The 57,671-nt window shown below is 60.9% G+C and carries 56 protein-coding genes (1 of these 56 running past the window's edge); 27 read left to right on the top strand and 29 right to left on the bottom strand.

Going from position 1 to position 57,671, the window contains the following annotated elements:
- The 4 genes in view from CXY72_RS07830 to CXY72_RS07815 are tightly spaced (at most 28 nt apart) and all read left to right on the top strand, a layout consistent with a single transcriptional unit that may run on beyond the window.
- Positions 1-28, top strand: partial view of an ABC transporter permease gene (locus tag CXY72_RS07830; RefSeq protein WP_104127131.1) — the final stretch only. The gene continues 614 nt to the left of window position 1, outside the view; 28 of the gene's 642 nt are visible here — the last part of the coding sequence; its start codon lies off the left edge, out of view; it ends in the stop codon at positions 26-28.
- 28 nt (positions 29-56) lie between these two features.
- Entirely contained in the window at positions 57-1,331 is a 1,275-nt protein-coding gene (locus CXY72_RS07825; protein WP_104127197.1) for an ABC transporter ATP-binding protein, read from the top strand.
- The gene (locus CXY72_RS07820) at positions 1,328-2,164 is read left to right on the top strand and encodes an ABC transporter permease (RefSeq protein WP_104127130.1); all 837 of its coding nucleotides are present in this window, start codon (positions 1,328-1,330) and stop codon (positions 2,162-2,164) included. Before CXY72_RS07825 ends, CXY72_RS07820 begins: the two co-directional genes overlap by 4 nt.
- Positions 2,165-3,190, top strand: coding sequence for a glycine betaine ABC transporter substrate-binding protein (locus CXY72_RS07815; RefSeq protein WP_104127129.1), 1,026 nt, complete (start codon positions 2,165-2,167; stop codon positions 3,188-3,190).
- Between the two features lie 203 nt (positions 3,191-3,393).
- Here the strand turns inward: CXY72_RS07815 and CXY72_RS07810 are convergent, their stop codons facing one another.
- Positions 3,394-5,055 carry a GMC family oxidoreductase N-terminal domain-containing protein gene (locus CXY72_RS07810; protein ID WP_199183990.1) on the bottom strand — a complete coding sequence of 554 codons (1,662 nt, stop codon included), beginning with the start codon at positions 5,053-5,055 and terminating at the stop codon, positions 3,394-3,396.
- On the bottom strand, positions 5,052-5,690 hold the full coding sequence (mftR, locus tag CXY72_RS07805; RefSeq protein ID WP_199183989.1) for a mycofactocin system transcriptional regulator: 639 nt from the start codon (positions 5,688-5,690) through the stop codon (positions 5,052-5,054). Before mftR ends, CXY72_RS07810 begins: the two co-directional genes overlap by 4 nt.
- Before the next feature lie 93 nt (positions 5,691-5,783).
- Between mftR and mftA the strand changes: the two genes are divergently transcribed.
- The 9 genes from mftA (at position 5,784) to CXY72_RS07765 (ending at position 13,352) form a co-directional block, all read left to right on the top strand.
- Positions 5,784-5,915 (top strand): mycofactocin precursor MftA, encoded by a 132-nt coding sequence (gene mftA / locus CXY72_RS07800; RefSeq protein WP_104127194.1) that lies wholly within the window; start codon positions 5,784-5,786, stop codon positions 5,913-5,915.
- Between the two features lie 9 nt (positions 5,916-5,924).
- On the top strand, positions 5,925-6,200 hold the full coding sequence (mftB, locus tag CXY72_RS07795; RefSeq protein ID WP_104127128.1) for a mycofactocin biosynthesis chaperone MftB: 276 nt from the start codon (positions 5,925-5,927) through the stop codon (positions 6,198-6,200).
- Complete coding sequence (gene mftC, locus CXY72_RS07790; RefSeq protein WP_104127127.1) at positions 6,197-7,591, top strand: mycofactocin radical SAM maturase; 1,395 nt, start codon at positions 6,197-6,199, stop codon at positions 7,589-7,591. The genes mftB and mftC overlap by 4 nt, the downstream gene beginning before the upstream one ends.
- Positions 7,592-7,639: 48 nt before the next feature.
- Positions 7,640-8,614, top strand: coding sequence for an alcohol dehydrogenase catalytic domain-containing protein (locus tag CXY72_RS07785; RefSeq protein ID WP_199183988.1), 975 nt, complete (start codon positions 7,640-7,642; stop codon positions 8,612-8,614).
- Complete coding sequence (locus tag CXY72_RS19795) at positions 8,607-8,789, top strand: hypothetical protein (RefSeq protein WP_199183987.1); 183 nt, start codon at positions 8,607-8,609, stop codon at positions 8,787-8,789. Before CXY72_RS07785 ends, CXY72_RS19795 begins: the two co-directional genes overlap by 8 nt.
- A gap of 279 nt (positions 8,790-9,068) precedes the next feature.
- Positions 9,069-10,277, top strand: coding sequence for a pre-mycofactocin synthase MftD (mftD, locus tag CXY72_RS07780; protein WP_104127126.1), 1,209 nt, complete (start codon positions 9,069-9,071; stop codon positions 10,275-10,277).
- Positions 10,278-10,351: 74 nt separating this feature from the next.
- Positions 10,352-11,110 (top strand): mycofactocin biosynthesis peptidyl-dipeptidase MftE, encoded by a 759-nt coding sequence (mftE, locus tag CXY72_RS07775; protein WP_104127125.1) that lies wholly within the window; start codon positions 10,352-10,354, stop codon positions 11,108-11,110.
- Positions 11,107-12,516 carry a mycofactocin biosynthesis glycosyltransferase MftF gene (gene mftF, locus CXY72_RS07770; RefSeq protein WP_104127124.1) on the top strand — a complete coding sequence of 470 codons (1,410 nt, stop codon included), beginning with the start codon at positions 11,107-11,109 and terminating at the stop codon, positions 12,514-12,516. Before mftE ends, mftF begins: the two co-directional genes overlap by 4 nt.
- 95 nt (positions 12,517-12,611) lie before the next feature.
- Complete coding sequence (locus CXY72_RS07765; protein WP_104127123.1) at positions 12,612-13,352, top strand: DUF429 domain-containing protein; 741 nt, start codon at positions 12,612-12,614, stop codon at positions 13,350-13,352.
- Positions 13,353-13,488: 136 nt separating this feature from the next.
- Here CXY72_RS07765 and CXY72_RS07760 read toward each other — a convergent pair whose 3' ends face one another.
- Both CXY72_RS07760 and mmsB read right to left on the bottom strand, forming a co-directional pair.
- On the bottom strand, positions 13,489-14,973 hold the full coding sequence (locus CXY72_RS07760) for a CoA-acylating methylmalonate-semialdehyde dehydrogenase (RefSeq protein ID WP_104127193.1): 1,485 nt from the start codon (positions 14,971-14,973) through the stop codon (positions 13,489-13,491).
- A 59-nt stretch (positions 14,974-15,032) separates the two neighbouring features.
- A complete protein-coding gene (gene mmsB / locus CXY72_RS07755) occupies positions 15,033-15,977 on the bottom strand; it encodes a 3-hydroxyisobutyrate dehydrogenase (protein ID WP_104127122.1) in 945 nt (314 codons plus the stop codon).
- Here mmsB and CXY72_RS07750 point away from each other — a divergent pair.
- Positions 15,968-17,041 carry a LysR family transcriptional regulator gene (locus CXY72_RS07750; protein WP_370446231.1) on the top strand — a complete coding sequence of 358 codons (1,074 nt, stop codon included), beginning with the start codon at positions 15,968-15,970 and terminating at the stop codon, positions 17,039-17,041. The genes mmsB and CXY72_RS07750 overlap by 10 nt on opposite strands.
- Positions 17,042-17,133: 92 nt before the next feature.
- On the opposite strand, the gene CXY72_RS07745 is transcribed toward CXY72_RS07750, so the two are convergent.
- From CXY72_RS07745 to CXY72_RS07735, 3 genes are all read right to left on the bottom strand, one after another.
- Positions 17,134-18,648: an MFS transporter gene (locus tag CXY72_RS07745; protein WP_370446230.1), complete on the bottom strand. Its 1,515-nt coding sequence runs from the start codon at positions 18,646-18,648 to the stop codon at positions 17,134-17,136.
- A 239-nt stretch (positions 18,649-18,887) separates the two neighbouring features.
- Positions 18,888-19,541, bottom strand: coding sequence for a response regulator transcription factor (locus tag CXY72_RS07740; protein WP_104127119.1), 654 nt, complete (start codon positions 19,539-19,541; stop codon positions 18,888-18,890).
- Between the two features lie 16 nt (positions 19,542-19,557).
- Positions 19,558-20,829 carry a histidine kinase gene (locus CXY72_RS07735; protein WP_104127118.1) on the bottom strand — a complete coding sequence of 424 codons (1,272 nt, stop codon included), beginning with the start codon at positions 20,827-20,829 and terminating at the stop codon, positions 19,558-19,560.
- 112 nt (positions 20,830-20,941) lie between these two features.
- Between CXY72_RS07735 and CXY72_RS07730 the strand changes: the two genes are divergently transcribed.
- On the top strand, positions 20,942-21,688 hold the full coding sequence (locus tag CXY72_RS07730) for an ABC transporter ATP-binding protein (RefSeq protein ID WP_255409264.1): 747 nt from the start codon (positions 20,942-20,944) through the stop codon (positions 21,686-21,688).
- Positions 21,685-23,034: an ABC transporter permease gene (locus CXY72_RS07725; protein WP_104127116.1), complete on the top strand. Its 1,350-nt coding sequence runs from the start codon at positions 21,685-21,687 to the stop codon at positions 23,032-23,034. The genes CXY72_RS07730 and CXY72_RS07725 overlap by 4 nt, the downstream gene beginning before the upstream one ends.
- Positions 23,035-23,143: 109 nt before the next feature.
- Here the strand turns inward: CXY72_RS07725 and CXY72_RS07720 are convergent, their stop codons facing one another.
- Positions 23,144-23,632 carry a DUF1772 domain-containing protein gene (locus CXY72_RS07720; RefSeq protein ID WP_158252517.1) on the bottom strand — a complete coding sequence of 163 codons (489 nt, stop codon included), beginning with the start codon at positions 23,630-23,632 and terminating at the stop codon, positions 23,144-23,146.
- Between the two features lie 235 nt (positions 23,633-23,867).
- Here CXY72_RS07720 and CXY72_RS07715 point away from each other — a divergent pair, with 235 nt between their 5' ends.
- Positions 23,868-24,824, top strand: a complete 957-nt coding sequence (locus CXY72_RS07715; RefSeq protein ID WP_104127192.1) for an AraC family transcriptional regulator — start codon at positions 23,868-23,870, stop codon at positions 24,822-24,824.
- A 137-nt stretch (positions 24,825-24,961) separates the two neighbouring features.
- On the opposite strand, the gene CXY72_RS07710 is transcribed toward CXY72_RS07715, so the two are convergent.
- The gene (locus CXY72_RS07710) at positions 24,962-26,356 is read right to left on the bottom strand and encodes an MFS transporter (RefSeq protein WP_370446236.1); all 1,395 of its coding nucleotides are present in this window, start codon (positions 26,354-26,356) and stop codon (positions 24,962-24,964) included.
- A 236-nt stretch (positions 26,357-26,592) separates the two neighbouring features.
- Here CXY72_RS07710 and CXY72_RS07705 point away from each other — a divergent pair, with 236 nt between their 5' ends.
- Together CXY72_RS07705 and CXY72_RS07700 are read left to right on the top strand one after the other, a co-directional pair.
- On the top strand, positions 26,593-27,480 hold the full coding sequence (locus CXY72_RS07705; protein WP_370446229.1) for a helix-turn-helix transcriptional regulator: 888 nt from the start codon (positions 26,593-26,595) through the stop codon (positions 27,478-27,480).
- A gap of 1,102 nt (positions 27,481-28,582) precedes the next feature.
- Positions 28,583-29,476, top strand: coding sequence for an exonuclease domain-containing protein (locus CXY72_RS07700; RefSeq protein ID WP_104127113.1), 894 nt, complete (start codon positions 28,583-28,585; stop codon positions 29,474-29,476).
- A 681-nt stretch (positions 29,477-30,157) separates the two neighbouring features.
- On the opposite strand, the gene CXY72_RS07690 is transcribed toward CXY72_RS07700, so the two are convergent.
- Together CXY72_RS07690 and CXY72_RS07685 are read right to left on the bottom strand one after the other, a co-directional pair.
- The gene (locus CXY72_RS07690) at positions 30,158-30,961 is read right to left on the bottom strand and encodes a hypothetical protein (protein ID WP_158252516.1); all 804 of its coding nucleotides are present in this window, start codon (positions 30,959-30,961) and stop codon (positions 30,158-30,160) included.
- A gap of 263 nt (positions 30,962-31,224) precedes the next feature.
- Complete coding sequence (locus CXY72_RS07685) at positions 31,225-31,473, bottom strand: hypothetical protein (protein ID WP_104127110.1); 249 nt, start codon at positions 31,471-31,473, stop codon at positions 31,225-31,227.
- A gap of 322 nt (positions 31,474-31,795) precedes the next feature.
- On the opposite strand from CXY72_RS07685, the gene CXY72_RS07680 reads away from it, so the two are divergent.
- The 4 genes from CXY72_RS07680 (at position 31,796) to CXY72_RS07665 (ending at position 36,255) form a co-directional block, all read left to right on the top strand.
- On the top strand, positions 31,796-33,424 hold the full coding sequence (locus CXY72_RS07680; protein ID WP_370446235.1) for a DDE-type integrase/transposase/recombinase: 1,629 nt from the start codon (positions 31,796-31,798) through the stop codon (positions 33,422-33,424).
- Positions 33,425-33,426: 2 nt separating this feature from the next.
- Positions 33,427-34,335 carry a TniB family NTP-binding protein gene (locus CXY72_RS07675; protein ID WP_104127108.1) on the top strand — a complete coding sequence of 303 codons (909 nt, stop codon included), beginning with the start codon at positions 33,427-33,429 and terminating at the stop codon, positions 34,333-34,335.
- Between the two features lie 29 nt (positions 34,336-34,364).
- Positions 34,365-35,531, top strand: coding sequence for a TniQ family protein (locus CXY72_RS07670; RefSeq protein ID WP_158252515.1), 1,167 nt, complete (start codon positions 34,365-34,367; stop codon positions 35,529-35,531).
- 88 nt (positions 35,532-35,619) lie between these two features.
- Positions 35,620-36,255: a recombinase family protein gene (locus CXY72_RS07665; protein WP_104127106.1), complete on the top strand. Its 636-nt coding sequence runs from the start codon at positions 35,620-35,622 to the stop codon at positions 36,253-36,255.
- 57 nt (positions 36,256-36,312) lie between these two features.
- On the opposite strand, the gene CXY72_RS20635 is transcribed toward CXY72_RS07665, so the two are convergent.
- From CXY72_RS20635 to CXY72_RS07615, 12 genes are all read right to left on the bottom strand, one after another.
- Positions 36,313-36,627, bottom strand: coding sequence for an SdpI family protein (locus CXY72_RS20635; protein WP_104127105.1), 315 nt, complete (start codon positions 36,625-36,627; stop codon positions 36,313-36,315).
- 158 nt (positions 36,628-36,785) lie between these two features.
- Entirely contained in the window at positions 36,786-37,130 is a 345-nt protein-coding gene (locus CXY72_RS07655) for a hypothetical protein (RefSeq protein ID WP_146071105.1), read from the bottom strand.
- 573 nt (positions 37,131-37,703) lie between these two features.
- A complete protein-coding gene (locus CXY72_RS07650; protein WP_104127103.1) occupies positions 37,704-37,964 on the bottom strand; it encodes a hypothetical protein in 261 nt (86 codons plus the stop codon).
- Positions 37,965-38,296: 332 nt separating this feature from the next.
- Positions 38,297-39,094, bottom strand: a complete 798-nt coding sequence (locus CXY72_RS07645; protein WP_104127102.1) for a hypothetical protein — start codon at positions 39,092-39,094, stop codon at positions 38,297-38,299.
- Positions 39,095-39,097: 3 nt separating this feature from the next.
- A complete protein-coding gene (locus CXY72_RS07640; protein ID WP_104127101.1) occupies positions 39,098-40,027 on the bottom strand; it encodes an ABC transporter ATP-binding protein in 930 nt (309 codons plus the stop codon).
- Between the two features lie 36 nt (positions 40,028-40,063).
- Entirely contained in the window at positions 40,064-40,234 is a 171-nt protein-coding gene (locus CXY72_RS19525) for a hypothetical protein (protein WP_158252514.1), read from the bottom strand.
- Positions 40,235-40,269: 35 nt separating this feature from the next.
- A complete protein-coding gene (locus CXY72_RS07635; RefSeq protein ID WP_146071104.1) occupies positions 40,270-42,405 on the bottom strand; it encodes a peptidase domain-containing ABC transporter in 2,136 nt (711 codons plus the stop codon).
- Positions 42,402-42,842 carry a hypothetical protein gene (locus CXY72_RS07630; protein ID WP_146071103.1) on the bottom strand — a complete coding sequence of 147 codons (441 nt, stop codon included), beginning with the start codon at positions 42,840-42,842 and terminating at the stop codon, positions 42,402-42,404. The genes CXY72_RS07635 and CXY72_RS07630 overlap by 4 nt, the downstream gene beginning before the upstream one ends.
- A 6-nt stretch (positions 42,843-42,848) precedes the next feature.
- A complete protein-coding gene (lanM, locus tag CXY72_RS07625; protein WP_104127098.1) occupies positions 42,849-46,052 on the bottom strand; it encodes a type 2 lanthipeptide synthetase LanM in 3,204 nt (1,067 codons plus the stop codon).
- A gap of 69 nt (positions 46,053-46,121) precedes the next feature.
- Positions 46,122-46,352 carry a mersacidin/lichenicidin family type 2 lantibiotic gene (locus tag CXY72_RS20630; protein WP_146071102.1) on the bottom strand — a complete coding sequence of 77 codons (231 nt, stop codon included), beginning with the start codon at positions 46,350-46,352 and terminating at the stop codon, positions 46,122-46,124.
- Positions 46,353-47,415: 1,063 nt separating this feature from the next.
- Positions 47,416-47,556: a hypothetical protein gene (locus CXY72_RS19520; RefSeq protein WP_158252513.1), complete on the bottom strand. Its 141-nt coding sequence runs from the start codon at positions 47,554-47,556 to the stop codon at positions 47,416-47,418.
- 283 nt (positions 47,557-47,839) lie between these two features.
- The gene (locus CXY72_RS07615) at positions 47,840-48,424 is read right to left on the bottom strand and encodes a hypothetical protein (RefSeq protein WP_104127096.1); all 585 of its coding nucleotides are present in this window, start codon (positions 48,422-48,424) and stop codon (positions 47,840-47,842) included.
- A 668-nt stretch (positions 48,425-49,092) separates the two neighbouring features.
- Here CXY72_RS07615 and CXY72_RS07610 point away from each other — a divergent pair.
- On the top strand, positions 49,093-49,743 hold the full coding sequence (locus tag CXY72_RS07610; protein ID WP_104127095.1) for a hypothetical protein: 651 nt from the start codon (positions 49,093-49,095) through the stop codon (positions 49,741-49,743).
- 268 nt (positions 49,744-50,011) lie between these two features.
- Here the strand turns inward: CXY72_RS07610 and CXY72_RS07605 are convergent, their stop codons facing one another.
- A complete protein-coding gene (locus CXY72_RS07605) occupies positions 50,012-50,473 on the bottom strand; it encodes a hypothetical protein (RefSeq protein WP_146071101.1) in 462 nt (153 codons plus the stop codon).
- Positions 50,474-50,849: 376 nt separating this feature from the next.
- Between CXY72_RS07605 and CXY72_RS07600 the strand changes: the two genes are divergently transcribed.
- The gene (locus CXY72_RS07600; protein WP_104127093.1) at positions 50,850-51,374 is read left to right on the top strand and encodes a nitroreductase family protein; all 525 of its coding nucleotides are present in this window, start codon (positions 50,850-50,852) and stop codon (positions 51,372-51,374) included.
- A 68-nt stretch (positions 51,375-51,442) separates the two neighbouring features.
- Here CXY72_RS07600 and CXY72_RS07595 read toward each other — a convergent pair whose 3' ends face one another.
- Genes CXY72_RS07595 through CXY72_RS07585 form a run of 3 tightly spaced genes read right to left on the bottom strand, consistent with a single transcriptional unit; the run spans position 51,443 to position 54,866 of the window.
- Positions 51,443-53,662 carry an FtsX-like permease family protein gene (locus tag CXY72_RS07595; RefSeq protein WP_104127092.1) on the bottom strand — a complete coding sequence of 740 codons (2,220 nt, stop codon included), beginning with the start codon at positions 53,660-53,662 and terminating at the stop codon, positions 51,443-51,445.
- Positions 53,659-54,342: an ABC transporter ATP-binding protein gene (locus tag CXY72_RS07590; protein WP_104127091.1), complete on the bottom strand. Its 684-nt coding sequence runs from the start codon at positions 54,340-54,342 to the stop codon at positions 53,659-53,661. The genes CXY72_RS07595 and CXY72_RS07590 overlap by 4 nt, the downstream gene beginning before the upstream one ends.
- Positions 54,339-54,866 (bottom strand): PadR family transcriptional regulator, encoded by a 528-nt coding sequence (locus CXY72_RS07585; RefSeq protein WP_092113102.1) that lies wholly within the window; start codon positions 54,864-54,866, stop codon positions 54,339-54,341. The genes CXY72_RS07590 and CXY72_RS07585 overlap by 4 nt, the downstream gene beginning before the upstream one ends.
- Positions 54,867-55,033: 167 nt before the next feature.
- Here CXY72_RS07585 and CXY72_RS07580 point away from each other — a divergent pair, with 167 nt between their 5' ends.
- Both CXY72_RS07580 and CXY72_RS19515 read left to right on the top strand, forming a co-directional pair.
- Positions 55,034-55,450, top strand: a complete 417-nt coding sequence (locus CXY72_RS07580; RefSeq protein WP_104127090.1) for a hypothetical protein — start codon at positions 55,034-55,036, stop codon at positions 55,448-55,450.
- 873 nt (positions 55,451-56,323) lie between these two features.
- Positions 56,324-56,554 (top strand): hypothetical protein, encoded by a 231-nt coding sequence (locus CXY72_RS19515; protein WP_158252512.1) that lies wholly within the window; start codon positions 56,324-56,326, stop codon positions 56,552-56,554.
- A gap of 59 nt (positions 56,555-56,613) precedes the next feature.
- Here CXY72_RS19515 and CXY72_RS07565 read toward each other — a convergent pair whose 3' ends face one another.
- Positions 56,614-56,826, bottom strand: a complete 213-nt coding sequence (locus tag CXY72_RS07565; RefSeq protein WP_104127088.1) for a hypothetical protein — start codon at positions 56,824-56,826, stop codon at positions 56,614-56,616.
- A 133-nt stretch (positions 56,827-56,959) separates the two neighbouring features.
- On the bottom strand, positions 56,960-57,671 hold a 712-nt coding region (locus tag CXY72_RS07560), incomplete at its 5' end, for an IS30 family transposase (RefSeq protein WP_146071100.1).

Below are 57,671 nucleotides of genomic sequence, written 5' to 3'. Positions count from 1 at the left end.
GACCACACCCCGAGGTATCCGTGTCTGAACTCATTACATCCAACAGCGCTGAATCCATGAGCCCCGAAGGTTCCACCACCCCGACCGGCATCACCGGCGCGAACATCCTGCTGGACCACGTCACCAAGCGTTTCCCCGGCCAGGCGCGCCCCGCCGTCGACGGTCTCACCATGGAGATCCCGGCCGGCAAGATCGTCATGCTCGTCGGCCCCTCGGGCTGCGGCAAGACCACCACCCTTAAGATGATCAACCGGCTCATCGAACCCTCCGAAGGCCGCATCGTCGTCGACGGGGACGATGTCACCAATATGAATGGCGATACCCTGCGCCGCGGCATCGGCTATGTCATTCAGGCCGGCGGACTCTTCCCGCACATGACGGTGGCCACCAACATCGGCCTTGTGCCGAAAATGCTCGGCTGGGACAAGGCCCGCATCACGGCCCGCGTCGACGAACTCCTCGAGCTCGTCTCCCTCGACCCGGCGCTCTACCGAAATCGGTACCCCAAGGAACTTTCCGGCGGTCAGCAGCAACGCGTCGGAGTGGCGCGTGCCCTCGCGGCCGACCCGCCCGTGCTGCTCATGGACGAGCCGTTTGGCGCCGTCGACCCGATCACCCGCCTACGCTTGCAGGACGAACTGCTCAACATTCAGGAAGAACTACAGAAGACCATCGTCTGCGTCACGCACGACTTCGACGAAGCCGTCAAGCTCGGCGACTGGATCGCCATCTTCAACGAGGGCGCCCAGCTCGAACAGTACGACACCCCGGAACGCATCCTCGGCGACCCGGCCAACGAGTTCGTCGAAAACTTCATCGGGTCCGGCGCCGGCCTCAAACAGCTCACCCTGACCCGGGTGGCAGAGGTCGGGTTCGGTGACGCCGTCGTGGGAAGCCCCGGCGAACGGGCAGCGGATGTCCTGGCCCGCCTCATCACCGCCGGCCACGGTCACGCGGTCATCGTCGATGAGCGTCACCGTCCCATCCAGTGGCTCTCCCGGCGCAAGCTCGGCCGCCTCGAGGTCATCAGCAGCGTTCCCGACCCGAAACTTCCGGTCGTCGGCTACCGTGCCACGCTCAATGACGCACTCGACATAATGCTCGTCTCCAGCGCCGGGGCCGCGCTCGTCACGGGCCGCCGCGACATGTTCAAGGGCGTCATCGACGTACAGACCGTCATGGACGCCATTACCCGGTCGCAGACCGCTGCCGTACTCGAGTCGGACCAAGCGCCCGTCGGACTGAACACCGGCGTGTTCCAAGCGCAGGCGCCTGCCACCGAACTGAATGAGACCGATAGCGATGGCGCCGACGCGCGGGCCAGTCGATGAGCACCCGCGCCCTGACTGCAGAAGCCGGCATTGCCGGCGGCGACTCCGCCGTCGAAACACCCGGCGACCCGGCCGCGCCGGCCGTACCGGTCAGTCAGACTCGCGCGGTCTGGCAATCCTGGCGGGGACTGGTCTACCAGCTGGCCGGCATCCTGCTCGCGTTCGCCGCGCTCGTCATCTGGCTGCTGACGGCCAACCTCTCCGCGATCGAACTCACCACCCTCGCCCCGGACGCGCTCTGGGTTTACACCGTGGAGCACATCCAACTCACTCTCCTCGCCGCGGCGATCGTTCTGGTCATCGCAATTCCTTTGGGAATCGCCCTGACCCGACGACCCCTGCGGTTTCTGACCGCTCCGGTGCTTGCGATCGCCAACGTCGGGCAGGCTGCCCCCGCGATCGGCGTCGTCGTACTCCTGGCATTCTGGGTCGGCTTCGGCTTTTGGGCGGCGACGTTGAGCCTTGTGCTCTACGCAGTGCTCCCGGTGCTGCGAAACACCATGGTCGGTCTGCAGCAGGTCGACGCTCGCCTCATCGAAGCCGGACGCGGCATGGGTATGAGTTCCACAGCCGTGCTCTTTCGCGTGGAACTACCTCTCGCCGTGCCGGTCATGCTGTCGGGCGTGCGTACCGCCCTCGTTCTTTTGGTCGGCACCGCAGCCCTCGCCACGTTCGTCAACGGCGGCGGACTCGGCATTCTCATCACCACCGGTGTCAATCTCAGCCTCACCCCCGTGCTCGTCACCGGAGCCCTACTCGTGGCTCTACTGGCCCTCCTCATCGACTGGATCGGCCGCGTGGTAGAACACGTCGCCCGCCCGAAGGGACTCTAGATGCACCGCCCCGCTTTTCACACCCGTCGCAGACACCTCGGCCGCTGGGGCCTGTCGGTGAGTGTGCTCGCCGTGACGGCCCTCGCCCTGACCGGCTGCGGTCTGCAGCCGGCGACCTCATACGTTCCCGCGGTTGGACCCGGGTCGATCACCCCGCTCGACGGCGCCGAGGGCGTCAACCTCACGGTCACATCCAAGAACTTCACTGAGCAGCTATTGCTCGGCAAGATCGCGGTGCTCGCCGGGACCGCCGCAGGATTCGACGTCACGGACCTCAGCAATGTGCCCGGCAGCCAGCCGGCCCGCGATCTGCTTCTCTCGGGACAGGCCGACGTGCTCTGGGATTACACCGGAACCACGTGGCTGACCTACCTCGGTCAGACAGAGGCAATCACCGACCAGGACGAAATGTGGCAAGCCGTGCACGACCTCGACCTCAAAAACGGTGTCACCTGGGGCGCACCAGCACCGATGAACAACACCTACGCCCTAGCCGTACGCAGTGAGGCGGTCGCCGAACTCGGCGGCATCACCGCCATGTCCGAACTTGCCGCACTGCCCGTCGAGGACCGCACCTTCTGCGTTGAAGCCGAATTCAACTCCAGGCCGGACGGCATGAACCCCATGCTCGCCCACTACGGATTGGAACGTGGCGCCTCCGACGGCGTGCCCGACAGCAACATCGGCGTCTACGACACCGGTGCGATCTACAGCGCGACCAACGACGGCGCCTGCAACTTCGGTGAAGTCTTTACCACCGACGGTCGCCTCGACGCGCTCGACCTCACCGTCCTGACCGATGACCTCGCATTTTTTCCGGCATACAACGTGGCACCGATCTTTTACACCGAAACGCTCACGGCGCATCCCGGCCTGGAAAAGATCTTCGCCAAAATATCGCCCAAACTCACCGACGAGGTTCTGCGCGGCATGAACCGTCAAGTCGACGTCGACGGTGCCGAACCCGCCGATGTGGCCTACGCCTGGATGATCGACGAAGGTTTCATCACTGACCCGGCCGCCTAGCGGGAGCTTCCTGGCGAGCTTTGATCACAGTTCCGGATATGCCGCTCAGCATACGTTTTTTGGGTTGGGTTTTGTGCGACATGATTCTTCTTCAAGCCCCACGTGGCGGGGTTGAAAATCTCGGCCGGCCAGCCCTCATCGGGAAGGTTCCGCTGAAGCCGCGGCCCGGGCAGTCATGAAGGTAGAGGCAATAGCAGGTACGCCTACATTCCGCGGCGAATAAAGTCGGCCACCCGCTCCCCAACAAGAACGGCGGTCGCGGCCGGTCCGCGCACGGGCGTAGTCGGCAGAATCGAGGTGTCGGCGACGCGCAGCCCCTCGACACCGTGCACGCGCCCATATTGATCGACGACGGCCCCCGGATCATCTGCCGGCCCGAACCGTGCACTGCCGCACAGGTGAATAGCGGTGCCGAGGTGGGAGCGTAGCCAGTCGTCGAGCAGGTCATCGCTCTCGAGCACGATGTCGCTCAGTTCGGTCAATCGCCTAAACAGATGTTTGTAGGCATCCGTTCGCAACAAACGTACCGCCACCCGCACAACTTCGCGCATGCGTTCGAGGTCGCATTCGGTCGACAGGTAGTTGTAGTCGATGCGCGGTTGCGCGGCGGGGTCGTCCGACTCCAGGCTGATACGTCCGCGCGAGGTCTCTGACTGCACGGCGACAAGCAGCGCGAGGTCCCCGCGGTGGGCGATCTGTTTCGCGAAGCGCCGCATCGATACCCCGCGCATCGCCCGAAGTGATCGAAGCGGATGCCGCGCTGCGGCCCGCACCCCGACCATGATACCGCGCGCGCTGCCGGTCAACAGATACCCCATGGGTTTGAGCATCGGGAGAATCTCCAGATCCCCGGGCGCCGTGGAACCGGTCGCCGTGAAGTTCAGGCAGGCCGCCATCGACTGCGACGTGCGGTAGTCAACGATCTGTCGGCGCGGCTGCCACAGCACGGCAATATCCGGGTGATCGCTGAAATTTGCCCCGACCCCGGGCAGGTCGCGCACGACCGGAATGCCAAATCGTTCCAGCTGTTCCCGGGGGCCCACCCCGGAAACCAAGAGCAGGTGAGGTGACTTGATCGCACCCGCCGAGAGCACAATCTCCCGGCCGTGTAACTGAACGATCCTGCCGCCGCGCGCGACCTCGACACCGATAGCTCTCGTTCCCGCGAACAGCACGCGGCGAACATAGCTGTCACCCCACACAGTGAGGTTGGCGCGCTGTCGCACCGGATTCAGGTAGGCGATCCCGGTGTTCTGACGCACTCCATCGCGGGTGTTCATCGGCAGCGGCCCGTGTCCAGGCAATGCCTGGTCATTCTTGTCGGGTTCTTCGGCGAAGCCCAGCTCCGCGGCCGCCGCGCGAAAGGCGACGGTCACCGGATGGCCCTGCGGGGGCCGACCGACGACCATCGGCCCCGCGCCACCGTGAACGGCAGTTTCGCCATATTGCAGGTCGGTTTCGATCCGGCGATAGAACGGCAACACCTTCTCCCAGGCCCACTCGGGTGACCCGATCGACCAAGAATCGAAGTCGGCTGTTCTGGCACGAATGAAGTATGAGCCGTTGATCGTCGATGATCCGCCAAGGATCCGACCGCGCGCGATCGAGTAGGCAAGTTTTGGGGTGAGATGACCGGTGAACGACCAATTCTGCGGATGCCCCGGCATCGCTCCCTGCACGGTTCCAGCATCGAGCAACTCGGGCGGGAACCCGCCGGAAGACGACGGCACCGGTCCCGCCTCGAGGAGCAGAACCCGCCTGTTGGGATCTTCACTCAGTCGGGCGGCGAGCGGGGCTCCGGCCGCGCCGGCGCCGACCACGATCACGTCATAGTTCAGGTCCGACGCTGGCTCCGTGAAATTCACGTCCGTCCGCCAGGTTCAACGCTTGGTGAGCGACCCGGTGCAAACCCCTCCCGAAGTAGCACAAGGGCCGACTCCAGCAGCTCGATGAGGTCTGAGTCGTTAGTTCTGAGCCACTGCTCGTACGCCGCCAGCGATGCACCGAGGAATACCCAACCGATCACCGTCGGTTCGATCGCGTCGACAGCGACTCCCAGTCGACCAGCCGCGAAGTCAGAAACGACCCGCCGCCACTCGGCGTAGCGGAGGGTGGAGTGCGCCACCAGCGCCGGAACGTTCAACAGCAGGTTCATCCGCTCGCGATGATAGGGAACTTCCTCGGGCGGGAATCGGTTGAATTCGATGACCGCCGCTGCGAGCGCATCGACGACGGACATGGTCGCGTCGGTAGCGGCCAGAAACGCTCGCATACGTGCAAGTTCAGCTTCGAAGTCCCCCCAAGGCAGATCGTTCTTGGAGGGAAAATATCGAAACAGGGTCCGACGCCCAATTCCGGCGGCGCTGGCAATGTCATCGACGGTCGTTTGTTCAAAACCGCGCTCAAGAAAAAGTTGAAGCGCGGCGTGGCTCAGGGCGGCGCGGGTCGTCAGCGGCTGCCGGCCCATCCGCGGTGCCACAGAACGCTCATTCATCTGCATGTGCCCCTTCTTTTTCGGCACTGAGTGCCACTAGTCTGATGCATGCACCAAGCTTTCGCCACTGATGTCGATTTCTATCGCAAGGAGAACCACATGGTTTCCGCAAAAAAGACCAGTCCCACCGAGTCTGCACCCGCCGCCCCGGAACAATCTGTCGGGTTCGATCTCGAATCCGACACTCTGGTCGAGGAGATCTCGATCGATGGCATGTGCGGCGTCTACTAAATCGCTGACATGCCCGATCTGAATCTTGACCGGGGATGGGATCTTCATCCCCAGGTGTCCGTTCGCCCGGAGCCGTTCGGCGCGTTGCTCTACCATTTCGGCACCCGCAAGCTCTCGTTCCTGAAGGACACGACGCTTCTCGCCGTCGTGAGAACTCTCGCAGACGCCCCGACTGCTCGTGCAGCCTGCACAGCCGCTGGCATCGCTGAGAGCGATCTTCCCCGCTACCAGCGCGCCCTCAGCACACTCGCGAAATCCTCCATGGTCATCGAAAGGGCCTCATGACGCTTCTCGATGCACCCCCCACATCCCCCTTCGTTCTCGCCCCGAAAGACACTCCCCGCAAAACCGAGCGTCTTGTCGATCTCTTCGAATACGGCCTCGACGCCCCCATCTGTCTGACCTGGGAGCTCACGTATGCCTGCAATCTGTCCTGCGTGCACTGCCTCTCCAGTTCCGGGCGCCGAGATCCTCGCGAGCTGACGACGGCAGAGGCGAAGGCCGTCATCGACGAGTTCGAGCGGATGCAGGTCTTCTACGTCAACATCGGCGGCGGCGAACCGACCGTGCGTTCCGATTTCTGGGAGCTCGTCGACTACGCCTCCGCACACCACGTCGGAGTCAAATTCTCCACCAACGGCGTGAAAATCTCCCCGGAGATTGCCCAGCGCCTCGTCAGAAGCGACTACGTCGACGTGCAGATCTCGCTCGACGGCGCCACAGCCGAAGTCAACGACCATGTGCGCGGCCCCGGCTCCTACGCCACGGCCATGAAAGCCATGCAGAACATGTATGACGCCGGCTTCAAGGGATTCAAGATCTCGGTCGTCTGCACGAGCCAGAACATCAGCCAGCTCGACGATTTCAAAGCCATCGCCGACACGTTTGACGCGCAATTGCGGCTTACCCGCCTGCGCCCCTCCGGTCGCGGAGCGGACGTCTGGGACGAACTGCACCCGACCCAGGCGCAGCAGCGCGAACTCTACGACTGGCTCGTCGCGCACGGTGATGGTGTGCTCACCGGCGACTCGTTCTTCCACCTCTCCGCCTTTGGTGACGCCTTGCCCGGGCTCAACCTCTGCGGCGCGGGCCGTGTCGTCTGCCTCATCGACCCCATCGGCGACGTCTACGCCTGCCCCTTCGCCATCCACGAAGAGTTCCTTGCCGGCAATGTGCGCTCAGAGGGCGGGTTCCAAGAGGTCTGGAAGCACTCGGAACTCTTTCTCAAACTCCGCGAACCACAGTCGGGTGGAGCGTGCACCTCGTGCACGTTCTTCGACACCTGCAAGGGCGGCTGCATGGCCGCCAAATTCTTCACCGGGCTGCCGCTGGACGGCCCAGACCCGGAATGCGTCCAGGGCTACGGCGAAGAGCTGCTGAAGAACCGCACGGGCGCAGCGGTGGAGCTTCCAAAATCATCAATCGTCGACCACTCCCACCGCACTACCCGAGCCGGTCGCGAAGGAACGGGACCGATACAGCTCACGCTCAGCCGTCGCGCCGGGATAGCTCCGGTGAACGCCAGCGACTGCGAAGTCGGCCCCCTCATCGGGTTCACGCCCGAACAACCACCGGCAGGGGCCTTGAATGAGAGCCCCCGGGCCGGAATAAATCTGCTCGCGAGTTCGAAATCCGGCTACGGTTGCGGCAGGAAAGGCGCGTGCAGCTGCAGTTGAAACGCGGTCCACGACGACGTGGATCGAACGCATCACAAAAAGGAGAACATGATGAAAACCCATGCAGCCATACTTCGTGAACAACCAGGCCAGTGGCAGATCGAAGAGGTGGATCTGGATGATCCGGGTCCCACCGAAGTGCTGGTACAACTGGTCGCCACCGGGTTGTGCCACAGCGACGACCATGCCGCGAGCGGAGACATGCCGATCAACCTTCCTATTGTCGGCGGACACGAAGGTGCTGGCATCATCCGCGCCATCGGCAGCCAGGTCACGGACTACGCGGTGGGCGATCACATCGTCACGTCGTTCATCCCCTCCTGCGGAAAGTGCCGGTGGTGCGCGATGGGGCTGCAGAACCTCTGCGACTTCGGCGCGAATACCCTGATCGGGAACCAGCCCTCCGGCGGCTACCGCATGCACTCCAACGGTGAAGATCTCGCCACGATGGCCGCATTGGGAACGTTCGCCGAGTGGCAGGTCTTCGACGAGGCATCCATCGTCAAGATCGATCCCGACATCCCCCTGGACGTCGCCGCACTGGTCGCCTGCGGTGTGCCGACCGGGTACGGCTCGGCCGTGAACTCGGCCGACATTCACAACGGTGACGTGGTGATCATTTTCGGTGTGGGCGGCATCGGCATGAACGCCGTCCAGGGCGCGGCCGCAGCCGGTGCTTCGCACATCGTCGTGGTCGACCCGGCACCGTTCAAACGGGAGAAAGCACCCGAGTTCGGAGCGACGGAGGTCTTCGCCGAGGCGCAGGCCGCTATCGACTTTGTGCGCAGCATCACAAACGGGCAGGGCGCAGACGCCGCGATCTGCACTCCGGGCGTGCTGCACGGCGACGGATGCCATCCGAAAGGGTGGAATCGTCGTCGTCACGTCGATGTCACCACTCGGCGAGGTCGGCATCCCGACGGACCTGTTCAGCCTGGTCATGAACCAGAAGCGCATCCAGGGTGCGCTCTACGGCTCCTGGTCTCCGCGTTACGCCATCCCGACGCTGCTCGGCTTGTATAAGCAGGGCAAGCTCAAGCTCGACGAACTCGTCACGAACCGGTACACGCTCGACCAGATCAATGACGCGTACCAGGATATGCGGGACGGGAAGAACATTCGAGGCGTCATCCTCCTCTCACCGGTTGCTGCGGAGTCGCCCGCGGTCGCGCACGAAGCGGTGACCGTCGGGGTCTAGCCGCACCGAAGCGCAGGCCAGCGCAGCGCCAGCGCCGTCATCAAGTAGTTCGAACAGATAGTGAGGAGGAGCGGATGCCACCCCCTGCACGGCATCCGCTTCTCCCCTGAGCACGATTTGTTCACGAAAATGCGCTAAGGGGAGAGGTGAAATCAGCGGTCCGTCAGCTCGCGACAACCGGGCTCGGAACCGCCCATCTCATGCATGTCCACCGTGACATTGGTAGGGTTCGCGGCCACCTTGTAGAACCTGAACGACAACAAGAAAGCAGGAATTGCCATGGCGAAAAATGCATGGTTTGAAACCGTAGCCGAGGCACAGCGACGAGCCAAGAAAGCCCTTCCCTCGTCCGTGTATGGGGCTCTCGTTGCCGGTTCCGAGCGTGGGCTGACCATCGACGACAACATGGCAGCGTTTGGTGAACTGGGCTTCTCACCGCATGTCGCCGGGCATCAGGCGGTGCGCGACCTCACGACAACCGTGATGGGCATACCCATTTCTTTGCCGGTCATCATCTCTCCCACAGGTGTTCAGGCTGTGCACCCCGACGGTGAAGTGGCTGTTGCCCGGGCATCCGCTAATCGCGGCACCATCATGGGCCTGAGTTCGTTCGCCAGCAAACCTGTTGAAGACGTAGTTGCTGCCAACCCGAACACGCTTTTCCAAATGTACTGGTCTGGCTCAAGGGAATCGATGGTGCAGCGGATGGACCGGGCGCGGGCCGCCGGAGCCAAGGGACTCATCGCCACCCTCGATTGGTCGTTCTCCAACGGCCGGGACTGGGGCAGCCCGCAGATTCCGGAGAAGATGAGCCTGAAAACAATGATCAACTTCGCGCCCAACGTGCTCCCCCACCCACAATGGCTGCTGCGTTTCGCGAAGTCCGGTCGTATCCCCGACCTCACCGCCCCCAATCTCACTCCCCCCGGCGGCACTGCACCGACCTTCTTCGGCGCCTACTACGAGTGGATGCAGACGCCGCCTCCCTCCTGGGAGGATGTGGCCTGGATGCGCGAAACCTGGGGAGGACCCTTCATGCTCAAGGGCGTCACCCGCATCGACGATGCCCGCCGAGCCGTCGATGCAGGCGTGAGCGCCATCTCCGTGTCCAATCACGGCGGCAACAACCTCGACGGAACACCGGCAACGATCCGCATGCTCGCCTCGGTGGCCGAGGCGGTGAACGGCGATGTGGAAATCGTGCTCGACGGCGGCATCCGTCGAGGCAGCGACGTTGCCAAGGCCCTCGCACTCGGTGCACGCGCGGTCATGATCGGCCGCGCTTACCTATGGGGCCTCGCTGCAAACGGACAGGCCGGAGTCGAGAACGTACTCAATATTCTACGGGGTGGACTGGACTCTGCGGTGCTCGGCCTCGGGCATAATTCAATCCACGAGCTATCACCCGCAGACTTCTACATCCCGCCGACGTTCTCGCGCACCCTCGGCGCGACACTGAGCAACGTCGACGCTTCATCCCGGCGCTAATCACGCCCAGCGTCGCTCAACGACGGCGCACAATATTGTTAGGGGCCAGACTAAAAGTCGAACGAGGGGGAACCATGCACGATGAATTGGCCTACAGCACCTGGCCAGCGCTGTCGCCTACCCCAGTCGTGCTCGTGCCCCTCGGGTCGACGGAGCAGCACGGACCACATCTGCCGTTCTCCACTGACACCATAATCGCCTCGGCGGTGGCGCAGCACGTCGCCACTGATCTGACGATCAGGGGGCATTGCGTCGTCGTCGCCCCCGCCCTCCCCTACGGGGCGAGCGGTGAGCACCAGGAATTTCCGGGAACCATGTCGATCGGCACCGAAGCGCTCACGATGGTCATTATCGAGCTGGTGCGCTCCCTGTCGACCTGGGCCGGTCGCATTGTGCTCGTCAACGGCCATGGCGGAAACCTTGCTGCGCTCACCGCATCCGTTTCCCTGCTCCGGGACGAGGGTCACGCTGTCGCCTGGGCTCCCTGCACGGTTGCCCGGGGAGATGCCCATGCCGGAATCACCGAGACATCGATCCTGCTGCATCTCGACGCCGAGTTGGTCGACCTGGCATCGGTGGTGCCTGGCGCAACGACGCCGATGCCTGCCCTTTTGGGCCGGCTCAAGGCAGAGGGCGTGCGGGCGGTATCGCCAACCGGGATCCTGGGCGACCCGACCGGGGCCACCGCCACAACCGGCGCTGCGTTCATGTCCGAGATGTGCGAGGGTGTGCAGCGCCGGATCCTCGGCGAGTCCATCGACCCGCGCGGATGCCTCCGCGACCTCGCTCGGAGCACAGCACCGGCACCGTCCGCCACGGAAGATACAACATGAAGCCGCCCGCTGCTGTGCTCCCACCCGGTTTCACGGTCGAGCTCAATCGCACGGTCACGGTCCGGGACCACGGCCGATCCTTGGTCGGAGGCTCCCCGACCCGCGCAATCTATCTTTCCCGGGCCGCCGCCAGCATGTTCGCCGGGCGCCGCTTGGCCGTCGACCGTGCCGGCTCGGGCGCCCTCGTGGACAAGCTGCTCGAAATTGGAATGGCCGATCCGGTACTCGACACGCTTCCGGCAGCGGATGAGAGCGATGTCACGTATGTGATTCCAACCTATGGCCGGCCGCAATCCCTTGATCGCCTTCTCACGAGTATCGGGCCACATAAATCAGTCATCGTGGTCGATGACGCTTCACCCGATTCCAGTGAGGCAAAACGGATCGCCGCCGCCGCCGGAGCCCGTTTCATCGCCCTGCCCGAGAATCTGGGTCCGGCTGGGGCCCGCAATGCTGGACTGCGCTTGGTGCACACGACCTTTGTGGTGTTCGTCGACAACGACATGGTCGTCACCGACGGGGCTGTGGCAACATTGCTCCGACACTTCGGTGATCCGAGGGTTGCCCTCATCGCCCCGCGAGTGATCGGACTCCAGTTGTCGACCCGAGTCAACTGGATCTCTCGTTACGAGGACGCACGGTCATCGCTCGACCTCGGACCGACTCCCGCCACGGTGCGCCCGCGCGCGCGGGTGTCGTGGGTGTCAACGGCTTTCGTCGTGGCCCGGGTCGAAGCCCTCGGCGCCGGGTTCACCGACGGTATGCGAGTCGGCGAAGACGTCGACCTCGTGTGGACACTCGTCGAACGGGGGTGGAGGGTGCGCTACGAACCGGCCGCGACAGGCGCCCACGAACACCGAGTCACGTTGTCTGACTGGGCTAAACGGAAAGCGTTCTACGGCACGGGCGGCCACGCATTGGCACTCCGACATCCCGGCAACATCGCCCCCGCGATCCTCGCGCCCTGGAGCGTCAGCGTCATGGTGGCGTTGCTCGCCCAGCGGGCCTGGTCGGTGCCCCTCGCCCTCGGAATTTCAGCCGTTGCCGCAGTGCACATCTCGCGCAAGCTATCCCGTCACGAGCATCCGCTGCGTATCGGTATCGAGCTGACGGCCACCGGCGTTGCCGCATCGGTTTCGCAGACGATGGCCCTCCTCACGCGGCACTGGTGGCCACTCGCGGTGCTCGGCAGCATCGTCTCCCGTCGGGTACGCCGGGCAACGATCGCCGCCGCCATTCTCGACGTCGTCCTGGACTACCGACGCACGAAACCGCAACTCGACGTCGTGCGCTTCGGGATCGCACGCCGAGCCGACGACCTCGCCTACGGGGCAGGCCTCTGGCTCGGCGCGCTTCGCGGGCGCTCAACGGCGGCGCTTCGCCCCGACATTCGCGGACGTCGCTAGTCATCCGATCCAGCATGGGAGCAGTATCACCGCACGGGCCACCGACACGTGCGCGGCGCTATCCCCCCGGGCGTCCACCCCGTCTAAACTGAGGCATGCGCACTGCCGGGGTGGATCTCGCTGCCGAGCCCAAAGGCACCGCCCTGGCCGTCATCGACTGGGTCGACGGCCGAGCATCACTGTGCGAGCTGCAGCTCGGTGTCGCTGACAACATCATCGCCCGCACAGCGGGCACCGTTGAGAAACTCGGCATCGACTGCGCGTTCGGTTGGCCGGACGAGTTCGTGCACTTTGTGGTCGCGCACTCCAGCGGGGATCAAAGCCGGGCAGGAGTCGACGGCGGCATGGACTGGCGCCGCACTCTGGCCTACCGCGAGACCGATCGTGACGTACGAAAAAGAACCGGACGATGGCCGCTCAGCGTGTCCACCGACCGGCTCGGACTCACCGCCATGCGGTGCGCCGGGCTGCTGGCCAGGATCTCCGAGACCGGCATCATCGTCGACAGGTCGGGTTCCGGAGTCGTCGCAGAAACCTACCCGGGAGCATCGCTGCGACTGTGGGGTTTCTCTACAACGGGGTACCGAACGGAGCCCACCATCCGAAAGCAGCTTCTCCAACGCATTCAGGATGCCGCGCCCTGGCTCGATCTCGGCCCGTTCGCGCCACAGATGATCACCTCAACGGATGCCTTCGACGCCGTGATCGCCGCACTCGCCGCCCGCAGCGCCGCCCTGGGATTCTACGAGCCACCTGAACCATCCATGCTTGATCGCGCCCGGCGGGAAGGCTGGATCTTGCTCCCGTCCGGCTCTCTGGCCGATCTACTCCGGTAGTCGTGAGAGTGTTTCTTCGTTCCCCCACTCTGCTGCGCCGTCGTTTACGGTTCCTAATCTGGTCTGCTCGCTCCGGGACCACGGCACGGATGCCGCGATCCCGGAGTATTTGATGGTTTACCGCTGAGACTGGAGATCAGCTGACTTGCGGAAACCCGAGGTTGATCTCACTCGTCGACGGGTCGGGCCAACGGGTGGTCACCACCTTGTTACGGGTGTAGAAACGAATGCTGTCCGGTCCGTACATGTGGGTATCACCGAACAGTGATGACTTCCAGCCGCCGAAGGAGAACGACCCGACCGGCACCGGTATGGGCAGGTTGACCCCGACCATTCCCGCCTCAATCTCAAATTCGAATTGCCGCGCGGCGCCTCCGTCGCGCGTGAAGATGGCTGCCCCGTTGCCGAACTCGTTCTCGTTGGTCAGCTGAATGGCTTCTTCAAAGGTGTCGACGCGGACGACTGACAGTACGGGGCCGAAGATTTCGTCGTCGTATACCTTCATGCCTGGCTTCACGTGGTCGATCAGGCTGACGCCGATGAAGAAGCCATCTGAATCAAACTGCTGCTGGCGACCGTCCACAACAACGGTGGCACCTTCATCCGCTGCTCCGGCAACATACGAGGCAACCTTGTCGCGGTGCGCAGCGGTGATCAGCGGGCCCATCTCTGAAGCAGCATCCGTCCCAGCGCCGATCGTCAGTCCGACCATCCGCTGCTTGATGGCATCGACGAGTTCATCAGCAATACCGCCAACGGCCACGAGCACACTGACCGCCATGCAGCGCTCCCCCGCTGAGCCGTACGCCGCCGACACGGCCGCATCTGCAGCCATATTCAGATCAGCATCCGGGAGTACCACCATGTGGTTCTTCGCGCCGCCCAGCGCCTGCACGCGCTTGCCGTTTTCGGCGGCCCGCTTATAGATGGACTTGGCAACAGGCGTGGATCCGACGAAGCTGATGGCCTTCACCTGCGGGTGGTCCAACAGCGCATCCACAGCTTCCTTGTCGCCCTGGACAACGTTCAGCACGCCGTCGGGGAGCCCGGCCTCGGAGAAAATCTCGGCAATGAAGATGGCCGTAGACGGGTCTTTCTCGCTGGGCTTGAGCAGAACGGTATTGCCGCAGGCCAGCGCACTGCCAATCATCCAAAGCGGCACCATGGCTGGAAAATTAAACGGAGTAACGCAGGCCACGACGCCAACCGGCTGCCGCACCGAGTGAACATCGACGCCAGTCGACACCTGCTCTGAGTGCTCCCCCTTGAGCATGTGGGAGAGTCCGGTGGCGAACTCGATATTCTCCAGGCCTCGGGTAATCTCGCCCTCCGCATCAGAGAGCACCTTGCCGTGTTCGCTGGTGAGAATGGTCGCCAGCTCCGACTTGCGCTCGCTGAGGAGCTCGCGAACCTTGAAAAAGATGTTGGTGCGTTTGGCCAGGCTGGTGGCCCGCCACCCCGGCAGCGCCGCACTGGCGGCCCCGATAGCTTCCTCGACCCGGGATGTTGAAGCCAAAGCGACCTCTTTGTTTTGCTCTCCGGTGGCGGGATTGTAGACGGGGGCGAAACGCTCGGCGTCGGTGATCTTTCGACCATTGATGTAGTGCGGAATTCGCTGCATGGGAGTGCTCTCTGTACCTGCGGAACGCGGGTCAGTGGTTGAGGTCACGACCGTTGTCATCAGCTGACCTGCGCTTGGGCTAGCGCCGGAATCTGTTCCGGTTCCGAGTCAGGCGCCAGGGTTCCGTCGACGAGCTTGACGATTATGGAACAGTCTTTACGGCCCTGTTCAGCATCGAGAACGCGCTGGAACAATTGCTGCACGTGCTCCCCAATCTCCAGTGGTGTATTCGTTGCCCGCGCGGCAGCGATAGCCAGCCCGATATCTTTATTGGCCAGCTCCGTCGTGAACGTCGGTGCAAAAGCAGTGTTGGCGGCGGAGGATGCCACGACTCCGGCAATGGGATACCAGGTGCGCAGGGCCCAACTGTCACCGGAAGAAACCGACGCAATATCCCAGAACACCTGCTTGTCGAGACCGAGACGATCGGCCAGAACGGCACCTTCAGCGGCCCCCGCGAGATTGATGAACAGCATGAGATTGTTGCAGATCTTCGCGGCCTGGCCTGTGGTAGCGCCGCCGGTCGGAATGATGTTGGCAGACATCGGCTCGATGAACGTGCTGGCAGCAGAGACGGCGTCGGGTTCCCCGCCAATCATGAACGTCAATGTTCCAGCCTGAGCACCGCTGATCCCGCCGGAAACGGGAGCGTCGACAAAACGCAATCCAGCCTCGGCTGCCGCATCGTGAAGCCTCTGCGCGGATTCGACGTCAATGGTGGAGGAATCGATAAGAAGGGTGCCGGGACTCACCGAGGCCAGCACGCCGCCTTCACCCAGATACACGGCAATGGCGTGCTCACCTTTGGGCAGCATGGTGAAGACGACCTCGGCGCCAGAGACAGCATCCGCGATGCTGCTTGCCGGTGTGAGGCCATTGGCCGCCGCGGTCGCAAGCGCCTGCGGATTCAGGTCGAAGCCGCGCACTTCGTGCCCGGCCTTCACCAGGTTCGCCGTCATCGGGCCACCCATATTGCCCAGACCGATCCATCCAATTGCAGCCATTCGCAAGCTCCTTTGCTCTTTTCCAGCGAGAACACACGTTCTTTATAATCACCTTCACACCGTGTTACGGTGCAATCAAGATAAAAAAATACAGACACCCTGTGCATTCATGCACAAATACGCCGATGTGCCCATTGGCAGAAAGCCGGCGCGTGATGGTTGATTTCAAGCGGTTCCCGAGCCCGGATGACCTGCTGATCTTGCTCACCGTGGCGCGCCTGGGGCGATTCACCGCCGTGGCCGAGGCGCTGGAAACCACCCACACCACCATTTCCCGACGGATTCTGGCGCTGGACAAGCGGCTGGGTGGGCGTACCCTCGAGCGAAGCCCGCACGGATGGGAACTCACCGAGCTCGGAAACCAGGCAGTCCGTGCAGCGGAGATTATCGAGACCAGCCTGGGCGCTCTCACTTCAACACTGGCGCATGACGCGGATCCGCTTTTCGGACTCGTACGCATCAGCACGCCCGACGGCTTCGGCGCAGCTTTTGTCACCCCCGCCTTGGTCAAGCTTCAACAGCAACATCCCAAGCTGAATGTAGAGATGCTCAGCGCGACGAGAAAGATCAACCAGAACCGCTCCGGCGTCGACCTGGAAGTCGTGGTCGGCCCAATCGACGCGAGTAGAGCACAGACGATCTTTTTGACGAACTATTTCATCCGACTGTATGCCAGCCCCGAATACCTCGCCATGAAAGGAACTCCACAGACTATTGATGAAATCAAAGACCACAACTTTGTGTCCTATGTCGAGTCATCCCTCCAGGTCGCCGAGCTGGGGCATCGCTCGTCACAGTTACCAAATCCAGCCGCGAGCTTTCAATCCACCAGTATCTTCGCCCAGGTCGAAGCCGTGCGACGCCACAGCGGCATCGGCTTACTGCCGTCTTTCATGGTGTGGGGGCGGCCGGAATTTGTCCCCGTGTTACCGGATTCTTTTCGCCGAGAGCTGCCAATTTGGGCTGCCGCTCGCGCCGAGTCGCTTCGGTCCATGGCCGTAAAGGCAGCAATTGAGGCCATCCAGCAGGAGATCTCCGAACGCCGGAACGAACTGGCGGCCTAACTGGTACGGCGGCCCCACCCGGTCTGTGGTTTTACTGATCTGCCTGCAGCAGATCAGTTTGTCCGCAACCCCGGGCTCGCCTATCTGACGCTTTACCGTGCGTCGGTGCGTTCGCGCAGGGCCGCCGTTTTTTCTAGGTCAGCTGCATCGACATCGTGAAGCGAGATCCCTTTCGTTTCTTTCATGGACACCACAGCGACCACCGTCACCGCACAGGCAACCAACAGATAAACGGCAATCGGCACCGATGACCCGGTGCCCCGCAGCAAAGCGGTGGCGATAATCGGGGCGAGCGAACCAGCCACGATCGACGTGACCTGGTACCCGAGTGAAACACCGGAATACCGCATCCGGGTGGGAAACATTTCCGACATGATTGAGGGCTGCCCGGCATACATCAGTGCGTGGAACACAAGGCCGATCGTGACGGCGATCATAATGATCAGTTCATCCGCGGTCTCCATCATGGGGAAGGCAAAGAATCCCCAAGTCGAGCCCAACACCGCGCCCGTCAAGTAGACGGGTTTCCGGCCAACCGCGTCGGAGAGTTTCCCGACCAGCGGAATAAGACAGAACTCGATTGCATGCGCGATGAGCATCAGCAACAAGATCTTGGCTGTGTCCATCTTCACCACCACCACCAGGTACGTGATCGAGAAGGTGACAACGAGGTAATACAGCACGTTTTCCGCAAATCGCAGTCCCATGGCGGTGAAGACACCGCGCGGGTAGCGTCGAAATACTTCAATGGCGCCGTAGCCCGGCGTGGGTGCAGCTTCAGCCTTCAGACGTGATTCTTCGAAGATCGGGGCATCCTGAACCTTCGTGCGAATGTAGTACCCGACAATGACGATTACCGCTGAGAGCCAAAATGCAACCCGCCAGCCCCAACTGAGGAATGCTTCCTCGGGCAGGGTCGCAGAAAGCCCCAGGAGAACAACGGTGGCCAGCAAGTTTCCTCCCGGAACGGCTGCCTGCGGCCAGCTGGCCCAGAAGCCACGGGATTTGTTGGGACTGTGCTCGGCTACCAGCAATACGGCGCCACCCCATTCGCCGCCAACCGCAAAGCCCTGAGCGAATCGCAAGAACACCAAAAGCGCCGGCGCCCAATAGCCAACTTGATCAAACGTTGGCAAGCATCCCATTAAGAATGAGGATACGCCGACCAAAACAATGGCAACCTGGAGCAATCGCTTGCGCCCAAACTTGTCACCAAAGTGGCCAAAGACGATTCCGCCGATTGGACGCGCGAGAAAGCCGACGGCGTAGGTCAGAAAGGCCGCGAGGATCCCGTCAAGTTGCGAGCCGGCATTGGGAAAGAACACTTGGCCAAACACCAAAGTCGCCAGCGAGCCATACAGAAAGAATTCATACCATTCAACGATGGTGCCGGCCATTGAGGCCGCCACCACTTTCTTCAATCCTGTCGGTTTTTTCTCTGTACCACTCTGGCTTGCGGGAACTTGCGTGCTCAATTCAATCTCCTTCGGTGTCAACTCTGACACTGCGTGGAATAGCGCATCCAACTTTATAAATGCGACGACAAAACCATCGATGAACCATTGAAAGTATTGCCGTGCCGTCGACATCACACAACGTCGATTCATGCAGAGACCATCTGCACCAATGCACAACGCTGCTCGCTGAATTTTGCGAGAGGTCAAGCGGGACGCCACTGACACAACGTCGCCCACCGACGAGTATTACCGCCGTTCCTCTGCAGGCGGTGCCAGCTGTGATCCCGAGCCGTGCGAGGGCAGCCGCTCACTCTTAGATCGTTCGGGCATTAGCCGTGAGATCCGTGAGATCCGTGAAACACGGGAGAGCGCGCACCAGAACTGCCTGATCAGGTACTGAAATAGAGCAGCACGGCTTTGACGCGGCGGTGGCCCTCGTCGGGCGTCAGATCGAGTTTCGTGAAAATGTTTCCGATGTGTTTAGCGACGGCGGCTGCACTGACAACGAGTTGGCTGGCGATGGCTTGGTTTGCTAATCCTTCTGCCATGAGGGTAAGAACTTCCCGTTCACGTGGGGTCAGGGAATCGATCGGACTTCCGGTCTTTCTGGCGAGGAGATGACGCACCATTTCCGGGTCGATGATTGTTCCGCCGGCCGCGACCGTTTCGAGGGCGCGGGAGAAATCGGAGATTCGGCCGATCCGGTCTTTGAGAAGATAGCCGACCGCCCCATCGTTTTCAGAGAGAAGCTGAGCAGCATATGCATCGGCGACGTATTGCGAAAGAACGAGGATCGGCACCGTTCCGTGTGATCGACGGATCTGAAGAGCCGCACGCAAGCCGTCATCCTGGTTGTTCGGTGGCATCCGCACATCGGTGATCACTAGGTCGGGCAAGCGGTTTTCGTGCGCCGCGAGTGCAACGGCGTCGACAAGTCCTGGTGCATCGGTTGCGGTAGCGATGACGGTGTGTCCCAGTTTCTCGAGCAGACTGGTCAGGCTTTCTCGTAGCAGTGTGGAGTCTTCCGCCAGGATGATGCGCATGGGGACCTTGTTCTCGTCAGCCCGCGGCGATCGCGGTCAGGGTGGTAGTCGCGGGCAGGCGCAGTCGGAGCATCGTCGGACCGCCAGGAGGGCTGTCAATGTTTAGTGCTCCGCCGAGCGTTTCCGCGCGCTCTTTCAACCCGCGGATACCTGTTCCCAGCGTCTCGTCAGCACCACCGTGACCATTGTCGGTCACGGTCACGATGAGTTCTTGGGCGGTGGTCTGCGCGGCTATGTGAATTGCTGTCGCGGAGGAGTGTTTGACCGCATTCGTGATCGCCTCGCTGACCGTGAAGTACGCACATCCTTCTGAGGCGGCGGATGCTCTTTGAACCAACGTGGCGTCGATTTCAATTGGCAATCCGGCGCGGCCAGCGAGTTCCTGGAGTGCTGCGGCTAGTCCGTGGTCGGTGAGGACCGCCGGGTGAATGCCGCGCACAGTGGCCCGCAGACTGCGTAAAGCATGTTCGGTATGGTCGTGGGCTCCGGCAACGGCTTGGCGGGCTTCTTGAACGTTCGCACCAGATCGCGCGGCGTGCTCGAGGTCGATTTCGGCAAGCCCGAGCCGCACCGACAAGGCCACGAGCTCCTGCTGAACACCGTCGTGCAGGTCACGTTCGATCCTGCGTCGTTCCTGCTCGAACGCTTCCACTAACGAAACCCTGGACCTGGTGAGACGTTCGATGTAACGCTCAAGTTCTGCTTGCCGGGGTGAGAGGAGGAAGCGGCTCAGCGATGCCTGGCCGGCCACCAGTATGGCATTGACGTAGGCGGCAACGGCAAGCGCGATAAGTCCTGCTGCGCAGGCCTTCCAAATGTCTGACGGCATCATCTCGACGCTCACGTCTGCGGAGAGGTTCATTCGAAAAGGGCCGTGCGTAGCGGAGGCGACGATCGCGACGATCGCGGCGAGGACGACCGCTTCGACGACGAGTAGCGCCAGCCCGAGCCACCCCATGAGGAGGGTAGCGAAGAGGCCTCCGACGTCGCGCCAGGTTGCAGCTTCGGTCATCCGGATGTTCAGCCAGTTGTGGCGCTCATCGGCGCCGACCCGAACATGGGCGTTTTCAATTCGGGCGAAGCCCAGCAGTTTCACCCGTCGCCGTTCCAGCGCTCCCACGGCCAGCCCCCACAATGGGATGAACACGAACGTCATCGTAATCACCGGCAACAAGACCAGCCCGAGCATCGCGCTAGAGAACAGGTAGAACAAGGTGAGCCATGGCCAGCGGGAAAACCCGAATCGCCACGGTTTGGCTCCGATCGCGCGCCAAACCGTTATGTTCATAGTTTCAGGCTAGGGGCACCGTGCAACAACGATGTTCAGTAGTGCCAGCACTACCGTCATTCGGGGTGCCTGCGTGACTGCGCCGTAAGAGTGCCCACGATGGAATGGGTTTGTGCCTATACCGCTGCTTGAAACCCATAACCTCTACAAAACGTTTCCGCCACTGACGAGAAGCGATCAGCCGGCGCCGGTTCTCCAAGGAATATCCATGGCCGTGATGCCCGGCGAGATGGTGAGCATCGTGGGGCCGAGTGGATCGGGTAAATCCACACTTCTCTACTGCTTATCGGGCCTGGAAAGCCCGACATCGGGAGCCCTATCCGTGATGGGTCATGATCTCTCGAAGCAGACACGTTCTCAGGTCGCGACCCTCCGCCGCGACCATATCGGCTTCGTGTTTCCATCATTCAATCTGATCCCGTCTCTCTCTGCTAGGCAGAACGTCTCGCTGCCGGCGCGTTTAGGCAAGCGCGGCCCCAATCATCTTGGCGTCGAGCGGGCCTTGTCCGATGTCGGGATGAGCGCTCACGCACGAAAACGGCCAGGTGAACTTTCCGGGGGTCAGCAACAACGAATCGCGATCGCCCGCGTTCTGGCATCGCAGCCAGACATTGTGTTTGCCGACGAACCGACCGGATCGCTCGACACCGCAAATGGTGCCGAGGCGCTTCGTTTGCTCCGACAAACCACGACCCCCACCTCGGCGCTGGTGATGGTCACGCACGATCTGGAGGCAGCAGCGTTGGCCGATCGAGTCCTGGTGATGCGCGACGGAACCATCCATCGAGAACTGGTCTCGCCCACAGCAGGCGCTGTCCTCGACGCAGTGCGGAACGCCCGAACGGTAGGTGAACGATGATGCTGCTCATCTTCTCCGAACTGCGCTCGCAATGGCGGGCGTGGGTCGGTGTGTTCATTCTGGCGGTCGCTGCCGGATTCGTACTCGCCATCGGAGCATCGATTGTTGATACCGGTGCCGAACTGGGCGGAAAATTTCAGGGCATCCTCTCCGGCGCCGCCGCGACGATCCTGATGTTCAGCGGAGTCAGTGCCCTTGCTGTACTCAGCAGTGTCGCCACGTTGACGGTGACCCTGCAGCAACGGTCCTACGCTCTCTGGCAGCTGATCGGCGCAAGACCCCGCACCGTTGGGATCATTGTCCTACTGCAGCTGCTGATCGTGTCCCTCCTCGGAGCCGCGCTCGGGGTAGCTGTGGCCAGGCCAGCAGCTGATCCGCTCTTCGCGCTCGGTTTCGGCACCGTACCCGGTCTCGGGGGTGTGCACGTTCACTTCGGGGGCGTCACCGTTCTCAGCAGCGTGCTCGGTGTGTGCGGGGTCGCGCTTCTCGGCGGTTGGCGGGCTGCTCGGCGAGCAGCGTTCACACCACCATTGGAAATTCTTCGTGACGCCGAGCCGCGGCGTGGGCGCATGCGTTGGTTTCGCTGGATCTTCGTCATCGCGGCTGCGACCGCCGCCTACGCACTGTCGTCGAGCCTTTTCGGCGCGACGCTCAATCAAAGTGGCTCACGAATTCCGCTGATCACTCCGGTGCTCACCATTTTCATCGTTGCGATCGCTCCGCTGCTGTATCCCGCAGTGTTGATGGCGTGGACAGCGGTGCTGCCGGCCCGGGTCTCGTCGGCATGGTTCCTCGCGCGACATCAGGCTCGCTACCGTCTCGCGTACAGCACGGCGGCTATCACGCCACTGTTGGCAGGCATCAGCCTCTCGGCTGGTCTCTACACCGCGGCCGCCACACTTAACGACGCGTTTCGAATTCAAGGAACCGGAGGAAGCGCGGCTTTGCACGCTAACGAGGTTGCTCTCCTTCTCGGTGGTCCCCTCCTACTCGCGGCGGTTGCTGCAGCCATCGTGGTCTTCATGAGTAGTCGCACGCGCGGTCAAGAACTTGCACTCCTCCAAGCATCCGGGGCCACCCACCGCACGATTATCTTCACGGCCGCGCTTGAAGCCGTCATCTACGTCATTACCGCCGTGATTCTCGCCCTTGTCATCATCGTCGCTGGCGGCGTCATCATCGCCGCGGGCCTGTCCACTGCCGTTCCTGGTACCACCACCACAATCGACGCCATGCCCGGCCTCATCATCGCGGGCATCGGATGCGCGCTCATCCTGCTCGCCACGCTGGGTCCGACCATTGTCGGTCTGAGAAAAGACGTCATGCGCACTCTCAGCTCCGAATAAAGACCCCGGCACTCGTCGTGCCTCAATCGTTCGTATTTGCTCAACCGGATCGGCAATTTCCATCGTGACCGTCCGCCCAATGCTGCCGTCATGAGGGTTTGCGCTCGAGCTAGAAGCGTGAGACCAGCGACGAGGCGAGAAACGCCGAACCGAGGATCGCCAGCGTGGCTCGAGTCGTGTTCGCACGACTCCAACCTGCGTCGAAAGATCGCCACGCGTCAGCGGAGTCCCCATTGGATGGCCTGATCCGGGCCAGCGCGTTGTTCCGCGGCACGTTGAACAATATTGTCGTGATGAAGGACGCCACTGTCAGGCCTGCGCCGATGACGCGAACGGGGACCATTCCGGCGCCAGCGTCCTGAAGCAGAGCGGTGACGGCTGCCGCGCACGCGGCCAGGGCGCCCCCGAAGAAGACGATCATGAAGGGGGCACGGACGGCTTTTTCGTTGACCCGTTGCATCACGGCCACAGCCTCAGGGGCCGAACGCAGTCGCAGGGCCGGAAACACGATTGTGGTGAACGTGAAGTAGACCCCTCCGGTGATACCGGCCCCAACCGCCGCTGCCGCCGTCACGGCGGTTCCGAACAGTTCCGTCACGAGTGAGCCGCTGATACCTCGGCCCACAGGCCCGTTGCGGTAACGCGCCGCGGTCTCCGGCTGAAAGCACCAAGCGGCCTCGTTGCACCGGGCCGGCAGCAGGACAAGCCGGCGCGGCCGGTACCGCCGAGAACAAGAACTGGTGAATTCGTCATATCCAAAGCCAACACGTTGGTGAGTAGATGTTGAATAGCTGAATAAGTTGATTACATTCGTGATCGTCTACTGTGGGGGTGTGGACGCACTCACTCATCTCCTCAGCGGCCCGCACGCGCAGCGGGCGTTTGCGTTGCGCGTTGTGATGGATCCGCCGTGGTCGATCGATGTTCAAGATCGTGCCCCACTAACTCTTATAGCGATGCTGTCCGGCGAAGCGTCTCTGGTCACCGAGCGGGTACGGGTTCGCCTGAAGCCTAAGGATATCGGCATCGTGCGCGGACCGGAACCGTATCGTCTTGCCGACGACCCCGAACGCGAAGGGCTTGTTGTCATTCACCCCGGACAGGTCTGTACGACTCAGGGCGGCGACCACGTCAGCATCAGCATGGCGCAAGGGGTGCGCACCTGGGGCAACTCGCCCACGGGGGCTACGACCATGCTGATCGGTACGTATGAATCCGACGCTCAGATCGGCTCGGTAGTAGCTGCGGCACTGCCTGTCGTCGCGGTTATCCCCGCGGGACACGTCGACGAGGCGTTAGTGCGCCTCCTCCGCGACGAAATCTCCGTTGACGCACCCGGACAGGGCGGCGTAGTCGACCGGCTCCTCGACGTCCTGCTCGTGCACGCGCTGCGCGGCTGGGCGCGCGAACACCCTGAATCCGCCTCCGGGTGGCTCGCAGCGGGTCGTGACCGTCTCGTGACCGATGCCCTGAAGCTCCTGCACGATTCACCCGGCGCGTCCTGGACCATCGAATCGCTCGCCCAACAGCTAACCGTTTCGCGAGCAACACTCGCGCACCGTTTTCGTGCGGCAGTGGGCGAACCTCCGATGACCTACCTCACCAACTGGCGGATGCTCCTGGCTGGCGAGTTGCTTTCAGACCATCGTCTGACAACCGCAGACATCGCCCAACAAGTGGGCTACGGCAGTCCCTTCGCCCTCAGCACCGCTTTCAAACGACTCCACGGCGTAAGCCCCACCGAATATCGCCGCCACCGACGACCTCCTCTGCCCACGCAAACCGGCTGATCAAAGCGAAACGGGAAGGCACGTTTTGTCTCATTGAGGGATAGCCGTTCGAAGTTGTGAGAGGTCGAGGTCAACCTCGTCATCGTGCTGCTTGAGCGTGTCTGCGTGCGGTCCGATGACGAGGACGGTGGGCTTGTTCATGCGTTAACCGTGTCTGAATTGGTGAGGCGAAGAAACAGCGCGATGGCTGCGGCGGTCAGCACGCACAGCACTGCGTTCACGCCGATGGCGGCTGTGACACCGCCGAGGACTCCGGCGGGTCCGGTGTCGCCGAGAGCATTCATCCGTGCGGTCACGATGGCGGACATGACTGGGATTCCCATCGTGATTCCGATCTGCTGACTCATCGTGACCAGGCCGGTCGCCAGGCCCTGTTCCGTATCGGGCAGGCCGGAGGTGGAGGTGACCACGTATCCGACGATCGCGACCAGGTTGGCGACACCCCCGATGAAGGTGGCGACGAGTAGGAGAAGAAGCCAGATGGAGTCGGGGCCGAGGAACATGAGCGGAATCGTGGCAGCTGCCTGGAGCAGGAACCCGGCGACGATTGCACGGTGTGATCCGAGTGTGCCAATGACTTTCGGGCCGATGAGTCCGCCAAATACGGTTCCCGCTCCGAGCACGGCGAAGGAGAGTCCAGCGGCAAGAGGCGAGTAGCCGAGTACTTCCTGCAAATACACGGTCAGTAGGAACACCAGGGAGGTTTCGGTAGCGAAGGCCAGGAGCCCGGCGATGTTGCCCCACCCGACAGTTTTTCGTTTGAGAATAGCGACCGGTACCAACGGATGCGCCACCCACTTCTCGATCTGCCAGAAGGCAATGAGAAACACAAAGCCCGCCAGGATCGCCCCCCAGGCCAATGGGTTTCCCCATGAAGTTTCGCCCGCCGTGGTCAGCCCGTAGACCAGAGCGAGAAGCCCGAGAGTCACGGTGGCAGCGCCGGCGAAGTCAAGCTTAGGCCGTTCGATGGGGCGGCTTTCCTTCAGGACGACGGGCGCGATCACGAGGACCATAACCGCGACAACAACGTTGATGAAGAATGCCCACCGCCAGCTGAGCAGGTCGGTGAGGACACCGCCGAGAATAGCTCCGGTCGTGAACCCTGCCGCCATCAAAGCGCCATTAAGGCCGAGTGCCGTGTTTCGCTGCGGTCCCTCGGAAAACAAAGTCGTCAAAAGGGATAGTGCCGCTGGTACAACTATCGCCGTCGCGAGCCCCTGGGCCACCCGGGCGACGATCATCACCACCGGTTCCTGTGCAAAACCGCCGACAAGAGAGGAAACGCCCAGCAGGGCCATGCCGATCAGGAAGAGGCGACGACGACCGAACAGATCAGCGATCCGCCCGAAGAACAGGGTGAACCCTGCCGCGCACAGGGCAAACGAGGTCGCGATCCACTGCGAATGATCGAGGCTGAGTCCAATGTCGGCGCCGATGGTCGGCAACGCCACGTTCAGGATCGAGAAATCCACGGCAAGGGTGAAACTGGCCGTGAGCAAGACGAACAGGGCTAGGCGTTGCCGCCCCGTCAAGCTCGTGGCATCCCCGGCGGGGCCCGCACGGTTGACGGCGTGGTCGGCGGATTGAACGGTGCTGGACATGCCCGTCCTTTCGGTAGAGGGAACAATTCGTGGGCGCCGGCAAAACCGGCACAATGTCACAGTGGGCCACCGTGCGCGCATCAACCAGACCCGCGTCATCCGACCCCCACGGTGCCTAGCACTGTCAGGGACAGGCTTGATGGGCTCAGACAGTCGAGAATGTAACCATGGCTGGCATGAACCACATAGAAGAACTCGGCGAGTTCCTTCGAGCTCGACGCGCACAACTCACCCCCGAGGAGGCCGGGATCACCTCCTACGGTGCACGTCGGGTGCCCGGCCTCAGGCGCGAGGAACTCGCTCAACTCGCCGGCGTGTCGGCCACCTACTACACACGGTTGGAGCAGGGCCAATCGACGAACGCATCCGAATCCGTCATCGACTCGATCGGGCGGGCATTGAACCTGAATGACGATGAGAAAGTGCACCTGCACGACTTGGCGCGACCCGCCAAAGCCAAGCGCCGCACGCCGGGAAAACCCGACCACGCAACTCCTGGCACGATACGTCTGCTGAACGCCATGGCCAATGTGCCGACCGTGATCATGGGCCGAAGGAACGAAGTTCTGGCCTGGAACCCGCTCGGGCATCTGCTCGTCGCCGGGCACACCGACTTTGACGCGCCCAGCCGGCCATGTGATCGACCCAACCTCACCCGAATGCTCTTCCTCGACCCCCACACCAAAGACCTCTATCGCAACTGGCGTGACGAGGCTTTCCTCGCCGTGGCATCCTTGCGGTTCATCGCGGCACATTACCAGGACGACGCCGAACTGACCCAGCTCATCGGCGAACTCACGCTCAAGAGCCCCGACTTCGCTGCGATGTGGACAAGGCACCCGGTGCAACAGTGCGTGAGCGGTGTCAAGCGTTTCCACCACCCGGAGGTTGGGGACTTCGACCTCAGTTTCGAGGTCCTCCACCTCCCCGGCACCAGAGGACACCGAATGATGACGCACGCTGCCGAACCCGGCTCAACCGATGCCGCAGCGCTGGAACTCTTATCGGCTGCAAACGAGATCCCTGTTGCGCGACACGTTCCGTCACGGATCTAGCGAACGGTCGGGCCGGAGGCGAACCGCGGACCTTTCACACCCTGCATGCTGCATCCACAATTCGGCACGATTCGTTTCCCCTGAGGATGAGGACCGCGGCAATCTGACGCCAATCGCCCCATTCCGACATACCCGCAAGCAGAACGATGAGCGGGCGAAAGAAATCCGTGATGATCATTGCTCACGACTTGCCGCCGGCCCGTAAAGCCAAGAACCCCGCAGCGGTCAGCGCGTCGCGACGACTCACGTTGAAAACTTCGGCCCCCACCGCCGCCCACCGTTTTATGGGCGGACCCCCTGAGGAACGGATAACGCAGGGCCGATAAAGTCGCGGTCGTGACCAGACGCTCAAACCTAGAGCGGAGTCGGCCACCATTCGGGCAAAAAGAAAGACCCTCTGACCGTTAGATTCCCAGGTCAGAGGGCCTTTATGTGTAGCGGGACCGGGAATTGAACCCGCGACACCACGATTATCGTGAACCAGCCTCAGCGGGGTCACGGAAGCCTCATACAGTCACTGATCCCAGTAAAACACTGGGTCGGTGATCACACTCTAAAGCCCCGGCGGATTTCAATCTGCGGGGTTAATGCGGGGTTTCTGCGGGGTTTCAGAAATGAACACTTTGAGTGTCACTTCGGCCTCGGCTCATGTCCAACAGCCGAAGGTTGATCGACGCCCTAGTGTGGTGAAATTCGCGGCAACGAAACCAATCGCGAGGTACATGGTTATGAGCCACAAGGCTCACACCCATAGGCCAACTGAAGCGCTGTCCCACGCACCGTGGGACAATTCAGGGTTACCAGTTATTCGTGCGCGATGGCATCCACGGCACTAGCAAAAAAGCCTATATCTAAACTTTGGATAGCTCGCCCAATAGCCGCGAAGGTGAATAGACGACCCGATAATGATGGTGATGTCAATTAGGAATTGATCGTCGAACACCTTGGGGGGGGGTCCAAAGGGCCACTAGGGGCGGACTAGGGCTAAGAACGCCGCCAACCGCTCTATGCCTCGGGATCGGGCCGCGCCGAGTTTGTCCTGGCCGTCCCTGACCTATTGATCTCAAAAACCATGACTGGCCGGGAACCCTAGACTGCGGCTATGCCTTTGAACTTTGTCGCCATCGACTTTGAAACCGCAAACTTCGATCGGGCATCTGTGTGTGCGGTGGGGCTTACGCAAGTCGTTGACGGTCGGATCACTCGGACCGAGTCATGGTTTGTGAATCCACCCACGGGTCCAAACTTTACGAACACTTATTTGCATGGCATCGGCCCAGATCAGGTCGTGGGGGCTCCGTCTTGGCAGGAAACGGTGCAGCGCATTAGCCAGGTCACTAAGGGCAATCCGCTCATTGCTTACAGCCCGTTCGATAAGGGCGTCTACAACGCGGCCAATAGCCTCACCGGTACACCGCCTTCGAATTTCGATTTCCTCGATGCATTGGCCCTCGTTCGGCATCACTGCCAGCTTCCCAGTAACAAGCTACTCCTCGTCATCCAACACTTTGGGCTACCGGTCTTTGACCATCATGAGGCGGGCGCTGATTCACTCGCGTGCGCCCAAATCACGCTGCGTCTAGCCCAGCAGCTGGCTGTGGAAACGATCGAAGAGTTGTGGGCCTCAGTTCCGGCCCGTAAGCGGAACAACAGACCTCGCACTCGCACCTACCAAAAGAAGGCCGACCTTCCACAGCCGAGCTCCGTGGCGGATCCTGAGCATCCTCTCTTCGGCGAGGTTGTCTGCTTTTCCGGCGATCTGGATAGCTTCACTCGCTCAGAAGCGCAGACAATAGTTGCCTCATTCGGAGCCGCTGTCTCCGGAAACGTCACAAAGAAAACATCCCTTGTTGTTATGGGAGGCTTTGACCCAGCCACGCTCCGCCCCGGTGCGACGCTGAGTTCAAAGATTCAGCGGGCGCAAGAACTTGCCGCTGGAGGCCAACCGATCGAGATAGTCACGGAGCAAACTTTCATGGAAATCTTGACTTTCTAAGCGAGACAGCACTGTGCCTTCAGCTTGACCTCAGGCATCCACATCTCGGACCTCGTGGCACTCTTGACGGTCATCGAGAATCTCCGTCTGGTTCGACTGGCCACTCCTCGGCATCTCGCAACCCATAGGTTTCGAGACAATCAGGCTACGAGACACTCTGGTTGAGCCGTCATGTCGCGGGGAGCAGCAATGTCGCCACCCGCTACGGGAAGCTCGCCATCACCTACCGCACCGCCGTTATCGCCTGGCCAAGCATTTGTCAGTCTGCCCCAATCCTTCTCGCAGGTGAACGAATCCGCGTAGTCGCTCAAAGGGCCCCAGGATGCGGTGCTGTCGAGCGTCAGCTCGGTCGGGGAGATCACCTCGACGTTGTCGAACGGGGATAGGACTTCCTGCATTGTGGACGCGTCGAAGTGGTACGCCTCGACGACTTCGCCGTGCTCAACAATGATGCCGGGCTTGCGATTCTTGCGGGATCGCGGCGTCTTGATTCCTCATTCTCCTCGGGTGTCCGTTCGTTCCGAGAGGCTGGTGTGGCGATGTGTTGGCTTTCAGCGGGCGAGGCTCACGTTCCCATGTTGGGTACCAAGCCCAAAAGTATGTGAACTCAGAACTGCGTCGGTGGGCACCGGGGAAGGCGGAACTTGTTGCGACGTGAAGCGCGGCGTCAGATGAGCAGCCTTAGCCGCCGATCCAGTCACCGTTCGAGTCGCGCTGATAGTCAGAGACTACAGCTTCGGTGATGCCCAGGGTCCCGTTCTTCATGACGTTGATCTCGCCGTCGGTCTGGACGGGGAAACTGAACGCGTCCGCTGTCTCGTCGTCGTTTGGCGAGGTGGCGCACTGCTGCACGAAAGTCAGGACCTTGGAATCGTCCGAGATGTACTCACCGGGCTGCGGGTCTGACACGTCGAGATCGGCCTCGGGAGCGACATTGAGTTGCCCCCATGCGGGGGTGGCCTTGTAAGAGCTCCCGTAAAAGTAGTTGTCCACGATCTCGTCAACTTGCTCAGGTGGGTTCTGCGCTTTGGCTTCCTCCATGGTGCTGACGCCGAAATTGTAATTTAGGACACCCTTCAACGCAGATTCGTGACTTTCGTCATACTCCTTCTGCGACATCGAAGGCTTGGCGAGCTCATCCAGGCCGTCACCGCGGTAGTCGATCGCGAGGTCAACGGCGCAGTACTTCGACGAATCCAGTTCACGGGCCTGCGCAGTGATCTGGCCGACGAGCAGCCCCTCTGCATCGTTTCCTGCAGCCTTGACCAAGGCCGCAGGAATACGGACGGTCAATTCCCCGTCAGAGCCGTAGACGTTCGCTTGAAACTCAAACACGCCGCGCTGTGGCTCGCCATCGGAGCCGCCGTTGCTGCCCGTCTCGGCGGAGCAGCTCGAAAGCAGAAGAACTGTGGCTGCGGCCAATGCCGTCACGGCGAATTTCACTGTCATATTTGTAATCCCCATGTTGTGCTCGCGCTCGGACACTCCGGCGCGCCCCCTCGATAGTCAAAATCAGGCAATTCGCTGCTTCGTCTGGAGCAGCGATCCTGATTGATCGTATCAACGCAGAAGGGGGCCCCATTCGGATAGCAGCGCTCCGGCCAAAGTGGGGGTACCGCACATTTGCAGCGGCGCCGGCGTTCGCGTGCTGGATCTGGGCGGAGACGTCAAGACCACGGTTGATCCGGCATTAAGGTTTGAGCACATTCCTGTGACTCTTGGCGCTCCTTAGCGGCGTTCCGTGATCGCTACGTGGCGCAGCGGTGCCGGAATCCCTTCATAAATCCGGTCCAGCGTGAGTAACCGGGCACTTTTTCGTCCGCCATCGCCGCCGCCAGCCCCGCCGACGTGAAGAGCGTCGAGAGGTCAATCCTGGCCATCGAGTCCGCCACAACTCGCACGGTTCGACTTGGCCTGCCCGACGATTCCCGGCATAGGAAGTTGCGGGAATTCGGGCGAATCTGCACCTGCATCATCACGGCGATCGTTGCTGCCATCGTCGGGCTGTGAGTCCTTGCTAATCATCCCGCAATGATGACAGAGGCCATGCTTGTGCTAGCAAGCGCTCTGCGATGTGTCGGATCCCTATGGTTATGAGGCGTGTCACCAGCTATTGCCGAGCTTGCCGGAGTGTCGTTTTCCGTTCACGTCTGCACGAGATGCCGCATGTTTCCGGGGTTGTGCAGACGAGTGTTGAGCACTGGTATTTCAGTACTCCTCTGCACTAAAGTCGTTTCTGCTTAGTACTCCTCTGCACGACAGGGAGGTAGCGGAGTGGACGCGAGACCTGGCCGTATTGAAGCGTTCGGCACGGTGACGATGCCGGATGCGCTGTGGGATCGCACGAAGAAGATTTCTGCGGTGATCGCGCCGTTGGCGGCACAGACCACTGTTGGCAGGGTCGCGGTCGACGCGGCTGCGCTGTCGCTGGGGATTTCGCGACGCCAGGTGTACGTGCTGATCAGGCGCCATCGGGACGGGACGGGGTTGCTGACGGATCTGGTTCCGGGGCGCTCGTCGGGCGGGAAAGGAACCGCGCGCTTGTCCAGCGAGGTGGAAGACCTCGTCCGCGAGATGGTGCGGAAGCAGTTCTTGACTCGGCAGAAGCGAAGCTTGGCGGCGGTGTACCGCGATGTCGTCGGCGCGTGCCGGCTGCGTCAGCTTCCTGTCCCGGCCCGGAATACGGTCGAGCAGCGGATCCGGGCGTTGAGTCCGGTGGAGGTGGGCCGGCGCCGCGGTGGCCCTGAAGCGGTCCGGTCCCTGCAGTCTGCGGGCGGCGATGTCCCGGTGATCGGCAGTGTTTTGGAGCAGGTGCAGATCGATCACACCGTTGTTGATGTCATCGTCGTCGACGAGCGGGAACGACGCCCGATCGGGCGGCCCTACTTGACCGCGGCGATCGACGTTTTCAGTCGATCGTTGGTCGGTATGGTCGTCACTTTAGAGGCTCCGTCGGCAGTGTCGGTGGGTCTGTGCCTCGTTCATGCGGCCACCGATAAGCGGCCTGGGCTGGAGAGCTTGGGAGTTGACGTGCAGTGGCCGATGAGTGGGAAGCCACGGCAGTTGTATCTGGACAACGCCAGCGAGTTCAAGAGCGAAGCGCTACGCCGCGGGTGTGAGCAGCATGGGATTGAGTTGGCTTACCGCCCGCCGGGCCGGTCGCATTACGGCGGGATCGTAGAGCGGGTGATTGGCACGGCGATGCAGCAGGTTCATGAGCTTCCTGGCACCACGTTCTCCAACCCTGCCGAACGTGGCCGGTACGACTCAGACCGGATGGCGATGTTGACGCTGCACGAGTTGGAGAAATGGTTGACCCTTGCCGTAGCGACCTATCACGGCAGCATTCACAGCACGCTGGGCCAGACACCGGCAGGCCGGTGGGCTGAGGGCGTGGAGAATACGGGAAAACCGGCGGTGGTGTCGAACGCGAGGGCGTTCCTTGTCGATTTCCTCCCCGTCATTCGGCGGACATTGACTCGAACGGGATTCGTGATCGACCACGTCCACTATTTTTCCAACTCGCTGAAACCGTGGATCAGCCGGCGCAGCACGCTCGAGCCGTTCCTCATCCGACGCGACCCCAGAGACATCAGCCGGATCTGGGTGTTGGAACCAGAAGGACACGCCTATATAGAGGTGCCGTATCGAACGATGGCCAACCCCGCTGTGAGTCTCTGGGAGCACAAGCGCGCCGTTGCACGGCTGCACGAACGCGGTGTCACGCAAGTAGATGAGGCCGCCTTGTTTCGGATGATCGAACAGATGAGACAGATCGCCACCACGGCCTCGAAGACCACGAAACGGATGCGCCGCGATGCGGAGCGGCGCGCGTTGGCTCCCCAACCTATGCGGCCTACTCGGCAGCTGGGTGCTGAGCCGCCAGCGTCTGGCGAGGAGTTGTCGGAACCGACGCCGGTTCGATTCGATCAGATTGAACAGTGGTGACGATGACCGACGACTCGGCCCCTGACCTGTCCCACCTGCATCCAGCGATGCGCCAGGTTGCCCGGCTGCCGGCGGGAGAGCGGATCGAGCATATCCGCGCGGACCGCTGGATCGGCTACCCGCGAGCGGTCGCGACCGTTGCCAGGTTGGAAGCCCTGCTGGCGTGGCCCGATAAGCAGCGGATGCCGAATCTGCTGATCGTGGGACCGACGAACAACGGGAAGTCGATGATCGTGGAAAAGTTTCGCCGCGGTCACCGCCCTATGACTGAGGTGGAGCGGGAACATATCCCCGTCCTGTGCGTGCAAATGCCCTCGGACCCGTCGGTCGTGCGGTTTTACATCGCGCTCCTCGCCGCGCTCGGCGCGCCCCTCCAGCCGCGGCGACGCGTGGCCGAGGTGGAACAGTTGTCGCTAGGTTTGCTGCGCTCGACGGGGGTGCGCATGCTCGTCATTGACGAGTTGCACAACGTTCTCGCCGGACAGAGCAACAGCCGCCGAGAATTCCTGAACCTGCTGCGGTTCCTGGGCAACGAGCTGCGCATCCCGATCGTGGGCGTTGGAACGCGGGAAGCCTATCTGGCGATCCGCTCCGACGACCAGCTCGAGAACCGATTCGAACCGGTCGTTCTTCCCCTGTGGCACGCCGACGCCGACACGCTGTCGTTGCTGGCCAGCTTCGCCGCGGCTCTCCCGCTGCACCGCCCGTCCGTCATCGCCACCGACGACATGGCCCAGTATCTGCTCACTCGATGCGAGGGCACCATCGGGGAACTCACTCGACTGCTGACCGCTGCGGCGATCGCAGCGGTCGATAGCGGTGAGGAAAGCATCAACAGGCGCGCCCTGCTCCTGGCTGACTACGTCGGTCCCACGGAACGGCGCCGGTTATTTGAACGGGAACTATTGTGACCGAAGTCCGCCGATGGCCGCTCCATCCCGTGCCTCTTCCTGGTGAGGCGCTTTCCTCTTGGCTTCGGCGTATTGCGGCGTGCTACAGCGCAGAACTTGAGGTGCTTGGTGATGACCTCGGCTTCACCCTCGGACCGGGCAGTCATGAGGACATCGACCTGGCACCGCCGCCGGGCATGATCGACGTTCTCACCATTCGCACCGGCGTCGACCCGGACCGGTTGCGGCAGATGAGTGTGGCCGGCTGGGTTCCCTGGCTGCTGGACGACATGCAGCGCAGCCCCGAGAGTTTCGCCACCTATACCCGGCAGCTGTCGGTGCTGCGACCCGCTGGCAGATTCAAGTCACGCTTAGTCCCCAGCTGGCGGCCGTGGTTATCCTCGCATCTTCACTCTCGAGCGTGCCCAAAATGCGTCGCTGCCAGTGACTCGCCGAAACCATATCTGCTGCTGTGGGCAGTCCCTCTCATCTCCACCTGCCCCATTCACGGCTGCTGGCTTGAGGCGACCCTCGCGCCCCGTGGCTACTTTCGTCTCTGGGATTTCGATCCGCCGGTGCTACGAGCTGCTCCGGAACACCTCCTGAAGATGGACCAACGCACGCAGGACGCCTTCACCATTGGCCAGGTCGAACTGCCACGGCGCAGTGTGCACGCCGGGATCTGGTTCCGGCTGCTCCGCACCATCATCGACGAGCTCAGCTGCCCCCTGTCGGAGAACCACCCCGCCGACGCCAAGATCATCCGGCAGATCTGGACACAGACCGGATATCGCGTCCGTGACGGGCAATCATCTTGGCACCCCTACGAACAGCAAGCCGAATCGGTGCAGCAGCACACCATGGAGGCCGCTGCGACCGCCGTCCTACTTCTGGAATCTGATGCCATCGCCGGCTCGGGCACTGACGCAGCCCTCTTTCATCCGATGCACGAAATCACTCTCAGCGACGGCACGCTGCCGCATCCACCATCCACCCCAAACGGCGCCCTACCAACTCTGATGGATGCCTTCCAGGAGGCCGTCGACGCAGCACGCATCAATCCCGCCGATGCACGCACCCTCTTCAACCTGGCAACCTACAAGCAAGACGACGCCGAACAGATCCACTACGCGGTGAGCCTGTTCCTCGAACTGGGCATCCCCCTCGATTTCCATCACACAAGACAAACCAAGGTGGGTTTACAGGACTTAGACTAAATGACGGGTCAAGTGACAATTTTCGACGCCGACGAAGACGACTGCACGTTGTCACGTATTCGACCGTATAAGTGACAGGGGTTTCATCATGCTCGTGGGTTATATGCGCGTGTCCAAAGCTGACGGATCGCAAAGCACCGACTTGCAGCGCGATGCGTTGCTGCTGGCCGGCGTCGACGCAGAGCATCTCTATGAGGACCATGCTTCGGGGAAGAAGGACGACCGCCCGCAGTTGGCGGCGTGCCTGAAAGCGCTTCGAGATGGTGACACTCTTCTGGTCTGGAAACTTGATCGCCTCGGACGTGACCTGCGCCACTTGGTCAACACCGTGCACGACCTCACCGACCGAGGCGTTGGCCTGAAAGTTCTCACCGGGGAGGGCGCCGCGATCGACACTACGACCGCGTCCGGCAAGTTGGTCTTTGGAATCTTCGCTGCGCTGGCCGAGTTCGAAAGAGCGCTGATCTCAGAGCGCACCATCGCGGGACTTACCGCGGCGCGCGCCCGCGGACGCAAAGGCGGCCGCCCATACAAAATGACCGCAGCCAAAGTGCGCACAGCCATGGCCGCTATGGGGCAGAAGGAAACCAAGGTTGGCGAGCTCTGTAGAGAACTCGGCATCAGCCGGCAGACCCTGTATCGCCATGTCTCCCCATTCGGAGAACTGCGTCCCGACGGGGCGAAGCTGATCGGAAAGGGTAAACCTCAACTGGCCGCGCGCTGACTGTGCGCATCACGCATCACACATCATTTATCTTTTGCGGCATCGTTCGCGGAGCGTTCAAACGCCTCGGACGCCATACGCCCACGCCCATAACAATCCAGCCACGAGGACAATGAAGCCGAATGCGACGGCTGCGCTACTCTCGACAATCCCCGCTGGATAGAGAAGCCAGCAACCAGCAGCTGCCAAAGTCGTGACCGACATCGGGATAAGTGCCCGCCGGTGTACCGTGCGCCACGTTGGCTTGGACCGCAGGGTTGTATTCGTGCGCAGTCCAATGACTCGGTTCGGTGGAATCACTCCGAACGCGCCGAGCGCTACGACAAGTAACGAGAAAAGCGAAGCAAATACAGCGACGAGACTCAGGAGCATCTTCTATTTCACGCCAATCTTGATTGGTGTCCGATTGAGCCATGGAAAATCGGATCACCTCGTATGTGCGAACCAGATTGGGCAGTATCCCCGCGAGACGCAGTGCATGCGGAGGTTCGAGCGACCCGATAATTCACTCGGATGATCGGCGTAGCTCCTCAGGAGGGCAGTTCGATGTCCGCTTCCCTGGGCCCACCACAGCGCTCAGTTCCGCCGACACGAACCCAGTCGACGTCAATGGTGCCTTCGACAACCACTCCACGTGCCGTGTTAGTCAATCGATATCCCACCACCGATTGGCCGCCGACAAAGTCCGCGCTCCAACCTGAAACACCGTCTCCGACGAGAGTGAACACACCCGTATCTTCAATAATCGGCTCCGCCGTTGTGCGCGCTGGCTGCATCTCGACGGGCGCCATCGGTGGTCCCGGCACGCAACCCGCACCATCACACAGCTCAAGCTCGACGCCCGCCGTCGGCTCGGCCAAGGCGATCTTGGCCACGCTTGGGTAACCAACGGCCGAACATGCAAACCCGGGCGGCACGCACGCCGTGAGACCCAGGCTCGACAGCACGAGAAACGTACCCACCCAAAGTTTCCGCACACTTGACAATAACCCAGCCGAGATTGCGCGGCACGGCTCGTTGCCAATCTGTGACCACCCACGCGCTCACCTACTGCGCTCCCGGACGATGCCAGAGTCTCAGGTCGTCACACCAGCAGACCGCCTTGCGTGCACGATAAGCCGTGACCTCCAGGGATCCTCGTTCAGGGTCGAAGCTTCAAACGCTCTCAAATTCTCGCTCTCTAACTTCGCGCAAAATGTCGCGCCGCAAGGATTCAATTGGAACCATACCGCCTTAGTCACGGCCAGACCCAAGTTTGCAGACGAGTACTGACATCCGTGCAGACGAGTGTGGAAAATGACACGGAGAGAGATGGATTCATAGGGCTGGGGAGTCTCACAACTATGTATCGAAACCAGAGGCTACGTTTTCGAAACAAATCAACGGTGTGAGACACCTGCAGCACGTTGATTTCACAAGATTCCGTAGTCTGTACAGGCAGTTCTCGGTCACAGGTTCTCTCCTCCTGACAGCCGTCCGAGGGCGGATAATTGGCTCATGCTCTCGGACCTCGCTCCCCGCACACGTGACGCGGCGGAATCAACGTCGCTGCGCGCCCAACGGTAGCCAGCGCCCCGGTTGATGCCAAGCTCAGCCGAGGTAGCAGTCGCGTCCCCAAGACGCTCCAGCAAGATCAGAAAAGACGCCTTGTCCGCGCGCGGATTCTGTTCGTCGGTCGAGGGCTCATCGGCCGGCTTTATCGTGGTCATGCAAACTCCCAAGAGTCTGGGTGTTGCAACGACCAGTAGAACCCAAGGCACTATTGGCCCTGTTTTGGGTCGGCGTTAACAAAAGTAGTCTGGGACATGTCGAGGTCTTCCTGATGGGCAGTGTTGGAACTTCCATCATGGGAAGGCCTCGACCTCTTTTAGCCCAACGACGCGCCCGATCCGCGCACCCCAACTACACCTTCAATTGCGAAGAGCCCCTAAAGTCATCGTCTCCCCCGTAGGAAAAGAAAAGCCGTGTGTTTAATAACAAGCTTTGGGCCGGTACGGCAGCCACCGATCGGCCGTCGCGGGTGAGGATGCCCCGTAGTCGGTCAGGCTAGGTCGCGCCGACGAAGCCCGATAAGGTAACCGATCACGGCGAACACAAGCGAATATGCCAGCAAAATCAACAATCCTGTTTCCCAGCCCAGAGATGACGCTGCTGACTCAAACGGATTCACACCAGCATCTTCCGGGGGCCACACGGCAGACCAGTTGGCTGCGCCGGGAAGATATCTGCCTACCGATCTCAGCACTTCGTTCTCGTTGCTCAATGAAGTCAACATCGGCTCGATGAAAAGCGTAAACATGAAAACCGTGACAATACTTACGATCTGACTGCGGAGAAGGGCACCGAGACCAACGCCCAGTACTCCCCAGATCGCAAAGGCAAATACGGTGCGCACGCCGATCGAAACGTTGGCCCACTCGAACACTTGCGAGTCGAAGCCCTGCAGTGCGAGCGCGCTACTTACTGTCGTAGCGCTGACGGCGGTTGACAGAACCGCATACAGAATCGAGATGGCAAAAACAGCAACGATTTTGGACATATAAAGCGATGCTCGCGACCTCGAGAAAAAAATCGATCGTGCGATCGTGTTGTTGTGAAATTCACTAGTAACGAGAAGAACACCGAAGAGAAATGGTGCGAAGTACGCCGCACGGCCGACAAAACTGTACAGGTAGCTGAGGATTGTTTGTGGCAAGATTTCGTCCGCCGGAAAAGACGATGTGATCGTGACTGCGATTACCGCAGGGAATATAGCTACGAAGGCTAGTAGGGCCAGCAACTGGTAGAGCCATCCTCGGGTCGAGAAAACTCGCCGAAGTTCCAACCAAATATCGTGCATTGGTCAATCCCATCCTTGATCGCCAGATAGTGCGTCAACACGGCTGGTGTTTCTCGAAGCGAGGAGATCGAAATACAACGATTCTAGGCTTTCACCAATGAGCTCGCGCGCACTTACAACGAAATCAGCATTCTGCTGCAGCGCCGCAGCTATCCGTTCTGCATCACGAGACGACATCGTTACCCCTAACGCATCGATGGATGTAGGAATTACACCGTGTAGCGCGCAAACACCGACGAGAGAGGTCACGTCAAGTGTGTGGAGTTTGACCTTGGAAGAACCGGCAAGGGCAAGTTCCACTAGGGACCCCGCATACAGTAAACGTCCATCGGCGATCATTACGACGTCATCAATAATCTGTTCAACCTCGGAAAGGACATGCGACGAGACCAGCACGGTTTTACCTGAGTCAGCCAACTGACGCAGAGTTCGACGCAGCCAAAGGATACCTTCGGGATCGAGGCCATTTGCGGGTTCGTCAAGAACTATGACGGCCGGGTCGCTAATGAGCGCCTCCGCTATCAAGAGTCGTTGTCTCATCCCGAGAGAGTACCCGCGTACTTGCCGGTCGGCGGCGTTCTCGAGACCCGCAAGGGTCAATGATTGTTCAACCCGTTCGCGCGGAAGTGAATAGGCCGCCGCGACGTATTGAAGATGCCTCCGGCCTGTGACAAATGGGTTGAACCCAAAGGAATCCAGGGCGACGCTTACTAACCGACGCCGAGGGCCGAGGCTCTCATAGGACAATCCATCAAAAAGAACCTGACCGCCGTCGGCCGCTACGAGGCCGACCATGAGAGACAAGGTCGTACTCTTCCCTGCACCATTCGGACCGAGGAACCCAGTAACCCGGCCGGGTCGCACTTCGAAGGTCAATCCGTGTAATACAGGGTTCTTGTAAGACTTGGTGATGCCTTCAAACGTGACGCGCATAAGTCCTCCACAGTAAGGACACTCTGTGGCGCACGTTCACACGGATCCGTTCGCCTTGCGGAAAAAATGATTGATCAGATATGTCAGCGGGGGGACCAGGATTAGTAGTACGGCAGCTACATTGATAAGCATTAGTCCGGCGAAAATATTGTTCACGATCAGCAGGATGCCGCCCGACGCGACCAGAATTAAGTACGTTTTCTTCATGGTGTTCCCTTCATTGGTGACGCGACTGGATAGATTCAAGGTTGGATGAGTTGGCTGTCTATAAACGAAGAGTAGTCTCTGTTCGCCAGCAGCTCGTCATGCGTTCCGGAGCAAGCGATTCGACCATTTAGAATGAGCACGATCTTGTCGGCGTCGAGAACAGTGCTAAGTCGATGGGCAATAACAATTCGGGTCGCGCTCACCTCCGATAGGTTCCGCGCGACAATTTTCTCTGTCGGGCCATCGAGGTGGCTCGTGGCCTCATCAAGAACGAGTAGCCGCGGACTAGCCGCCACGGCGCGAGCAATCGCAAGGCGCTGCAGCTGACCGCCCGACAAGCCAAGTCCCGATTCGCCAAGCGGAGTGTCATAACCGAGCGGCATGGCGGCGATGTCGCCGTCAAATGCAGCAACTCGTGCCGCATTCCGCACATCAGATGCGGTGACGCCGCTCCTCCCTACTCGTATATTGCTTTCGATCGAGCCGCTGAAGGCCTCGTTCCCTTGCGTGACCATCCCAGAAGACGTGCGGATACTCCGCAAATTGATGTTCGTCATTGAGATGTCGTCGAAGAGAATGCGCCCTGCCGTCGGACGGTGCAACCCGAGCACAAGCCTGGCGAGCGTACTTTTCCCGGAGCCTGAGGGCCCGATGATTGCCACAACTTGACCTGGCTCGATGACGAGAGTGATGCCGGTAAGCGCGGGCTCGCCCTCGGAACCATACCGAAAGTCCACCGATTCCAGTTCTACCTTGCCCTGGAAGACGTGGTGAGGCAGCTGCTCGTTCACCACCTCTGCGGCTTCGTCTGTAATGTCGCGCAATCGATCCAAGTGCACGCGTACGGTCTGGAGGACCTGAAGGTTCATACCTATTGAGCGAATAGGAACGAGCGCAGAAGCCGCGAGGGCGTTGACCGTGAGCATCGCGCCCAGAGATAGGTCGCCGCTGATGACGTAGGTCACACCCAGCAGCAAAACCAGTACCGGCGTGATGAATCCGAGGGATTCCAAGATCGCCGACAAACGGTTGTCAACGCGCGTTCGTTCGACGCTCACTTCCAGCTGCCGCTGAAAGGCGGTCTTCCATCGAAAGAATGACTCTTCCTCCGTACCGAGCGCCTTCATGGATTCGACTCCACGCAATGTATCAAGCATCACGCTTTGCGTCTTGGACATCTCACTAACTTCGTGATCCGCGAGCCTTCTGGCTCGTGGAGAAAACCCGGCGATCAAGCCAATCTGCAGCAGTCCGAAAGCAATCAGCAAGCCGAGGTAGACGATCGAGTGCGACCCGACTATGGCCAGGTATACGACTAAGAAGACCAGGTCAATAAGGATTGGAAACAACCGGCCGCTCAAGACATCGCGAACATAGGCAGTGCTTGAGAATCGCACGAGCAAGTCTCCCGCAGGACGGCCCTGGAAGAACGAGTAGGGAAGGGTAAACAGTTTGGCAAGAACTGTGCTGAGCAGCGACGCATCCAAGCGTTTCTCCACCCACAGGATCAAATCCGAACGAAGGTACGAGACAGCGTAATACGAGGCGACCATCACGAGAGCGAATGCTCCCAATAGCCACAGAGAGCCTTCATCGCGGAACGGAATAACGTTATCGACCACGAAGCCAAGCAGAAGAGCCGGAATCACCGCTACTGCCGTGAGTAGCAGAGCCGCGGAGACTAAGAGCAGAAGTGAACTCGCAGCTCGGGGTAGGTGCGGAACCAAGAACGAAACCAAGCCAAGCCGCGGCCGACGAATCTTAACTGTCCTTGGTGTCGGTTTCAGCGTAAGAACAGTGCCTGCGAAGTGTTCAAAGAAATCTTCCGCAGAGAGGACCGATCGACCGCCGGCAGGATCCACGATGGCGGCTTCTCCGCGTGAGAGGCGTTCAATCACCACAAAATGTGCATCGTCCCATGCCGCAAGAACCGGCAATGCCAGTTCCGCAAGCTGGGCCGGATCGGGACGGTAGGCTCTCGCGTCGAAGCCAATTTCGAGAGCGGCACGTTTGAGCTGAAGTAGGGACGTACCGTCCCTGCCGGTGACGATAACTCCCCGCAGCTCGCGCACAGACGTGAAACGGCCAAGTGTAGAGGCCACCATCGCTAGTGACGCCAATCCACATTCGGTTTGGACCGCCTGCAACATAACAGGTACTCGTTTACTCACGATGTCAATCCGTCCCAGAGTACGACCAGGATTGGCTTGGAGCCAAGATCTAACACAGCCGGGTCGTAGCTCTCTGGTGGCTGTCCCTCCACAGGACCAATCGCAACAATTGCAGCCTTCGCACCTGAGTCGGGAATTGCCTCAAGCACCCCCGGTTTTCCGGTGACGCTTCCGGTGGCCCACTCGATCTGAAGTTCGGGAATACTGCTGAAATCTGACGGAATATTGAGGCCGGCTAGACGCAATGAATCCGGCGCCGTGGCGACCACCGTTACCTCCACCTTGTAGGGTACGTGAATCAAAAAGCCCATAGACAGGGTGACTCCAAATAACGCGATCGCTATAACGGATGTCGCTTTGCTCGGGACAAATTCCGGTACACCTCCTGTTCGCAACCAATCGCTTCCGGGTGCTTTTGTGGCCTTCACGATATCCACGAGGAGTTACTCCGTATCCAGCGCGAGGATGTTGAACGAAGGGGCTTGCCGAGTAGAATATGCCAGGCCCCATGCGATGCCCGCGTAACCCATCATGAGATCGGGGATCACGACGCCGGTTGCCGCGCCGGAGAGGCCGCCCGTGGACCGAATTGAACCAATGATGCGTTCCCAGGCCTTATCGGTCCGGTTGGTAACCTCCGTGCGACCCAAATCCACGCCCAACATCGTTTCAAGGCAGATCAGGTTCCCCACGTTTCCGTGGCACAGAGAATTATTGCCCGCGCCTCGGCCGTTCTCAACGCTAAGCGTCAGAGCTGTCGTGGCGATAGCCCGCTTTCGCTCTTGGTGAACAACGGGGTCCAGCTGAATTCCGCGCTTTTGAATGAGTGCTCGACCGAATCCTGCACCGGGACTGCCGTGGCACCACGCACGCATATGGTCGGTCCCAATTGGTAGCGACCGCAGGTCGGGCCAATCCCCAGCAGCCAGTTCGGAATTCACCCGTTCAAAACGGAGGGCATCGCCTGCAAGTTCGGCAAGCTCTGGTCGCTCAAGTGCCTCGGCAGCTCGAACAAGGGACCAAGCGATACCCGTAGTCCCATGAGAAAATCCGATTAGCGGACGGTCGTTGCCCTCCCCTTGCCAGCGTGCGCCCCTCGTGTCGCGAATTGCCGCCGACTCGAGCGCACGCGAAATGTCCGCGAGGGCGGTCAGGTGCGCCGGCCTATCGAGAACGCCGGCCAAGGCATCGATGAGGGAAAGCACCCCGGCATTCCCAGTAACGAAGTCGTGATGGCCGTCCGAAGGTGCCAAGGCACGTAGTACATCGAGGGCACGTGCGCTGGCTTGGCGGGCGCCTTCGTCGCCATTGCGGATCCATTCCCGGCCCATGGTCAAAGCGAATCCGCCGATGTGCCCGAATGCGCCCGAATTCTGCGACTGGCGAATCTTCTCGATTGACTCGGCATCAGTGTCGATCAAGGGACCGTACGCCTTGATCTGGTCCAAAACCTCAAGCCGTAGCGTCTCGACCCACTCCTCTTCGGTCGCAATCGCGACTCCCTCGAGGGCTAGGGCTATTCCACTCAGCCCGCCGTACACGTCCATTGTCGTAGGTTTTGTGACCCAGACGGTTTCGCCGATTGCTGCCATGGACATCCATCCCACACCATTGGGCCTAATCACCATGTTTTCCCGCAGCTCCCGGATGAGGTCGAGCGACGTGGTCAGCCTTTGGTCGCGAGAGTCTCCAATCGGGTCGGTCAACGCTGGCAGTGGCACTCGGAGTGGAGCCTCTGAGTGAGGAAGGGTTGCGTATGAGTAGTCGATCAATTGCAGCTGAAGTTTGAGGTCCTGTGCGCCCATACCCTCACGTATGCGAGAACGGATGCGCTCAATCGGAGGTTCGGTACCCCCCAAGACTCGAATTGTGTCCATGGCCGCAATGAACTCTCCAGTCAAGGCGTCAACTTCGAAGAATGGTATGTCGCCCTGGCGCAGATCTGCTATCTCAGCGCGGATGAGAGCCTCTCGCTCGGGTCGATTCGCGTAGCCAGCCAAGAGTTTCCCGAGGCATAAATCGCGATCAACTCCGTCGCGCATAAAGTCTGGATGGTAAGACTCGCTGAGTAGTTTCCCGTAGACCATGGTCGGTCGGGGGATGTACCGTGAACGAGCGTTTGCATAACCATCAATGAGACCGCCCGCGTCGACCCATGCAGAACGATCGCTGATGATGGCTCGGTACGCCCATGCAAATCCGGCGCGGAACTCTTCGCGGCGGCCCCACAAGACTTCCCGATCCATAGACGCGTCGTCGGCGCTGGTGAGAGGTGCCGGGCCGTTCACAACATGCATTTCATCTGATGACTCGTTCAAGAACCGCGGCATGGCAATTGTGGCAGATTGCCCCGAACGATAGCCCACCGCAGAAATGTCCGAGGAGTACACACGCCCCTCTCGGCTCGTGACTATGGGACTTGGCAGAATACCAACACCAACGCAGGACTCCGCGAGCGCATCGCTCGCTACGTTGACCAAGTCGGAACGGTCCTCGTTGGCGTACCTTCGTTCCGTGTGGAGCAAAGACTCGAGGTCGACAGGAACGGGCATCACGCCGGCGTAGACGATGTTCTCGTGGTGGAAATCTGTGGACTGAAGTGCAAACAGCACCGCGTTCAAGGCGCCTAAGCGCCAGCTGCACTGGTCGGCTCCTCCTAATGGAATCTGTTCTGATTTGATGAACTCAAACCACGCATACTCTCCTCGATCGACCATTTCCGGTACCCGGAGCTTGTACGGCGGGCCACTCGCATTGAACCAGTCGATTGTTCCCGCGAAAGCTCTTTCCATGTTCGGACGTCTGGGCTTGTAGACGACCTTTCCGACGTCGGTAGTAAAAATCGCCACGCTCCGACCTTCGCGATGCGTATCACCGGCACCGAAATCTATGTCGACAGTCGTTGGCGTCATCCCTGCCCAGAATGACACGGATATATCTTCAGCATCATCTGTAAAACTTTGGGCAAGGTCCAGTCGGCGTTCGATCCAGAAGCGCAATCGTTCGGCAACCTGGCGGACGAGTACTGGGTACTCCTCGCGAATTGCAGATTGCAGTTCGGGTTCGGTACAGAGTGAAGTGAAATACCGAAAGCGTTCCTCCGGTGTTCCCCCCACCAGCTTGCCAAGTTCCCGATAAACGTTCAATTCCAACACCATGGTGAGGCCGACGACTTGACTTAACTCCTGCAGAGGGACTTTGTTGCACAGCGCGACGGCAAACGATTCTCCCCACGGCTGTTCAAGATCAATTACTGACCCAAGTCTCTGCCTGAGCTCGCGCCTCGCACCGCTGATAAGCGGGCGCACAACGTTGAGCATGCCCATCTCTGGAGCATCCCCCTCTGCGTCTCCGAGCCAAGAAGAGTGATCCTCCATCCACTTTGGCTGAGTGAGCCACCGATTCGCCAGCGATTCCTCGGTTTCACCCAGTGCGTGTTCGAGATCATCCCAAGACAGGCCGAAAGGTGAAAGAGCCTGAACGCGCGATAAAGTTTTCGCCTTGAGTGCTGGCAGCGTCAACCAGCGCGACGCGCGCAAAACCCCAGATGGTTGGTCGTATCGGCTTGCCCTACCGTTGTCACGACGTTCATCGAGGTTCATCGCCCTCCACCAGGTCGGACTTGCATTCTGAACGACCGCAGCCATATTGATGTCCTTAAAATGGGGCAGGACAGCCCTTTACGGGCTGTCCTGCGTCCGAGCTTCTCTTTGTTCTCAGTAGGAGCAGCCGGGATGACTGCAGATCACGCCGCACTGCGTCCAGCTGGAATACCACGGCACGCACCAGCAGCAGCCCCACGTTCCACCCAAGGCCGTCCCCGCGGCGCCGTTAATTCCATCGAGTTCGAAATCACTGAGCTCGGTGAGATCGACTCGACCGGCAGGATGTGTTGACTCATCGACGTCGAATAGAGACGTATTCTTCCATTGAGTTATTGTGTTCATTTCGCAATACCCAATCCGCTATCGGCAGCAGCCACGAGTGCCGAGTTCACATGAGCCCCATATCGCGGTATTACCAAAACAGGCAGAAATTGTTGCGATTATGATTGTTGCCGTGGCGCACCAAGGCGTGGTGCCGCCGTTGACCTCCCGCATCTCCACGTCGTCGAGCTCCACGAGCCCTGCTGGATGATTTCTCCCTGATCGTTCGAGATTCTTCCATTCGATTACGGTATTCATAATCCCCCCCCAATGTTTTGTTTTTATCAAGTCCAATGGGTAAAACTGTACTGAAGTTGAATGTCTCACGTCAAGTTTGATAACCATTCCGTCAGACTTTTACTAAGGGCCCCGCGAGCCGCCCGTACCGTTCCGTCGGTATCGATGTCAGTACCCGCGCGTAGCGTCACCGCCCTGCTTCGAATATTAAGGGTCTAAGTAGTAATAGAGCCAAAACGTCCGCTAAGGACTCGATTGTTCAATGGCGCGTTCTTAGGAACTTCGCTTTCTCGATAGATGATCGAGATCGAGCCAGTTGCGAATACAGCGATGTTGACCTCAGGGAGTTCGGCTGCGCATCGATGAAGAAGCCGAGCCGCTCCCTTACGTCGGAGATTTCGCTGTTCCACCGCCCGAGCAATGTCGACGCTCCGGAAGCTGCGATACGGCGAACACAGCGAGACACAGGCCAGGAAGGGCATTTGCAAATCGGTTTGCAAGGTGTGGGTACAACGGCATGGCCTCATCATGCCGTATCAGATGGTTGGTCCACCCACGCGTCACCGCTGCGGGAGGCTCGCCCAAAGTTAAAACTTCAACCCAAAGAGTTGACCCGAGGCAGTGCCCGCCATCCGAAGCGCCACCCCCGCCCACCGCCCACCCGTGGGCCCAGTAGCGGGCATCCCATAGGCCGGACGGTGACCAGGAATCATGAACAGGCTATACACGACTCTTGCTCCGTTCCGCAGGGGGAACCCCCACCCGGACGATCTGACGTGAAACCGAACGCGAACGTCACCTCGGCCCAAAGCCGTTCCCATCTGACACTCCGCGCCCATGTGGTCACTTAGTATTCGAGAAGCAGGACAATAACGCCCGCGGTGTACTTTTCGAAGAGCGTCGACAAGCGATGCCGACTGTCGCGGTTCACTGTACGGTGAACGTCCCGCTTGATGCCGAGGGCGGCGCTGGTTTGGTCGGGTGTCATCAGGGGTGACGCCGGTATCGAACAGCTTCGAAGCAGACACCTCCTCCGCGTAACCGAGCCGGGAGCGGACGAGCGCCCCAGCACGTCCGCTGCCGTGCGGTCTTTCGGCCCGGCTGAAATCCGAACGCGAGGCCTACCTGAGGGAACTGAGCCAGCTCCAACTCGCGCTGGCCAAGGCGCAGGGTGAGAACTTAGAGCTCAGACGGCGCCTCGCCGGCCACGAGGATTAGGGCTAGAGATATGAGGAGCGACCCGGCAAGCGGCCGCATTCGGCGGAGTGGAACTAACCACCCGGCCCGGTCGGATCGATCGGCGCACCGTCGCCACCCTCAGGTAGGTCTCCGCGCTCCACCGGTTCGCCCGGAGCCTTGGGAACGTCGGAGAAGAGCAGTTCGAGTTCCGCATCCGATGGCACGTGCACCTTCTTCGCGGCTGTCAGAAGATCCGCTGGCGACGCGTCGTTCATTCCGGATACCCAGATCAGCGCACCGTCTCGCACCGCGACGTACTCGCGGATGCCTCCAGCCGACCGATGCCAGACGCCATCCTCATTGGCACACGTCACCGCTCCGCCGGGCGCATCCCAAAGGGGTGTCGCAGCACACGACGCTTCCGTAAGTTTCCCGGAATCGCTACGGATGGTCAGCATCGCACCCGTGCTGCTGTTGAACCAGGTAGCCGACATCCCGTCTGCAGCACCCGGCCCGACCGACTGCGGTGCGAGATCGTAGCCGTCCACCTCAGTCGTGTACACGAGTTCAGGAGCGATACCAACAGCTCTCGCGAGCTCGGCGATCGAATCCAGGCTCGCCGCATCCGCGCCCGTCGTCGATGCGCATCCAGTGAGAGATACGCAGACGGACGCCATAGATGCAGCCACGGCTAATGTCCACGCCCTAGGAAAGCGACCAGATCGACGCAAGAGCACCCCCTCCTTCGGTCACGGCTGTGCTTGGCCACTCTGCCAATCGCCAGCTCGTACAGTGTGAGTCTACGGTCCGGCCTACCCGGCCGGGGCATGCGCCGACGACGAACAACAGAAGAGCGCGCACAGGGGGGATACGGGGAGTCTGCACGCCCCATCACGAACGTCTTACGGGACGCTCGATCTTTTAGACCTCGATGGAGTGCGTCGGCGCGCTCGTCATCTGCAGAAAGATTGGTCTCGCGACGAATCCGCGAAATAGCGCGTCGCCGTGTCGCTATTCATAGCAATCGTCGTTCTGCGAACGGACCGATTGCTAACGCCGGCCGAGGTCGCCGCGGACGAGGAGGACGTTGCTCGGTGCGGAACGCGCAGATTCTGCTGGGCCTCCGGGCGGACGGCTGATCATTGCACGCTGCACCAGCGTTCCTGAGGGAACTTGCTTATCAGCGACGACCTCACGCGCCCACCCCGGGAGCTGTTTCTGCGTTCGGTTGCTCGGAGCGATACCGTTGACTTCTGGGTGGACGGTTCGTTCATGTCAGCATTCTTCTCTGGGGGCTCACATTCGTAAGACATTCGGATTAATTTCCACGGTCGTCTTGGGCTTGATGCTCTCAGCTTGTACGACCGTATCGCCCGCGGAACTCGACCCTACTGAGCCAGTACCCTCTGAATCGTCATCGGCTTCCGCACCCGCGGACATCATCATTGGTGCTGAGAGCACGGACATTGTCGATGCGGGTGGAGATGTACTCGTCTCGCTGAAGTATTCCGAAGACGGCGACGACGCGGTTGCTGCCGCTGTCGAAATCCTTGGGGAACCGACCGAGGTGCGCCATCAGGACAGCACTAACCACAACCCAGAAGTGGACGGAACTTCTTGGGGTGGGTTCGACATCGTCGTCAATCGGTACCGCGACGAGGTGTTGCTCACCGGCGAACCGCGCTTGTATCAGCCCGCATTCAGCGTGCAGGCGACCTCAGCGAGCACAGACTCCGATGTGGCCATCACGGCGGTCGACCTGACTCGCGTCGGGGATGACTTTGACGTCGCCGCTAAAAATGAGCCCACGAACCTCGTCCATACCGATGACGCTTTCGGAACACGCTCCGTTGCGGTAGACCTCCCCACATCGTTCCCAGGGATCATTGACGATGCCGGGATAGAAATGGTCTATGGTGCCATTGCCAACGCTGTGTCCGATTCCAGCACCGTCACCCATATCATCGCACCCGCGTACCTTTTCTCTCAGTCGTAGTACTTCGACGACCTCTTGGACGAACGCACAGCAAGTGGTGCGGACCCAAAAGGCGCGAGAGCTGAAGAACAGCGGGCCTTCAGCTCCTGCCCGCGAACCTTGCGCTGTGCCACTGCCGTGTCTTGCGTTGAACCTTGGCTTTCGCAGGGACCGCTGTCCGTCCTCGCTCAGGAGTTCATGCCAGTGGCGCACCCTCGTTGAATTCCGAAGCGAAGGGTGGCAGCAGCCCGAGCACAAAAGGATTCAGCACGTAGTAGAGCACCCCGACTCACCAAACAAAACCACTGCCAATTGTCGGATCACCACCGGGCTTAGACACGAACACCCAGCCTTCTACGATTTCATCGACCACCTCGTGACCGTTGGCAGCGAACTCAGACTGAGTCACCGTCCATTGATCTTCATCCATGGCAAGCTGGCCAATGAGCACGGATCCATCGAGGAACGCGACATCGTCAATAATGCCGCCACAGGCTATGCCATCGTTGACCATGCTGTCGACCAGAGGGTCGACAGCATCAGCCTCACTTTCGTGAAGTTGCACAACCTCGGCCGCGGAACTCCCAACAATATCCTGAAGCACCCGTCCCGGCATGATTTCGTCGCAGCTTGCCAATGGGGTTTCTGTGCTCGTCTCGGGTTGAGATGGAGTCACGCATCCGGAGAGACCTGTGCCCAGAATCATGACAAGGACAGCGGCGGCATAAGTCTGGGCTGGCGATCTCATCATGTTGAGCGTATCGCCCCTCTACATTGCAGGATGAACACCGCACGCCTGGGACCCCACTATGCAGGTCCTGTAGTACGACCAAGATTCCGCGCACGACGAAACCCGGGTTGTTCGCGTCGTCGTCCTGCACTATCTGCCGATCTGCGGAGCGCAATGGGCTGTCCAGCTAAATCCGGCCCGAGTGGCACAAGATTTTGCCCGCACTTCGCGGCGTCAACAGGAGCAGATTCCCGCGACACGAACGCGGACGCTCTAGACACCCCGGCAGACTCGCTTGGGGAACCCTGAGCGGGCCCGCTGAGCGCAGGACTTATTGACGATTACCATCGCCTAGTGGTGCGCAGCGTTCATCCTGCCGGAATGGGAAGCTGAGTAGATGGAAGCACTGGAATTGATTCGAACCCTCACCGCACGCCCGGCCGTTCGGTCGTTTACCGATCGCGCGGTGTCCACCGAGATGCTGGAGCAGATTGTTGACACTGCGCGGTGGACTGGTTCGGCTCGCAACCGGCAGCCGTGGCGTTTCATCGCAGTGCGTGACAAAGCACACCTTGAAAGGCTCAGTGCACTCGGGGCCTACGCGCAACACATCGCGTCCGCGCCGTGCGCCCTCGTCCTTCTCTCCGCCGACAACGGCTTCCAGGACACCCAATTCGATCTCGGAAAGGTCAGCCAGACGGTCATTCTGGCCGCGACTGCCTTGGGGCTCGGAAGTTGCTTATCGACAATTTATCCGGCGGACAACGTGGAGCAGGCAGCTCACTTGCTTCAGGTAGAAACTGGATGGCTACCGCACCACGCCATTTCGATCGGTTATCCGGGAACTCCAATGGCGGGAGTGCGCGCGATCGCTTCTGGACGTCTACCCGCCGCAGAATTACTTTCCCTCCACCGCCCGTAAGCGGAACCCTCTACGGGACGACGTTGTGTTGCGGCGAAATCCTCTTTCGTGATGCCGTTGCGAGTCGCCTATTCGTAGCGGATCGCGGCCAAGTCGGTGTTCTTCCCCAATCGGCTGACGGCAACAGCGACCGCGGCGAGGGCAAGCAATGCGCTGGCAAGTAGCGCTCCGATGTAGCGGGCATCGGGCCAGCCGACCGATCGGCCACCGTTGGTGAGCCCCACGAGTATGAGGTCGGCCACCAGAAAGCCGAGTCCGATCGATATTGCCATCACGGACAGGAGCGGGGCTGCCGCTTCGAGTGTGATGATGCGGCGGAGACCGGCGAGGTTCATCCCGAGCAGCCGCAGCAGGGCGAGCATTCGGCGACGGTCGATCATGGCCGATATGGTGGCGATGGCGAGTGAGAGTCCTGCGATGAGCGTGGCAACGCCGATACCCAAGTAGGCGAGGTTCGCGAAACTCGCGGCCATGGATTGCAACCGATCGTCGGCGAGATCCGTTCGGGTGCCTGCGGGCATCCAGCCGGTACCGGCGATCGTGCCCGCCTGCAGCGCGGTTCTCGCGCGTTCGATCGCGGCCGGTGATCCATTGGTGCCGATGAGCAGGATGCGCGGAGTCAGCTCGGCCACGTCGGTCGCTTCCGCGGGAGTGAAGACGGCGGGAGTTCCTCTCAGGGCGTCGCTGTTGATGGAGACGACAGGAGCGGAAGGAACAATCCCGAGACTGAGGTCGTTCGCGGCATCCGCCGAAATCAGGAGCCGGTTGGCGTCGGGTCCCTCACCGGAATCAATCGTGAAAATTGTGGTCACTTGGGTGACTCCCGAGATCGCGGCAATGCGCGCGCGAGCCGCTTCGGTGCGAGCGGGATCGGTCGCGGCGGGCGTTGAATCCAGATGCTGAATGAGGGTACTGACCGGAAGCAGTCCCGGCCCATCGTCGGGGGCTACGCTCTGGTTGGCGGTTGTCGCGGCACCCGCGAAGACGCTGACCATGAACACGGCAACGACGAGGCCACTAACGGAGCGAAAGGTGTCCACGGGCGTGCGACGGATGCGGTTGCCCGCGATGACTCCAGCCGCTGTCTTGCTGCGCCGAGCCATGATGCCGCCCGCGAGCAGGGTGAGGTAGGGGCCTGCCACGAGCAGACCGACGGTGGTGATGGTGAAGCCGATGACAACCAGCGTTCCGACGCGCGGAACGGGCAGTCCGGCGAGCACCGCCACGGTCGTGGCGATGAGTATTCCCAGCCCGCCTGCAAGCGGCACTAAGCGAAGCAGCGAGGGGGTCTTTTCTGCCTGCTGTTTCGTTTGTCCAAGCGGTCCGATGCCCGCGCGACGGATGCGTCCGCCTGCCGTAATTGCGGATGCCGCGACGGCGACCGCCACTATCGTGGCCGTGGTAAGCGGCGTCACGGCGAGGTCTGAAGGGAAGAACGCTCCGTCGTCGACGGAGACGAGCGCGGCGACCGGGCCGAGCAGCGCGGCAAGCAGTACGCCGATCAGTGCCCCGATGAGACTTGTGGCCGCTGTTTCAACCGCGGCGATGGCGGCAACGGTGCGCGGGGTGGCGCCGATCAGACGTAGTGTGGCGAAACGCTCCCGCCGAGCTACGGCGCCGAGCCCGGTCACGATGCTCACGAGCAACAGCACCGGGAACAGCACTGCGATGGCACCCACGATCGCCACGGTCTGGTAGTTCGTGCCCGCACGGTGTGGCACGTCTGTGAAACTGGTCACGATCTGCGCTGCCGGGCGCTCGATTAGGGCGCTCGTCCTGGCGCCGACAACGACAACGAGCGAATCAGGACTCGCGAGGGCAGAGTCGGAAATGGTTCCAGTGAGTGTGCCGAAGCGGTCGCCGAGCTCGTCGGGCGGAACCTGCGCAATGCGGTCGATGAGCGCGGGCGACGCGTAGTACTCACCTGGCTGCGGCAGGTCGGTGATGCCCGGAATCGTGACGCTCGACGTTGTCGGGGCGGCGAGATCCAGACGCACGATCCGATCCCCCTGGTGCCGGTCGGTCGTGTGGGCCAGCGCCACTCGGTCGTCGCCCAGCGACGCCATATCAGTGGTCACCGTGCCCGGGCCTGTGTCGGCGCCGACCACGTACTCCCCGGAGGCATACATCCAACTGGACCGCTCGTCCCGGGCACCCAAGCCCTGATATGCGCCCCCAAGTAGGAGCGCCAGAGTCACTCCCACGGCGACTCCGGCGGTGATACCCAGCAGCCGCCCCCAGGATGCACGGCTGCCGATCACAGCCAGACGCACCACACTCGGATTCATTTGATGCCGACCCGGTCAGTTGCCGCCAGCTGACCATCCCGCACGATGATCTCGCGGTCGGCGTAGGCTGCCGTGCGCGGGTCGTGGGTGATCATCACGAGCGTGGTTCCCGCCTTGCGGACAAGCTCGAGCATCGCTGTCAACACGTTCTCGGCAGCGAGGGAATCCAAGGACCCGGTGGGCTCATCCGCAAAGAGCACCGACGGTTGCGTGACCAGAGCGCGGGCGATAGCGACGCGCTGGGCTTCGCCGCCGGAGAGTTCGCCGGGCAACTGATCGGCGGCGACCTCAAGGCCGAGGCGGTCGAGCCATCCACGCGCGGCCGTCAACGCCTGCCTGCGTTTCATGCCTCCGAGTAACAGCGGAATGGTGACGTTGTCGATTGCTGTCAGGTCGGGCAGCAGCTGACCGAATTGAAAAACGAAGCCGAACTCCTTCAGGCGCAGGGCCGATCGGCGTGCTTCGCTCAGGGCAGTGATGACGGTGCCACCAACGGATACCGTGCCGCTGTCGGGCAGTAGCACACCGGCCAGGCAGTGCAGCAGGCTCGACTTGCCGGAGCCCGAAGGCCCCATCACCGCGACGACCTCGCCGCGCTGGATGTCTAGGTCAATGCCGCGGAGGGCATCCGTTGTACCGAAAGACTTGCGCAGGCCACGAGCCTGGATGAGGGCGGTCATGGCAGTTTGATCTCGTTTCGCAGTTGGGTCAGTCGGGCGCCGGTCAGGTCGATCCAGCGCAGGTCGGCCTCGATATGGAAGAGCGCGTGGTCACACAGCAGCACGCGCATCAGGTCTGCTCCCTGCTTTTCACGGGTGAGTTCCCGCATACGGGCGAGATGCTCCGTGCGTTGCACGTCGAGCAGCCGGTCTGCGTTGTCGTCGACGAGTAGGGCAATAATGGTCTTGGCGAAAAGGTTGCTCTGCAAAGTTTCCGAGGGAATATCGGGCGTGAACATCCACTGCGAGACGCGGGTTCGGCCGACTTCGGTGACCTCGTACTTCTTACGATCAGGGCCCCCACCAGCCTCGTCAGCTAGCGAAAGAATCTGCCCGTCACGGGTCATGCGTGCCAGGCTCGCATAGACCTGACCGAACGCGAGGGGTTTCCGCACTCCAAAGAAACGATCGTAGGTGTGCTTGAGATCGTAACCATAGCTGGGCTCGACACTGAGCAGCCCGAGCAGGGTGAGAGAGTTGTCCACAACCGCCACTATACACACAGTGAATAGTGGCGGTTAGCCATCTTGCTGACAACTACTTATTAGGTTTGGTTAGGCCGCGGACGGCGGAGCGGTCGGGCGAAGACCGCGGCCTCCTAATGGTTCCGTAGGGGGAACCCTCTACGGACGTCCGGCGATAGGGTGGGTGCATGGTGGGCCTGTGGGAAAGCATCACGCGCGTAGGCGCAACAACATGGTTTGCGATTGCGGTTCTGCTGACAGTCGTTGGATACTTTGGCGACGAGGACGCCCTATGGTCTCTCCTCTGGCTGATCCCCCATGCAGTGATCTTGTTCGGCGTGTGGCGCGGCAGTCGGACCGCATGGGCAATATTAGTGAGCGTCAGCGCGGCCCTGGCCGCAACGCTGGGCATTGTCGGCATCGGAATGCAGTTCGGGTCCGGATTCGTCATGAACATCTATTGGTGGGGGCCCACGGCCCACGGCGCAGCGCTGCTGTGTCTCGTCGCTTTTCGAGCAAGCAGGCGGCGAGCAGCCACAGTCAAGCCTCAGGCGATCCATGACTCCCCGTCTGAACTCGAACGGACGCAGCACGCCGCTCTTTGAATGCTCGCGTCAGATTCAAGGGCTCGGCCGGGATGGATGGGCTTTCGTGCGGTCGCAGATTCAGGGGGCCTAGTCCGGTTCACGGCCGGTGAGCGCCGTCACCCAATGGTCCTGGAGGGCAGTCCGCAAGGGGAACGGCGGATTCAACCGGTCGTCGCAACGATGGGCTTTTCTGGCTCTGATAATAGTCGTTGCATGGCTTGAGCGGGTGTGCTGCCGCCGAGCGTTTTGCGGGGTCGATTGTTGAGTTCGGTAGCGACTTCGAGTAGCCGCTCGGGCGAATGGACGGATAAGTCGGTGCCTTNTCCACTACGGTTATCAACAGCCAGCATGGACAGCGTAGAAGAATCCACTAATTCCGCTGTCCGAAATACCCGCGGCAGGTCACACTCAACGATCGACCGCGCAAAACACTCGGCGGCATCACCCCCGCCCAAGCCATGCAACGACTACTGTCAGAACCAGAAAAATCAATCGTTGCGACGACCGGTTGAATCCGCCGTTCCCCATGCGGGCAGAGGACGACCGGCGCCGAGATCGCGGCCAGGTACTCACCTTGGAACCGAAGTTCGGCTAGGCGGTTGGATCAGCGGGCGCACCGTCTGCTTCAATGGGCTTTCCTGTGGGACGAGCGTAGTAGGCCCATGGAAACCACATTGTTCCTATTCGACGCCATCCTTCACCCTCTAATCGGTGTCGGCTGGATCCGAATGCCGCGACTCGGAGGTGTTCCCATTGCTCATTAGATTGGATGACGTCGTGGAAGTACATTCCGTAGCTAATTGAATGCCACCCCGCGCGTCCAGCTTCGGCTAGCGCGTCCATCTCGTCAAACGCCGTCAAGGGATAGAGTCGACGTTTCTCGTCAGGAGAATGAACGTCGGTACTGTCGAGAACCCGCCCGAATCTCTGCTGGGCTGCTTGCCGACTCATGTCAAGTTGCTGCCCGATGCGCTCCCAGCTCACGCTCGCCTGACGAGCGGATGCGACTGCAAACTGCAAAAGCTGAGCTATTTCCTCAGCGCTCCGGGACGTCAGATCAATGAGGTCAAGATAGGAGTCGGGCTCGTGTTCAAGGCGCCCCGCCAGAGTTGGGTCGACTGACGCAATTGCGTCTGACAGGGCGCGGCGCAGGCCGTCGTCGCTCTGCTCGGGTTCTTCACTCACTGGTCGCGGGGTGGCTTGGCGCGTGCAATCACTACTGCAAGGGAAGCCCCAGCCACGCCGAGCAGCAACGCGGCGACGACGAGCAATATGACCTTGATCACAATGGAAGCAACGAGAAGCGTGAAAAGGGCGATGCCAACGGAAGCAAACGCTATAAATGTAGCGGTGAATGCTGCCCGAGATTTTAGGGTCGGATTGTCGTGAACCATGTGTCAATCATAGATTGACTGGCGCATTTGTCAACCGTGAATTGACATACGGCGCTCATTGGTTGCAATCCGTGCGCTTTCCGACGCCATCGTAAATAACCTTGACCCGCCGTTCCGTAAGGGGTTGGCGGATTCAACCGGTCGTCGCAACGATGGGCTTTTCTGGCTCTGACAATAGTCGTTGCATGGCTTGAGCGGGTGTGCTGCCGCCGAGCGTTTTGCGGGGTCGATTGTTGAGTTCGGTAGCAACTTCAAGTAGCCGCTCGGGCGAATGGACGGATAAGTCGGTGCCTTTGGGGAAATATTGGCGCAGCAGCCCGTTGGTGTTTTCGTTGGTGCCCCGCTGCCACGGCGAATGCGGATCACAGAAGTAGATAGCTATCGTGGTGGCCAGCGTGATCTGCCGGTGCTGGGCCAGCTCGGTGCCTTGGTCCCATGTCAGAGTCTTCACCAAGTGCTCGGGGAGAGTCTTGATGGCGGCCAACAGCCCCTCGCGAACCGTGATCGCGCCGTGGTCACCGGGGAGGTGGACGAGCATTGTGAACCGGGTCTGACGCTCCACCAACGTAGCGATCGCCGACCGGCAGTGTGACCCCAAGATCAGATCTCCTTCCCAATGCCCCGGCACGGCGCGGTCGGCAACCTCCGCCGGTCGCTCGCTGATCATGGTCATGTCCGGGATCTTGCCGGAGTTCTTCGCAGCAGGGCGCCTTGGACGACGGATGGCGCGGCCGGTGCGTAAATGCTGATGCAGATCACCGCGCAAGTCACCCCGGCCGCCCCCATAAAGCGCCTGGTAGATCGCCTCCGGGCTGACCCGCATCTCCTGCCGACCCGGAAACACC

Origin of the sequence: Cryobacterium sp. Y57 (genome assembly GCF_002929505.1) — a bacterium.
Classification (GTDB): domain Bacteria; phylum Actinomycetota; class Actinomycetes; order Actinomycetales; family Microbacteriaceae; genus Cryobacterium.
This window is presented reverse-complemented; position numbering and strand designations above follow the sequence as displayed.

Coding starts and splice junctions, on each gene's coding strand:
- CXY72_RS07825 (WP_104127197.1), top strand. CDS start 57: ATGAGCCCCGAAGGTTCCACCACCCCGACCGGCATCACCGGCGCGAAC.
- CXY72_RS07820 (WP_104127130.1), top strand. CDS start 1,328: ATGAGCACCCGCGCCCTGACTGCAGAAGCCGGCATTGCCGGCGGCGAC.
- CXY72_RS07815 (WP_104127129.1), top strand. CDS start 2,165: ATGCACCGCCCCGCTTTTCACACCCGTCGCAGACACCTCGGCCGCTGG.
- mftR (WP_199183989.1), bottom strand. CDS start 5,690: ATGCAGATGAATGAGCGTTCTGTGGCACCGCGGATGGGCCGGCAGCCG.
- mftA (WP_104127194.1), top strand. CDS start 5,784: ATGGTTTCCGCAAAAAAGACCAGTCCCACCGAGTCTGCACCCGCCGCC.
- mftB (WP_104127128.1), top strand. CDS start 5,925: ATGCCCGATCTGAATCTTGACCGGGGATGGGATCTTCATCCCCAGGTG.
- mftC (WP_104127127.1), top strand. CDS start 6,197: ATGACGCTTCTCGATGCACCCCCCACATCCCCCTTCGTTCTCGCCCCG.
- CXY72_RS07785 (WP_199183988.1), top strand. CDS start 7,640: ATGATGAAAACCCATGCAGCCATACTTCGTGAACAACCAGGCCAGTGG.
- mftD (WP_104127126.1), top strand. CDS start 9,069: ATGGCGAAAAATGCATGGTTTGAAACCGTAGCCGAGGCACAGCGACGA.
- mftE (WP_104127125.1), top strand. CDS start 10,352: ATGCACGATGAATTGGCCTACAGCACCTGGCCAGCGCTGTCGCCTACC.
- mftF (WP_104127124.1), top strand. CDS start 11,107: ATGAAGCCGCCCGCTGCTGTGCTCCCACCCGGTTTCACGGTCGAGCTC.
- CXY72_RS07765 (WP_104127123.1), top strand. CDS start 12,612: ATGCGCACTGCCGGGGTGGATCTCGCTGCCGAGCCCAAAGGCACCGCC.
- CXY72_RS07760 (WP_104127193.1), bottom strand. CDS start 14,973: ATGCAGCGAATTCCGCACTACATCAATGGTCGAAAGATCACCGACGCC.
- mmsB (WP_104127122.1), bottom strand. CDS start 15,977: ATGGCTGCAATTGGATGGATCGGTCTGGGCAATATGGGTGGCCCGATG.
- CXY72_RS07745 (WP_370446230.1), bottom strand. CDS start 18,648: ATGAATCGACGTTGTGTGATGTCGACGGCACGGCAATACTTTCAATGG.
- CXY72_RS07740 (WP_104127119.1), bottom strand. CDS start 19,541: ATGCGCATCATCCTGGCGGAAGACTCCACACTGCTACGAGAAAGCCTG.
- CXY72_RS07735 (WP_104127118.1), bottom strand. CDS start 20,829: ATGAACATAACGGTTTGGCGCGCGATCGGAGCCAAACCGTGGCGATTC.
- CXY72_RS07725 (WP_104127116.1), top strand. CDS start 21,685: ATGATGCTGCTCATCTTCTCCGAACTGCGCTCGCAATGGCGGGCGTGG.
- CXY72_RS07705 (WP_370446229.1), top strand. CDS start 26,593: ATGGCTGGCATGAACCACATAGAAGAACTCGGCGAGTTCCTTCGAGCT.
- CXY72_RS07700 (WP_104127113.1), top strand. CDS start 28,583: ATGCCTTTGAACTTTGTCGCCATCGACTTTGAAACCGCAAACTTCGAT.
- CXY72_RS07685 (WP_104127110.1), bottom strand. CDS start 31,473: ATGGCAGCAACGATCGCCGTGATGATGCAGGTGCAGATTCGCCCGAAT.
- CXY72_RS07680 (WP_370446235.1), top strand. CDS start 31,796: ATGCCGGATGCGCTGTGGGATCGCACGAAGAAGATTTCTGCGGTGATC.
- CXY72_RS07675 (WP_104127108.1), top strand. CDS start 33,427: ATGACCGACGACTCGGCCCCTGACCTGTCCCACCTGCATCCAGCGATG.
- CXY72_RS07665 (WP_104127106.1), top strand. CDS start 35,620: ATGCTCGTGGGTTATATGCGCGTGTCCAAAGCTGACGGATCGCAAAGC.
- CXY72_RS20635 (WP_104127105.1), bottom strand. CDS start 36,627: ATGCTCCTGAGTCTCGTCGCTGTATTTGCTTCGCTTTTCTCGTTACTT.
- CXY72_RS07650 (WP_104127103.1), bottom strand. CDS start 37,964: ATGACCACGATAAAGCCGGCCGATGAGCCCTCGACCGACGAACAGAAT.
- CXY72_RS07645 (WP_104127102.1), bottom strand. CDS start 39,094: ATGCACGATATTTGGTTGGAACTTCGGCGAGTTTTCTCGACCCGAGGA.
- CXY72_RS07640 (WP_104127101.1), bottom strand. CDS start 40,027: ATGCGCGTCACGTTTGAAGGCATCACCAAGTCTTACAAGAACCCTGTA.
- CXY72_RS19525 (WP_158252514.1), bottom strand. CDS start 40,234: ATGAAGAAAACGTACTTAATTCTGGTCGCGTCGGGCGGCATCCTGCTG.
- lanM (WP_104127098.1), bottom strand. CDS start 46,052: ATGGCTGCGGTCGTTCAGAATGCAAGTCCGACCTGGTGGAGGGCGATG.
- CXY72_RS20630 (WP_146071102.1), bottom strand. CDS start 46,352: ATGAACACAATAACTCAATGGAAGAATACGTCTCTATTCGACGTCGAT.
- CXY72_RS19520 (WP_158252513.1), bottom strand. CDS start 47,556: ATGACACCCGACCAAACCAGCGCCGCCCTCGGCATCAAGCGGGACGTT.
- CXY72_RS07615 (WP_104127096.1), bottom strand. CDS start 48,424: ATGGCGTCCGTCTGCGTATCTCTCACTGGATGCGCATCGACGACGGGC.
- CXY72_RS07610 (WP_104127095.1), top strand. CDS start 49,093: ATGCTCTCAGCTTGTACGACCGTATCGCCCGCGGAACTCGACCCTACT.
- CXY72_RS07605 (WP_146071101.1), bottom strand. CDS start 50,473: ATGATGAGATCGCCAGCCCAGACTTATGCCGCCGCTGTCCTTGTCATG.
- CXY72_RS07600 (WP_104127093.1), top strand. CDS start 50,850: ATGGAAGCACTGGAATTGATTCGAACCCTCACCGCACGCCCGGCCGTT.
- CXY72_RS07595 (WP_104127092.1), bottom strand. CDS start 53,662: ATGAATCCGAGTGTGGTGCGTCTGGCTGTGATCGGCAGCCGTGCATCC.
- CXY72_RS07590 (WP_104127091.1), bottom strand. CDS start 54,342: ATGACCGCCCTCATCCAGGCTCGTGGCCTGCGCAAGTCTTTCGGTACA.
- CXY72_RS07580 (WP_104127090.1), top strand. CDS start 55,034: ATGGTGGGCCTGTGGGAAAGCATCACGCGCGTAGGCGCAACAACATGG.
- CXY72_RS19515 (WP_158252512.1), top strand. CDS start 56,324: ATGAACGTCGGTACTGTCGAGAACCCGCCCGAATCTCTGCTGGGCTGC.
- CXY72_RS07565 (WP_104127088.1), bottom strand. CDS start 56,826: ATGGTTCACGACAATCCGACCCTAAAATCTCGGGCAGCATTCACCGCT.